At 71.5% G+C, this 57671-nt stretch carries 52 protein-coding genes (1 of these 52 running past the window's edge); 25 read left to right on the top strand and 27 right to left on the bottom strand.

Annotated elements, in window-relative coordinates; genetic code table 11:
* From FKN01_RS14680 to recQ, 13 genes are all read left to right on the top strand, one after another.
* On the top strand, positions 1-118 hold the 3' end of the coding sequence (locus tag FKN01_RS14680; protein ID WP_143620438.1) for an NADH-quinone oxidoreductase subunit C. It extends 593 nt beyond the left edge of the window; the window shows 118 of its 711 coding nt (coding positions 594-711); the start codon falls outside the window, past its left edge; its stop codon occupies positions 116-118.
* Complete coding sequence (locus FKN01_RS14675; RefSeq protein ID WP_143620436.1) at positions 118-1440, top strand: NADH-quinone oxidoreductase subunit D; 1323 nt, start codon at positions 118-120, stop codon at positions 1438-1440. The genes FKN01_RS14680 and FKN01_RS14675 overlap by 1 nt, the downstream gene beginning before the upstream one ends.
* A 29-nt stretch (positions 1441-1469) precedes the next feature.
* The gene (nuoE, locus tag FKN01_RS14670) at positions 1470-2285 is read left to right on the top strand and encodes an NADH-quinone oxidoreductase subunit NuoE (RefSeq protein WP_143620614.1); all 816 of its coding nucleotides are present in this window, start codon (positions 1470-1472) and stop codon (positions 2283-2285) included.
* Positions 2285-3649, top strand: coding sequence for an NADH-quinone oxidoreductase subunit NuoF (gene nuoF / locus FKN01_RS14665; protein WP_143620434.1), 1365 nt, complete (start codon positions 2285-2287; stop codon positions 3647-3649). The genes nuoE and nuoF overlap by 1 nt, the downstream gene beginning before the upstream one ends.
* Positions 3646-6153: an NADH-quinone oxidoreductase subunit G gene (locus FKN01_RS14660; protein ID WP_143620431.1), complete on the top strand. Its 2508-nt coding sequence runs from the start codon at positions 3646-3648 to the stop codon at positions 6151-6153. The genes nuoF and FKN01_RS14660 overlap by 4 nt, the downstream gene beginning before the upstream one ends.
* Positions 6150-7553 (top strand): NADH-quinone oxidoreductase subunit NuoH, encoded by a 1404-nt coding sequence (gene nuoH / locus FKN01_RS14655; RefSeq protein WP_143620430.1) that lies wholly within the window; start codon positions 6150-6152, stop codon positions 7551-7553. The genes FKN01_RS14660 and nuoH overlap by 4 nt, the downstream gene beginning before the upstream one ends.
* Positions 7546-8241, top strand: coding sequence for an NADH-quinone oxidoreductase subunit NuoI (gene nuoI / locus FKN01_RS14650; protein ID WP_143620428.1), 696 nt, complete (start codon positions 7546-7548; stop codon positions 8239-8241). The genes nuoH and nuoI overlap by 8 nt, the downstream gene beginning before the upstream one ends.
* Positions 8238-9065 (top strand): NADH-quinone oxidoreductase subunit J, encoded by an 828-nt coding sequence (locus FKN01_RS14645; RefSeq protein WP_143620426.1) that lies wholly within the window; start codon positions 8238-8240, stop codon positions 9063-9065. Before nuoI ends, FKN01_RS14645 begins: the two co-directional genes overlap by 4 nt.
* Complete coding sequence (nuoK, locus tag FKN01_RS14640) at positions 9062-9361, top strand: NADH-quinone oxidoreductase subunit NuoK (protein WP_018101339.1); 300 nt, start codon at positions 9062-9064, stop codon at positions 9359-9361. Before FKN01_RS14645 ends, nuoK begins: the two co-directional genes overlap by 4 nt.
* 14 nt (positions 9362-9375) lie before the next feature.
* A complete protein-coding gene (gene nuoL / locus FKN01_RS14635; RefSeq protein ID WP_143620424.1) occupies positions 9376-11322 on the top strand; it encodes an NADH-quinone oxidoreductase subunit L in 1947 nt (648 codons plus the stop codon).
* Positions 11323-11326: 4 nt separating this feature from the next.
* Entirely contained in the window at positions 11327-12898 is a 1572-nt protein-coding gene (locus tag FKN01_RS14630) for an NADH-quinone oxidoreductase subunit M (RefSeq protein WP_143620422.1), read from the top strand.
* Positions 12895-14559, top strand: a complete 1665-nt coding sequence (gene nuoN, locus FKN01_RS14625) for an NADH-quinone oxidoreductase subunit NuoN (RefSeq protein ID WP_143620420.1) — start codon at positions 12895-12897, stop codon at positions 14557-14559. Before FKN01_RS14630 ends, nuoN begins: the two co-directional genes overlap by 4 nt.
* A gap of 159 nt (positions 14560-14718) precedes the next feature.
* Positions 14719-16758 carry a DNA helicase RecQ gene (recQ, locus tag FKN01_RS14620; RefSeq protein ID WP_143620612.1) on the top strand — a complete coding sequence of 680 codons (2040 nt, stop codon included), beginning with the start codon at positions 14719-14721 and terminating at the stop codon, positions 16756-16758.
* 23 nt (positions 16759-16781) lie between these two features.
* On the opposite strand, the gene FKN01_RS14615 is transcribed toward recQ, so the two are convergent.
* The 10 genes from FKN01_RS14615 to FKN01_RS14570 form a co-directional block, all read right to left on the bottom strand.
* On the bottom strand, positions 16782-17390 hold the full coding sequence (locus FKN01_RS14615; protein WP_143620610.1) for a Uma2 family endonuclease: 609 nt from the start codon (positions 17388-17390) through the stop codon (positions 16782-16784).
* An 84-nt stretch (positions 17391-17474) separates the two neighbouring features.
* Positions 17475-20195 carry a fumarate reductase/succinate dehydrogenase flavoprotein subunit gene (locus FKN01_RS14610; RefSeq protein WP_143620418.1) on the bottom strand — a complete coding sequence of 907 codons (2721 nt, stop codon included), beginning with the start codon at positions 20193-20195 and terminating at the stop codon, positions 17475-17477.
* 11 nt (positions 20196-20206) lie between these two features.
* The gene (locus tag FKN01_RS14605) at positions 20207-20956 is read right to left on the bottom strand and encodes an ABC transporter ATP-binding protein (protein WP_143620416.1); all 750 of its coding nucleotides are present in this window, start codon (positions 20954-20956) and stop codon (positions 20207-20209) included.
* Positions 20953-21813 (bottom strand): ABC transporter permease, encoded by an 861-nt coding sequence (locus tag FKN01_RS14600; protein ID WP_143620414.1) that lies wholly within the window; start codon positions 21811-21813, stop codon positions 20953-20955. The genes FKN01_RS14605 and FKN01_RS14600 overlap by 4 nt, the downstream gene beginning before the upstream one ends.
* Positions 21810-23177 (bottom strand): ABC transporter substrate-binding protein, encoded by a 1368-nt coding sequence (locus FKN01_RS14595; protein ID WP_143620412.1) that lies wholly within the window; start codon positions 23175-23177, stop codon positions 21810-21812. Before FKN01_RS14595 ends, FKN01_RS14600 begins: the two co-directional genes overlap by 4 nt.
* A 13-nt stretch (positions 23178-23190) precedes the next feature.
* Complete coding sequence (locus FKN01_RS14590; protein ID WP_018101329.1) at positions 23191-23418, bottom strand: ferredoxin family protein; 228 nt, start codon at positions 23416-23418, stop codon at positions 23191-23193.
* 44 nt (positions 23419-23462) lie between these two features.
* Positions 23463-24233, bottom strand: a complete 771-nt coding sequence (locus FKN01_RS14585) for a GntR family transcriptional regulator (RefSeq protein ID WP_260696883.1) — start codon at positions 24231-24233, stop codon at positions 23463-23465.
* A gap of 165 nt (positions 24234-24398) precedes the next feature.
* Entirely contained in the window at positions 24399-25631 is a 1233-nt protein-coding gene (gene fahA, locus FKN01_RS14580; RefSeq protein WP_143620408.1) for a fumarylacetoacetase, read from the bottom strand.
* A 115-nt stretch (positions 25632-25746) separates the two neighbouring features.
* The gene (locus FKN01_RS14575) at positions 25747-27741 is read right to left on the bottom strand and encodes a CocE/NonD family hydrolase (protein ID WP_143620406.1); all 1995 of its coding nucleotides are present in this window, start codon (positions 27739-27741) and stop codon (positions 25747-25749) included.
* A gap of 9 nt (positions 27742-27750) precedes the next feature.
* Entirely contained in the window at positions 27751-29250 is a 1500-nt protein-coding gene (locus FKN01_RS14570) for a peptide MFS transporter (protein WP_143620404.1), read from the bottom strand.
* Positions 29251-29406: 156 nt separating this feature from the next.
* Between FKN01_RS14570 and FKN01_RS14565 the strand changes: the two genes are divergently transcribed.
* The 5 genes from FKN01_RS14565 to FKN01_RS14545 all read left to right on the top strand — a co-directional run bounded on the left by FKN01_RS14565 (position 29407) and on the right by FKN01_RS14545 (position 34715).
* The gene (locus FKN01_RS14565) at positions 29407-30417 is read left to right on the top strand and encodes a polyprenyl synthetase family protein (RefSeq protein ID WP_143620402.1); all 1011 of its coding nucleotides are present in this window, start codon (positions 29407-29409) and stop codon (positions 30415-30417) included.
* A 239-nt stretch (positions 30418-30656) separates the two neighbouring features.
* Entirely contained in the window at positions 30657-31883 is a 1227-nt protein-coding gene (locus FKN01_RS14560) for a sigma-E factor regulatory protein RseB domain-containing protein (protein WP_143620400.1), read from the top strand.
* Between the two features lie 77 nt (positions 31884-31960).
* Positions 31961-32941 carry an ABC transporter ATP-binding protein gene (locus tag FKN01_RS14555; protein ID WP_143620398.1) on the top strand — a complete coding sequence of 327 codons (981 nt, stop codon included), beginning with the start codon at positions 31961-31963 and terminating at the stop codon, positions 32939-32941.
* Positions 32928-33929, top strand: coding sequence for an ABC transporter permease (locus FKN01_RS14550; RefSeq protein ID WP_260696882.1), 1002 nt, complete (start codon positions 32928-32930; stop codon positions 33927-33929). Before FKN01_RS14555 ends, FKN01_RS14550 begins: the two co-directional genes overlap by 14 nt.
* 192 nt (positions 33930-34121) lie before the next feature.
* Positions 34122-34715, top strand: coding sequence for a TetR/AcrR family transcriptional regulator (locus tag FKN01_RS14545; protein WP_143620397.1), 594 nt, complete (start codon positions 34122-34124; stop codon positions 34713-34715).
* Positions 34716-34718: 3 nt separating this feature from the next.
* On the opposite strand, the gene FKN01_RS14540 is transcribed toward FKN01_RS14545, so the two are convergent.
* Entirely contained in the window at positions 34719-35525 is an 807-nt protein-coding gene (locus FKN01_RS14540; RefSeq protein ID WP_143620395.1) for an HAD family hydrolase, read from the bottom strand.
* A 130-nt stretch (positions 35526-35655) separates the two neighbouring features.
* On the opposite strand from FKN01_RS14540, the gene FKN01_RS14535 reads away from it, so the two are divergent.
* Entirely contained in the window at positions 35656-36183 is a 528-nt protein-coding gene (locus tag FKN01_RS14535; RefSeq protein ID WP_143620393.1) for a hypothetical protein, read from the top strand.
* 556 nt (positions 36184-36739) lie between these two features.
* Here the strand turns inward: FKN01_RS14535 and FKN01_RS14525 are convergent.
* Complete coding sequence (locus FKN01_RS14525) at positions 36740-37666, bottom strand: zinc-binding dehydrogenase (RefSeq protein WP_143620391.1); 927 nt, start codon at positions 37664-37666, stop codon at positions 36740-36742.
* A gap of 86 nt (positions 37667-37752) precedes the next feature.
* On the opposite strand from FKN01_RS14525, the gene FKN01_RS14520 reads away from it, so the two are divergent.
* Complete coding sequence (locus FKN01_RS14520) at positions 37753-38223, top strand: MarR family winged helix-turn-helix transcriptional regulator (RefSeq protein WP_143620389.1); 471 nt, start codon at positions 37753-37755, stop codon at positions 38221-38223.
* A 36-nt stretch (positions 38224-38259) separates the two neighbouring features.
* Here the strand turns inward: FKN01_RS14520 and FKN01_RS14515 are convergent, their stop codons facing one another.
* The 4 genes from FKN01_RS14515 to FKN01_RS14500 form a co-directional block, all read right to left on the bottom strand.
* On the bottom strand, positions 38260-38913 hold the full coding sequence (locus FKN01_RS14515) for a GNAT family N-acetyltransferase (protein WP_143620387.1): 654 nt from the start codon (positions 38911-38913) through the stop codon (positions 38260-38262).
* A gap of 102 nt (positions 38914-39015) precedes the next feature.
* Positions 39016-39237: a DUF397 domain-containing protein gene (locus FKN01_RS14510; protein ID WP_143620385.1), complete on the bottom strand. Its 222-nt coding sequence runs from the start codon at positions 39235-39237 to the stop codon at positions 39016-39018.
* A 24-nt stretch (positions 39238-39261) separates the two neighbouring features.
* Complete coding sequence (locus tag FKN01_RS14505) at positions 39262-39471, bottom strand: DUF397 domain-containing protein (RefSeq protein ID WP_143620383.1); 210 nt, start codon at positions 39469-39471, stop codon at positions 39262-39264.
* A complete protein-coding gene (locus FKN01_RS14500; protein WP_143620381.1) occupies positions 39468-40304 on the bottom strand; it encodes a helix-turn-helix transcriptional regulator in 837 nt (278 codons plus the stop codon). Before FKN01_RS14500 ends, FKN01_RS14505 begins: the two co-directional genes overlap by 4 nt.
* A 105-nt stretch (positions 40305-40409) precedes the next feature.
* On the opposite strand from FKN01_RS14500, the gene FKN01_RS14495 reads away from it, so the two are divergent.
* Both FKN01_RS14495 and FKN01_RS32530 read left to right on the top strand, forming a co-directional pair.
* Positions 40410-40649 carry a hypothetical protein gene (locus FKN01_RS14495; protein ID WP_143620379.1) on the top strand — a complete coding sequence of 80 codons (240 nt, stop codon included), beginning with the start codon at positions 40410-40412 and terminating at the stop codon, positions 40647-40649.
* Positions 40646-40810 (top strand): hypothetical protein, encoded by a 165-nt coding sequence (locus tag FKN01_RS32530; protein ID WP_185992845.1) that lies wholly within the window; start codon positions 40646-40648, stop codon positions 40808-40810. The genes FKN01_RS14495 and FKN01_RS32530 overlap by 4 nt, the downstream gene beginning before the upstream one ends.
* Positions 40811-40946: 136 nt before the next feature.
* Here the strand turns inward: FKN01_RS32530 and FKN01_RS14490 are convergent, their stop codons facing one another.
* Positions 40947-41252, bottom strand: a complete 306-nt coding sequence (locus tag FKN01_RS14490; protein WP_143620377.1) for a hypothetical protein — start codon at positions 41250-41252, stop codon at positions 40947-40949.
* A gap of 517 nt (positions 41253-41769) precedes the next feature.
* Positions 41770-42228: a carboxymuconolactone decarboxylase family protein gene (locus FKN01_RS14485; protein ID WP_143620375.1), complete on the bottom strand. Its 459-nt coding sequence runs from the start codon at positions 42226-42228 to the stop codon at positions 41770-41772.
* Between the two features lie 84 nt (positions 42229-42312).
* On the opposite strand from FKN01_RS14485, the gene FKN01_RS14480 reads away from it, so the two are divergent.
* Both FKN01_RS14480 and FKN01_RS14475 read left to right on the top strand, forming a co-directional pair.
* The gene (locus tag FKN01_RS14480) at positions 42313-43164 is read left to right on the top strand and encodes a sigma-70 family RNA polymerase sigma factor (RefSeq protein ID WP_143620373.1); all 852 of its coding nucleotides are present in this window, start codon (positions 42313-42315) and stop codon (positions 43162-43164) included.
* A 276-nt stretch (positions 43165-43440) separates the two neighbouring features.
* Positions 43441-44010: a peptidoglycan-binding protein gene (locus tag FKN01_RS14475; RefSeq protein WP_143620371.1), complete on the top strand. Its 570-nt coding sequence runs from the start codon at positions 43441-43443 to the stop codon at positions 44008-44010.
* Positions 44011-44079: 69 nt separating this feature from the next.
* Here FKN01_RS14475 and FKN01_RS14470 read toward each other — a convergent pair whose 3' ends face one another.
* Positions 44080-44475, bottom strand: a complete 396-nt coding sequence (locus FKN01_RS14470; protein WP_143620369.1) for a hypothetical protein — start codon at positions 44473-44475, stop codon at positions 44080-44082.
* A 233-nt stretch (positions 44476-44708) separates the two neighbouring features.
* Between FKN01_RS14470 and FKN01_RS33570 the strand changes: the two genes are divergently transcribed.
* A complete protein-coding gene (locus FKN01_RS33570) occupies positions 44709-48776 on the top strand; it encodes an SGNH/GDSL hydrolase family protein (protein ID WP_313906152.1) in 4068 nt (1355 codons plus the stop codon).
* A gap of 151 nt (positions 48777-48927) precedes the next feature.
* Here the strand turns inward: FKN01_RS33570 and FKN01_RS14460 are convergent, their stop codons facing one another.
* From FKN01_RS14460 to FKN01_RS14425, 8 genes are all read right to left on the bottom strand, one after another.
* Positions 48928-49386 carry a VOC family protein gene (locus FKN01_RS14460; protein ID WP_143620365.1) on the bottom strand — a complete coding sequence of 153 codons (459 nt, stop codon included), beginning with the start codon at positions 49384-49386 and terminating at the stop codon, positions 48928-48930.
* Positions 49374-50378, bottom strand: coding sequence for an EamA family transporter RarD (rarD, locus tag FKN01_RS14455; protein ID WP_143620363.1), 1005 nt, complete (start codon positions 50376-50378; stop codon positions 49374-49376). The genes FKN01_RS14460 and rarD overlap by 13 nt, the downstream gene beginning before the upstream one ends.
* A 116-nt stretch (positions 50379-50494) precedes the next feature.
* Positions 50495-51355, bottom strand: coding sequence for an SDR family oxidoreductase (locus tag FKN01_RS14450; RefSeq protein ID WP_143620361.1), 861 nt, complete (start codon positions 51353-51355; stop codon positions 50495-50497).
* Between the two features lie 176 nt (positions 51356-51531).
* Positions 51532-52590 (bottom strand): 2-oxoacid:ferredoxin oxidoreductase subunit beta, encoded by a 1059-nt coding sequence (locus FKN01_RS14445; RefSeq protein ID WP_143620359.1) that lies wholly within the window; start codon positions 52588-52590, stop codon positions 51532-51534.
* Complete coding sequence (locus tag FKN01_RS14440) at positions 52583-54538, bottom strand: 2-oxoacid:acceptor oxidoreductase subunit alpha (RefSeq protein WP_143620357.1); 1956 nt, start codon at positions 54536-54538, stop codon at positions 52583-52585. Before FKN01_RS14440 ends, FKN01_RS14445 begins: the two co-directional genes overlap by 8 nt.
* A gap of 238 nt (positions 54539-54776) precedes the next feature.
* Positions 54777-55436, bottom strand: a complete 660-nt coding sequence (locus FKN01_RS14435) for a response regulator transcription factor (protein WP_026171285.1) — start codon at positions 55434-55436, stop codon at positions 54777-54779.
* Between the two features lie 144 nt (positions 55437-55580).
* On the bottom strand, positions 55581-56936 hold the full coding sequence (locus FKN01_RS14430; RefSeq protein ID WP_143620355.1) for a sensor histidine kinase: 1356 nt from the start codon (positions 56934-56936) through the stop codon (positions 55581-55583).
* Positions 56937-57080: 144 nt separating this feature from the next.
* The coding region (locus FKN01_RS14425) for a sensor histidine kinase (RefSeq protein ID WP_260696881.1) at positions 57081-57671 on the bottom strand (591 nt) is incomplete at its 5' end.

Raw genomic sequence — 57671 nt, 5'->3', positions numbered from 1 at the left:
GATGCCGGACGACTGGCAGGGCTTCCCGCAGCGCAAGGACTACCCGCTCGGCGGCATCGCCGTCGAGTACAAGGGCGCCCAGATCCCGGCTCCGGACCAGCGGAGGTCGTACTCCTGATGACCACACCCCACGCAACCCCCAGGGCCACGACCGAGGGGACCGTATATACAGTCACCGGCGGCGACTGGGACGAGATCGTCGAGAACGCCGCCGCGTCCGACGACGAGCGCATCATCGTCAACATGGGCCCGCAGCACCCGTCCACGCACGGCGTGCTCCGGCTCATCCTGGAGATCGACGGCGAGACCGTCACCGAGGCCCGCTGCGGCATCGGCTACCTCCACACCGGCATCGAGAAGAACCTCGAATTCCGCAGCTGGACGCAGGGCACCACCTTCGTCACGCGCATGGACTACCTGACGCCGTTCTTCAACGAGACGGCCTACTGCCTGGGCGTCGAGAAGCTGCTCGGCATCGAGGACCAGATCCCCGACCGGGCCAGCGTCCTGCGCGTGCTCCTGATGGAGCTCAACCGGCTCTCCTCGCACCTGGTGTGCATCGCCACCGGCGGCATGGAGCTCGGCGCCACCACGATCATGATCTACGGCTTCCGCGACCGGGAGCTGGTGCTCGACCTCTTCGAGCTGATCACCGGGCTCCGCATGAACCACGCGTTCATCCGCCCCGGCGGCCTCGCCCAGGACCTGCCCCCGGGCGCGGTCGACCAGCTGCGCGAGTTCGTGAAGACCATGAAGAAGAACCTGCCGGAGTACGACGCGCTCGCCACCGGCAACCCCATCTTCAAGGCCCGCATGCAGGACGTCGGCTACCTCGACCTCACCGGCTGCATGGCCCTCGGCGCCACCGGACCGATCCTGCGCTCGGCGGGCCTCCCGCACGACCTGCGCAAGACCGACCCGTACTGCGGCTACGAGACCTACGACTTCGAGGTCCCCACCGCCGACAGCTGCGACGCCTACGGCCGCTTCCTCATCCGCCTGGAGGAGATGCGCCAGTCGCTGCGGATCATCGAGCAGTGCGTCGACCGGCTCGAACCCGGACCGGTCATGGTCGCCGACAAGAAGATCGCCTGGCCCGCGCAGCTCGCGCTCGGCCCGGACGGCCTGGGCAACTCGCTGGACCACATCAAGAAGATCATGGGCACCTCCATGGAGGCCCTGATCCACCACTTCAAGCTGGTGACCGAGGGCTTCCGGGTCCCCGTCGGACAGGCGTACACCGCCGTCGAGTCCCCCAAGGGCGAACTCGGCGTGCACGTCGTCTCGGACGGCGGAACCCGCCCCTACCGGGTCCACTTCCGCGACCCGTCCTTCACCAACCTCCAGGCCATGGCGGCGATGTGCGAGGGCGGCCAGGTCGCCGACGTCATCGTCGCCGTCGCATCCATCGACCCCGTGATGGGAGGCGTCGACCGGTGACCGAAGCACGTCAGGAAGTCAGTCTGGGGATGCCGCAGCTCCCCGCCCCCGCCTACCCGGCCGAGGTGCGCGCCAGGCTCGAAGCGGATGCGAAGGAGGTGATCGCCCGCTACCCCGGCAGCCGCTCCGCGCTGCTGCCGCTGCTGCACCTCGTGCAGTCCGAGGAGGGGTACGTCTCGCGCACGGGCATGGCCTTCTGCGCCGAGATGCTCGGCCTCACCACCGCCGAGGTCACCGCGGTCGCCACCTTCTACACGATGTACCGGCGCAAGCCGAGCGGCGACTACCAGGTCGGCGTCTGCACCAACACGCTCTGCGCGGTGATGGGCGGCGACGCGATCTTCGACCGGCTCAAGGAGCACCTTGGCGTCGGCAACGACGAGACGACCGAGGACGGCAAGGTCACCCTCGAACACATCGAGTGCAACGCCGCCTGCGACTTCGCGCCCGTCGTGATGGTCAACTGGGAGTTCTTCGACAACCAGACCCCGGAGAGCGCCACCCGGCTGGTCGACGACCTCATCGCCGGCCGCACCGTCGAACCCACCCGCGGCGCGCCCCTGTGCACGTACAAGGAGACCGCGCGCATCCTGGCCGGCTTCCCCGACGAGCGCCCCGGCGCCGTCGCGGCCTCCGGCGGCGCGGGCCACGCCTCGCTCATCGGCCTCAAGCTGGCCAAGGGCGAGGCCGCACCGCAGGCCCGCGTGGTCGGCCCGCGCGGCGAGGCGCCCACCGACCAGCCGCAGAAGGGCGCCGAGCACCTCAGCTCCCACGAAGCGCCGCAGCAGACCTCGGCATCCGACCCGGACCACCCGGCCGGACCCGCCGCCGAGGAGGGGGAGTGATGACGTTGGCCACCGCGCTCGACCACAACGGGACCAGCCCCGAGAAGCTGCTCGCGCCCGTCCTGTCCGCCTTCTGGGACCAGCCGGAATCCTGGACCCTGGACACCTACCGCCGCCACGAGGGCTACGAGGGACTGCGCAAGGCCCTCACCATGACCCCGGACGACCTCATCGCGTACGTCAAGGACTCCGGTCTGCGCGGACGCGGCGGCGCCGGCTTCCCCACCGGCATGAAGTGGCAGTTCATCCCGCAGGGGGACGGCAAGCCCCACTATCTCGTTGTCAACGCCGACGAGTCGGAGCCGGGGACCTGCAAGGACATCCCGCTCCTCTTCGCCAACCCGCACAGCCTCATCGAGGGCATCGTGATCGCCTGTTACGCGATCCGGTCGTCGCACGCGTTCATCTACTTGCGCGGTGAGGTCGTCCCCGTGCTGCGACGCTTGCACGAGGCCGTCCGGGAGGCGTACGAGGCGGGTTATCTGGGGACGAACATCCTGGGCTCAGGACTCGATCTGGAACTCACGGTGCACGCGGGCGCCGGTGCGTACATCTGTGGTGAGGAAACCGCGCTGCTCGACTCTCTCGAAGGACGGCGTGGCCAGCCCCGGCTGCGTCCCCCCTTCCCCGCGGTCGCCGGTCTGTACGCCTGCCCCACTGTGGTGAACAACGTCGAGTCCATCGCCTCGGTTCCCGCGATCCTGAACAAGGGCAAGGACTGGTTCAAGTCGATGGGCAGCGAGAAGTCCCCGGGCTTCACGCTCTACTCGCTCAGCGGCCATGTCGCGGGCCCCGGCCAGTACGAGGCGCCGCTCGGCATCACACTGCGCCAGCTCCTCGACATGAGCGGCGGCATGCGCCCCGGCCACCGCCTGAAGTTCTGGACCCCCGGCGGCTCCTCCACGCCGATGTTCACCGACGAACACCTCGACGTGCCCCTCGACTACGAGGGCGTCGGCGCGGCCGGGTCCATGCTCGGCACCAAGGCGCTCCAGTGCTTCGACGAGACGACCTGCGTGGTGCGGGCCGTCACCCGCTGGACCGAGTTCTACGCCCACGAGTCCTGCGGCAAGTGCACCCCCTGCCGCGAGGGCACCTACTGGCTCGTCCAGCTGCTCCGCGACATCGAGGCCGGCAAGGGCCGGATGTCCGACCTCGACAAGCTCAACGACATCGCCGACAACATCAACGGCAAGTCGTTCTGCGCCCTCGGCGACGGCGCCGCCTCGCCGATCTTCTCCTCGCTCAAGTACTTCCGCGAGGAGTACGAGCAGCACATCACCGGCAAGGGCTGCCCCTTCGATCCCGCCAAGTCGACCCTCTGGGCCGACGACAAGAACGCTCACCAGGGGGTGAACGCATGACAGTCACCACGAGTGCGCCCTCCGGGGGCGGCGAAGCGGCGATCCCGCCCGAGGACCTGGTCACGCTGACCATCGACGGCATCGAGATCAGCGTGCCCAAGGGCACCCTGGTCATCCGCGCCGCCGAACTCCTCGGCATCGAGATCCCCCGCTTCTGCGACCACCCCCTCCTCGACCCGGCCGGCGCCTGCCGGCAGTGCATCGTCGAGGTCGAGGGCCAGCGCAAGCCGATGGCGTCCTGCACCATCACCTGCACCGACGGCATGGTCGTCAAGTCGCAGATCACCTCGCCCGTCGCCGACAAGGCGCAGCGCGGCGTGATGGAGCTGCTGCTCATCAACCACCCGCTGGACTGCCCGGTCTGCGACAAGGGCGGCGAGTGCCCGCTCCAGAACCAGGCGATGTCGCACGGCGACCCGGACTCCCGCTTCGAGGGCAGGAAGCGGACGTACGAGAAGCCCGTACCGATCTCCACCCAGGTGCTGCTGGACCGTGAGCGGTGCGTGCTCTGCGCGCGCTGCACCCGGTTCTCCAACCAGGTCGCCGGTGACCCGATGATCGAGCTGATCGAGCGCGGCGCGCTCCAGCAGGTCGGCACCGGCGAGGGCGACCCGTTCCAGTCGTACTTCTCCGGGAACACCATCCAGATCTGCCCGGTCGGGGCGCTGACCTCGGCGGCGTACCGGTTCCGCTCCCGCCCCTTCGACCTGGTGTCGACGCCCTCGGTGTGCGAGCACTGCGCCGGCGGCTGCGCCACCCGCACCGACCACCGGCGCGGCAAGGTCATGCGCCGCCTCGCGGCCGACGACCCCGAGGTCAACGAGGAATGGCTCTGCGACAAGGGCCGCTTCGGCTTCCGCTACGCCCAGCAGCGCGACCGCCTCACCACCCCGCTCGTCCGGGGCGAGTCCGGCGAGCTGGAACCGGCGAGCTGGCCCGAGGCGCTGGCCGCCGCGGCCGAGGGCCTGTCCGCCGCACGCGGCCGGACCGGCGTCCTCACCGGCGGCCGGCTGACCGTCGAGGACGCGTACGCGTACAGCAAGTTCGCCCGGGTCGTCCTGGACACCAACGACATCGACTTCCGGGCCCGGGTCCACAGCGCCGAGGAGGCCGACTTCCTGGCCTCGCGCGTCGCCGGGCGCGGCAAGGACCTGGACGGGGCGGGTGTCACCTACACCTCGCTGGAGCAGGCGCCGACCGTGCTGCTGGTCGGGTTCGAGTCGGAGGAGGAGGCCCCCGGCGTCTTCCTGCGGCTGCGCAAGGCCCACCGCAAGCACGGCCAGCGCACCTTCTCCGTCGCCTCGCACGCCACCCGGGGCCTGGTGAAGGCGGGCGGCGCACTGCTTCCCGCCGCGCCCGGCACCGAAACCGAGTGGCTGGACGCCATCGCGGGCGGTGTCGGCCTGGAGGGCGAGGGCGCCGCCGCGGCCGAGGCCCTGCGCGGTGAGGGCGCGCTGATCGTGGTCGGCGAGCGGCTGGCCGGGGTGCCCGGCGGGCTGACCGCCGCGGTCCGGACCGCGACCGCGACCGGGGCCCGGCTGGTGTGGATTCCGCGCCGGGCGGGCGAACGCGGCGCGGTGGAGGCGGGCGCGCTCCCGTCGCTGCTGCCCGGTGGCCGCCCGGCCACCGACCCGCGCGCCCGGGACGAGGTCGCCGCCGTGTGGGGCGTCGCGGAACTCCCGTCCCGCTTCGGCCGCGACACCGGCCAGATCATCGAGGCCGCGGCCACCGGTGAGCTGGGCGCGCTGGTCGTCGCCGGCGTGGGGACCGAGGACCTGCCGGACCCGGCGCAGGCCGCGGAGGCCCTGGACCGGGTCGGCTTCCTGGTCTCCCTGGAGCTCCGGCCGAGCGAGGTCACCGACCGCGCCGACGTGGTGTTCCCGGTGGCCGCGGTCGCCGAGAAGTCCGGGACCTTCCTCAACTGGGAGGGCCGGGCGCGGATGTTCGAGGCCGCGCTGAAGCCCGACCAGATGACGCGGAACCTCGCCCCGGGCGACGCGCGCGTGCTGCACATGCTGGCCGACGCGATGGACGCGCGCCTCGGTCTGCCGGACCTGCGGGCCGCCCGCCGCGAGCTGGACCGGCTCGGCGGCTGGCAGGGCGGGTACGCGGACGAGCCGCGCGTCGCCGCGCAGCCGCTGCCCCGGCCCGGCGACGGCGAGGCGATCCTCGCCGGTCACCGGATGCTGCTCGACCTGGGCCGCCTCCAGGAGGGCGACACCGCGCTCGCCGGGACCCGGCACGAGGCGGTGGCCCGGCTGTCGGCCGCCACGGCCGCGGAGAGCGGGGTCAAGGACGGCGACCTGCTGGCGGTGTCCGGGCCGGCCGGCAGCGTCGAACTCCCGCTCCGGGTCACCGACATGCCGGACCGCGTGGTCTGGGTGCCGCTGAACTCCACCGGGCGGGGCGTGCCGGCCACGACCGGGGCCCGCCCCGGCGGAGTGGTCCGGATCGGCCCCGCCGCTCCCGGTATCCCCGACGTCACACCGGAGGTGCGGGCGTGACCGCCTTCGCTCAACTGGCCGCGGCACCGCACGGTTCGGTGCTCGCCGCCGAGGACCTGTCGATGTTCGGCAACGACCCCTGGTGGCTCGTCGTCGTCAAGGCCGTCTTCTGCTTCGCGTTCCTGATGGTGACCGTGCTCTTCTCCATCGTGTGGGAGCGCAAGGTCGTCGCCTGGATGCAGTTGCGCATCGGCCCCAACCGGAACGGCCCCTGGGGCATGCTCCAGTCGCTCGCCGACGGCGTCAAACTGATGCTGAAGGAGGACGTCGTCGTCAGGCGCGCGGACAAGGTCGTCTACGTCCTCGCGCCGATCGTCGCCGCCATCCCCGCCTTCATGGCGATCGCGGTGATCCCCTTCGGGCCCGCGGACAACCAGGTCTCGATCTTCGGGCACCGCACGGCGATGCAGCTCACGGACCTGCCGATCGCGATGCTGTACATCCTCGCGGTCGCCTCGGTCGGCATCTACGGCATCGTGCTGGCCGGCTGGTCGTCCGGGTCGACGTACCCGCTGCTCGGCGGGCTCCGCTCCTGCGCGCAGATGATCTCCTACGAGATCGCGATGGGCGCCGCGTTCGCCTCGGTGTTCCTCTACTCCGGGTCGATGTCGACGTCGAAGATCGTGGAGGCGCAGGAGGACCGCTGGTTCATCATCCTGCTGCCGGTCTCCTTCATCATCTACATCGTCACGATGGTCGGCGAGACCAACCGCGCCCCCTTCGACATGCCGGAGTCCGAGGGCGACCTCGTCGGCGGCTTCAACACCGAGTACTCGTCGATCAAGTTCGCGATGTTCATGCTCGCCGAGTACGTCAACATGGTTACCGTCTCCGCCGTCTCCACGACCCTGTTCCTGGGCGGCTGGCGGGCTCCGTGGCCGATCAGCACCTTCTGGGAGGGCGCGAACCACGGCTGGTGGCCGATGCTCTGGTTCGTCCTCAAGGTCCAGCTGCTGCTGTTCTTCTTCATCTGGCTGCGCGGCACGCTGCCCCGCGTCCGCTACGACCAGCTGATGAAGCTCGGCTGGAAGGTCCTGATCCCGGTCTCCGTCGTCTGGCTGATGCTGGTCGCGACCGTACGGGCGCTGCGCAACGAGGGCTACGACTTCTCCCGGATCCTGCTCTACGTGGCCGGTGCCGTGATCGCGGTGCTGCTGATCTCCTTCGTCGCCGACATCTTCCGCGACAAGAAGGACAAGGCCGCCGCCGCGCAGGCCGGACCCGAGCCGGCGTTCGACCCGATGGCGGGCGGATTCCCGGTGCCGCCGCTGCCCGGACAGACCCTGCCGCCCGTGCCGAGGCGCAGGCCGCGACGCGAGCGGGAGCTCGTTGTCAGTGGCGGCATGGATACTCAGAGTGACGGAAGCCCGAGTGACGGAAAGGAGGCCGACGGTGTCTGAACTGCCAGATCTGCCGGGGTCCAAGAGGCCGGCGAAGTCCACCGGCCCGACGGGGTCGACGGCGTCGCAGTCCTCCCCGAACTCGGAGGACAAGTTCCTCAACCCGGTGGCCGGCTTCGGCGTGACCTTCAAGGCCATGTTCAAGAAGCGGCTCACCGAGCAGTATCCGGAGACGCCGAAGGTGACGGCGCCCCGCTTCCACGGCCGCCACCAGCTCAACCGCCATCCGGACGGGCTGGAGAAGTGCGTCGGCTGCGAGCTGTGCGCCTGGGCCTGTCCCGCCGACGCGATCTACGTGGAGGGCGCGGACAACACCCCGGAGGAGCGGTATTCCCCGGGGGAGCGCTACGGCCGCGTCTACCAGATCAATTACGCGCGCTGCATTCTCTGCGGACTGTGCATCGAGGCGTGCCCGACCCGGGCGCTCACGATGACCAATGAGTTCGAGCTCGCCAACACCACCCGCGAAAGTCTCATCTACACCAAGGACGAGCTGCTCGCGGGCCTGGAGGAAGGCATGGTCGACAGCCCGCACGCGATCTTCCCCGGCATGGACGAACAGGACTACTACCGGGGCCTGGTCACCGAGGCCGCCCCCGGTACGCAGCGCCAGCTCGCCGTCTCCAAGGGCGAGAAGCCGTCCGACGAGGCCGAGAGCAAGGGCTTGGCGCAGGAGGTGGACGCATGACCGGCCTGGCCGCAGCGGCCTCGCAGACCTCGACCGGCGAGGCGTTCCAGTTCTGGGTGCTCGGCACGGTCGCCGTGATCGGCGCCCTGTGCACGGTGCTCATGAAGAAGGCCGTGCACAGCGCCCTGTGCCTCGCCGGGACGATGATCATCCTCGCGGTGTTCTACCTCGCCAACGGCGCCTACTTCCTCGGCATCGTCCAGATCGTCGTCTACACCGGCGCGATCATGATGCTGTTCCTCTTCGTGGTCATGCTCGTCGGCGTCACCGCGGCGGACTCGCTGAAGGAGACCATCAAGGGCCAGCGCTGGCTGGCCGCCGGATGCGGCATCGGCTTCGGCGTCCTGCTGATCGCCGGTATCGGCAACGCCTCGCTGAAGAGCTTCAACGGCCTGGGCACCGCCAACACCGCGCACGGCGGAAACGTGGAGGGGCTCGCCAGCCTCATCTTCACCAAGTACGTCTTCGCCTTCGAGATCACCGGCGCGCTGCTGATCACCGCGACCGTCGGCGCGATGGTGCTCACGCACCGCGAGCGCACCGAACGGGCCAAGACCCAGCGCGAGCTGTCCGAGCAGCGCGTGCGCGGCAACCACCTGCCGCCGCTGCCCGCCCCCGGCGTCTACGCCCGGCACAACGCGGTGGACATCGCGGGCCTGCTCCCCGACGGTACCCCGTCCGAGCTGACCGTCATGAACACGCTGCGCAAGCGCGGCCAGATGCGTGACGTGTCCCAGGAATCACTGGCCGGCCTCAAGGCACTGGAGCAGCGCTCCGGTGAGCGGCTGGGCCGGGACACCGAAGAAGAGGAGGTCGCCAAGTGAATCCGGTCAACTACCTCTATCTCGCCGCCCTGCTGTTCACCATCGGCGCGGCCGGGGTCCTGATCCGGCGGAACGCGATCGTGGTGTTCATGTGCGTCGAGCTGATGCTCAACGCCTGCAACCTCGCGTTCGTGACCTTCTCCCGGATGCACGGCAACCTCGACGGCCAGATCATCGCCTTCTTCACGATGGTCGTCGCCGCCGCGGAGGTCGTGGTCGGGCTCGCGATCATCGTGTCGCTGTTCCGTTCCCGCCACTCGGCCTCGGTCGATGACGCCAGCCTGATGAAGCTGTAAGGGGCGTTTGCACTGTGGAGAACCTGATTGCGCTGCTCGTCGCGGCGCCCCTGCTCGGAGCGGCGGTGCTGCTGTGCGGCGGCCGGCGCCTCGACCGCGCCGGGCACTGGCTCGGCACCCTGCTCGCCGCCGTCTCGTTCGTCGTGGCCGTGGTGCTCTTCACCGACATGCTGGGGAAGGGCGCCGAGGACCGGGCGCTGCACCAGAAGCTGTTCAGCTGGATTCCCGTGGAGGGCTTCCAGGCCGATGTGGCCTTCCAGCTCGACCAGCTGTCGATGACCTTCGTCCTGCTGATCACCGGTGTGGGCACGCTGATCCACATCTACTCGATCGGCTACATGGAGCACGACGAGCGTCGGCGCCGCTTCTTCGGCTATCTGAACCTGTTCCTGGCGGCGATGCTGATCCTGGTCATCGCCGACAACTACCTGCTGCTGTACGTCGGCTGGGAGGGCGTCGGTCTCGCCTCCTACCTGCTCATCGGCTTCTGGCAGCACAAGCCCAGCGCGGCCACCGCCGCGAAGAAGGCGTTCCTGGTCAACCGCGTCGGCGACATGGGCCTGTCGATCGCGATCATGCTGATGTTCACCACCTTCGGCACGTTCGCGTACGGCCCCGTCCTGGAGGCGACCGGCGAGACCGGCGAGGGCAAGCTCACGGCGATCGGCCTGATGCTGCTGCTCGCCGCCTGCGGCAAGTCCGCCCAGGTGCCGCTGCAGTCCTGGCTCGGTGACGCGATGGAGGGCCCGACCCCGGTCTCCGCCCTCATCCACGCCGCGACCATGGTCACCGCCGGTGTCTACCTGATCGTCCGCTCCGGCGCGATCTTCAACGCCGCCCCGGACGCCCAGCTGGTCGTCGTGGTCGTCGGCGCGGTCACGCTGCTGTTCGGTGCGATCGTCGGTTGCGCGAAGGACGACATCAAGAAGGCCCTCGCCGGGTCCACGATGTCGCAGATCGGCTACATGATCCTGGCCGCCGGGCTCGGTCCCATCGGCTACGTCTTCGCGATCATGCACCTGGTGACGCACGGCTTCTTCAAGGCCGGGCTCTTCCTCGGCGCCGGTTCGGTCATGCACGGCATGAACGACGAGGTGGACATGCGGAAGTTCGGCGGCCTGCGGAAGTACATGCCGGTCACCTTCGTCACCTTCGGCCTCGGCTACCTCGCGATCATCGGCTTCCCCGGCCTCTCCGGCTTCTTCTCCAAGGACAAGATCATCGAGGCGGCGTTCGCCAAGGGCGGCACCGAGGGCTGGATCCTCGGCTCGGTGGCCCTGCTCGGCGCCGCGATCACCGCGTTCTACATGACGCGCGTGATGCTGATGACCTTCTTCGGCGAAGAGCGCTGGCGCCGCACGGCGACGCCGTCCCCGGACGCGCCGGACGTCGAGCCCGCCGCCGAGACGCGCGGCGAGCACGCGGAGCCCCACCCGCACGAGTCCCCGAAGTCCATGACGATCCCGATGATCGTGCTGGCCTTCGGTTCGGTCTTCGCCGGTGGCTTCTTCTCGATCGGCGACCGCTTCATGCACTGGCTGGAGCCCGTCACGGGGCACGACCACGGCGACGCCCCGATCGGCGCGTCGACCGTCACCGCGGCCACCATGGTCGCCCTGGTCGTCGGTGTCGCCATCGCCTGGGCGATGTACGGCCGCAAGCCGGTGCCGGTGGCCGCCCCGCGCGGCTCCCTGCTCACCCGGGCCGCGCGCCGCGACCTCCTCCAGGACGACTTCAACCACGTGGTCCTGGTCCGCGGCGGCGAGCACCTGACCCGCTCCCTGGTCTACGTCGACCACACCCTGGTCGACGGCGTCGTCAACGGCACGGCCGCGTCCATGGGCGGGCTCTCCGGCCGGCTGCGCAAACTGCAGAACGGCTACGCCCGCTCCTACGCGGTCTCGATGTTCGGCGGTACGGCGGTTCTCATCGCCGCGACCCTGCTGATGAGGGCGGTCTGATCACATGTCCTTTCCCCTCCTGACAGCGACGGCGGCGCTCCCGGCGATCGGCGCGGTGGCCACCGCCGCCGTCCCGGCCGCCCGGCGCACCGCCGCCAAATGGCTGGCGCTGCTCTTCTCGCTGGCCACGCTCGTCCTGGCGGGCATCGCGCTCGCCCGCTTCGAGCCCGGCGGCGACCGCTTCCAGCTCACCGAATCGCACGCCTGGATCAAGGACTTCGGCGTCCGCTACGAGCTGGGCGTCGACGGCATCGGCGTCGCGCTCATGGCGCTCACCGCCCTGCTGATCCCGTTCGTCATCCTGGCCGGCTGGCACGACGCCGACCCCCTGGAGACGAACTCCTCGCGCTGGCGCCCCACCCAGGGCTTCTTCGCCCTGATCCTGATGGTCGAAGCGATGGTGATCCTCTCCTTCGAGGCCACCGACGTCTTCCTCTTCTACATCCTGTTCGAAGCCATGCTCATCCCGATGTACTTCCTCATCGGCGGCTTCGGGGACCGGGCGCACACCGGCAGCGACGAGAACGCGGCGGCGCAGCGCTCGTACGCCGCCGTGAAGTTCCTCCTCTACAACCTGGTCGGCGGTCTGATCATGCTGGCCGCGGTGATCGGCCTGTACGTGGTCGCCGGCTCGTTCTCGCTCTCCGAGATCGCCGAGGCCCGGGCGAACGGCTCGTTCTCCATGGCGACCGGCACCGAGCGGTGGCTGTTCCTCGGGTTCTTCTTCGCCTTCGCGGTGAAGGCCCCGCTGTGGCCGCTGCACACCTGGCTGCCCAACGCCATGGGAGAGGCGACCGCGCCGGTCGCCGTGCTGATCACCGCCGTGGTCGACAAGGTCGGCACCTTCGCGATGCTCCGCTTCTGCCTCCAGCTCTTCCCGGAGGCCAGCAAGTGGGCGACGCCGGTGATCCTGGTCCTGGCGCTGATCAGCATCGTGTACGGGGCGCTGCTCGCGGTCGGCCAGCGCGACATCAAGCGGCTGATCGCCTACGCGTCCATCTCGCACTTCGGCTTCATCATCCTGGGCATCTTCGCGATGACCAGCCAGGGCCAGTCGGGCGCGACGCTGTACATGGTCAACCACGGCATCTCGACGGCCGCGCTGATGCTGGTCGCGGGCTTCCTGATCAGCCGGCGCGGCTCGCGTCTCATCGCCGACTACGGCGGGGTGCAGAAGGTGGCCCCGGTCCTGGCCGGCACCTTCCTGATCGGCGGTCTGGCCACGCTCTCGCTGCCGGGGCTCGCCCCGTTCGTCAGCGAGTTCCTGGTGCTGGTCGGCGCGTTCGCCGCGTATCCGGCGGTCGGCATCATCGCCACCACCGGCATCGTGCTCGCCGCGATCTACGTCCTGGTCCTCTACCAGCGCACCATGACCGGCCCGGTCAAGGCCGAGGTGCAGGGCATGGCGGACCTCAAGGCCCGTGAGCTCGTGGTGGTCGTCCCGCTGATCGCGCTGCTGCTCTTCCTGGGTGTCTACCCGAAGCCGCTGACGGACATCGTCAACCCGGCGGTGCGGCACACCATGTCGGACGTACAGAAGAAGGACCCCCAGCCCGAGGTGGAGGCCGCCAAGTGAGCGCAACAGCTGTCCACAGCCTGTGGACGACGGCGAGCGGGGTGACATCCGCCGCCCCGGACGAGAAGTTCACGGCCCCGGTCATCGAGTACACCCAGCTGACCCCGGTCCTGATCGTGATCGGCGTCGCCGTCCTCGGCGTCCTGGCCGAGGCGTTCGTGCCGCGCCGGGCCCGGTATCACACGCAGGTCTTCCTGACCGTCGTCGCGCTGGTCGCCGCGTTCGCCGCGGTGGTCGGCCTCGCCGCCACCGGTTACGGGACGACCAAGGCGCACATCGCCGCGATGGGCGCCATCGCGGTCGACGGACCGGCCCTGTTCCTCCAGGGCGTCATCCTGCTGACGTCCCTGGTCGCGGTCTTCACGTTCGCCGAGCGGCGGCTCGACCCCGAGTCCCACGGGAACCGGGTCGACTCCTTCGCCGCGCAGGCCGGGTCCGTGCCCGGCAGCGACAGCGAGAAGGCCGCGGTCAAGGCCGGGTTCACCACCACCGAGGTCTTCCCGCTCGTCCTCTTCTCGGTGGCGGGTATGCTCGTCTTCCCGGCGGCCAACGACCTGCTGACGCTCTTCGTGGCCCTGGAGGTCTTCTCCCTCCCGCTGTACCTCCTGTGCGCCGTCGCCCGCCGCAAGCGGCTGATGTCGCAGGAGTCGGCCGTGAAGTACTTCCTGCTCGGCGCGTTCTCCTCGGCGTTCCTGCTGTTCGGGATCGCCCTCCTCTACGGCTACGCGGGCTCCGTCTCGTACGCGCAGATCGCGACCGTGGTCGACGGCACGATCCAGCGGATCGACCCGGCGCTCGCCGACACCATGGGCAACGACGCGCTGCTGCTCATCGGCGGCGCCATGATCCTGACCGGCCTGCTCTTCAAGGTCGGCGCGGTCCCGTTCCACATGTGGACCCCGGACGTCTACCAGGGCGCCCCGACCCCGGTCACCGGCTTCATGGCCGCCGCGACGAAGGTCGCCGCGTTCGGCGCGCTGCTGCGCCTGCTGTACGTGGTGCTGCCCGGGCTCACCTGGGACCTGCGGCCGGTCATGTGGGGCGTCGCGATCGTGACGATGGTGGGCGGTGCGGTCGTCGCGATCACCCAGACCGACATCAAGCGGCTGCTGGCCTACTCCTCGATCGCGCACGCCGGGTTCATCCTGGCCGGTGTGATCGCGGCCACCCCCGACGGCATCTCGTCGGTCCTCTTCTACCTCGGCACGTACTCCTTCGTGACGGTCGGCGCCTTCGCCGTCGTCACGCTCGTACGGGACGCGGGCGGCGAGGCGACGCACCTGTCGAAGTGGGCCGGGCTCGGCCGGCGCTCGCCGCTGGTCGCCGCGGTCTTCGCGGTGTTCCTGCTGGCCTTCGCCGGTATCCCGCTGACCTCGGGCTTCTCCGGCAAGTTCGCGGTGTTCAAGGCGGCGGCGGACGGCGGCGCGGGCGGCCTGGTCGTGGTCGGTGTGATCTCCTCGGCGATCGCCGCGTTCTTCTACATCCGGGTCATCGTGCTGATGTTCTTCAGCGAGCCGAAGGCGGACGGCCCCACGGTCGCCGTCCCGTCCCCGCTGACGATGACGACCATCGCGATCGGCGTGGCCGTGACCGTGGTCCTGGGCGTGGCCCCGCAGTACTTCCTGGACCTGGCGGGCCAGGCCGGGACGTTCGTGAGGTAGCCGGAGACGGCTGTACGACGACGCCGGACGGGCTTGGCCTTCCCTCGGGAAGTCAAGCCCGTCCGGCGTTGTCACAGGCGGCGCCTATCGTGGCAGGGGAGAGCGCTGGGACGCAGCGGGACCGGGGACAGAGCGATGAGCGGGACGGGCGTGACGGGCATGACCACGGATGTGAGCACGGGCGGGGCCGCCGCCGCGACCGAGAGCGAGGCGCGGCGCACCCTGCACCGCGTCTTCGGCTACGAGGCGTTCCGCGGCGAGCAGGAGGCGATCGTCGACCACGTGGTGGCCGGCGGGGACGCCGTCGTGCTCATGCCCACCGGCGGCGGCAAGTCCCTGTGCTACCAGATCCCGGCCCTGGTCCGGCGGGGCACCGGCGTCGTGATCTCCCCGCTGATCGCCCTCATGCAGGACCAGGTCGACGCGCTGCGGGCGCTCGGCGTGCGGGCCGGTTTCATCAACTCCACGCAGGACTTCGACGAGCGCCGCTCGATGGAGGCCCAGTTCGTCGCGGGCGAGCTGGACCTCCTCTACCTGGCCCCGGAGCGGCTGCGGCTGGACTCCACGCTGGCGCTGCTGGCCCGGGGCGAGGTCTCCGTCTTCGCGATCGACGAGGCGCACTGCGTCGCCCAGTGGGGCCACGACTTCCGCCCCGACTACCTCGCCCTGTCGGTCCTCGGCGAGCGCTGGCCCGACGTGCCGCGCATCGCCCTGACGGCCACGGCGACGGACGCCACGCACCGCGAGATCACCCAGCGGCTCTCCATGCCCGGCGCCAAGCACTTCGTGGCCAGTTTCGACCGGCCGAACATCCAGTACCGGATCGTGGGCAAGGCCGACCCGAAGAAGCAGCTGCTCGCCTTCCTGAAGGAGGAGCACGCCGGGGACGCGGGCATCGTCTACTGCCTCTCCCGCGCGTCCACGGAGAAGACCGCCGAATTCCTCTGCCGCAACGGCATCGAGGCCGTCCCCTACCACGCGGGGCTCGACGCCGGGACGCGCGCGGCCCACCAGTCCCGCTTCCTGCGCGAGGAGGGCCTGGTCGTCGTCGCGACGATCGCCTTCGGCATGGGCATCGACAAGCCGGACGTCCGCTTCGTCGCCCACCTCGACCTGCCGAAGTCCGTCGAGGGCTATTACCAGGAGACCGGCCGGGCCGGCCGCGACGGCGCCCCGTCCACGGCGTGGATGGCGTACGGCCTCCAGGACGTCGTCCAGCAGCGCAAGCTGATCCAGGGCGGCGAGGGCGACGAAGCCTTCCGCCGCCGGGCCGCGGCGCACCTGGACTCGATGCTGGCCCTCTGCGAGACCGCCCAGTGCCGCCGCGCCCAGCTCCTCACGTACTTCGGCCAGGAGCCGGCCGCCGCGACCTGCGGCAACTGCGACACCTGCCTCACCCCGCCGGAGACCTGGGACGGCACGGTGGCCGCGCAGAAGCTGCTGTCCACGGTGGTGCGGCTGAAGCGGGAGCGCGGCCAGAAGTTCGGCGCGGGCCAGATCATCGACATCCTGCTCGGCCGCCGCACGGCCAAGGTCATCCAGTTCGACCACGACCAGCTGTCGGTGTTCGGCATCGGCGAGGACCTGTCCGAGGCGGAGTGGCGCGGTGTGGTCCGCCAGCTCCTGGCCCAGGGCCTGCTGGCCGTCGAGGGCGAATACGGCACGCTGGTCCTCACGGAGGCGAGCGGCGCGGTCCTCGGCCGCGAGCGCGAGGTGCAGCTGCGCAAGGAGCCGAAGAAGCCGACGGCCTCCCGGTCGTCGTCGTCCGCCCGGGGCGAGCGCAAGTCGAAGGCGGCAGCCGCCGCCGACCTCCCCGAGACGGCCGTCCCCGTCTTCGAGGCCCTGCGCGCCTGGCGCGCCGCCCAGGCCAAGGAGCTCGGCCTCCCGGCCTACGTGATCTTCCACGATGCGACCCTGCGCGAGATCGCCACGGTCCGCCCGGCGACCCTGGGCGAGCTGGGCGGCATCAGCGGCCTGGGCGAGAAGAAGCTCGCGACGTACGGGGAGGGCGTCCTGGAGGTCCTGTCGGGCCTCGACCCGGCCGAGGCCCCGGCAGTCGCGGAGCCTGCGGCCGTCCCGCCCCCGGCCCCCGCCGAAAAGCCCGCCCCCGCCCCGGCCGCCCAGGCAAGGCCCGCCCCCGCCGCCTCCCACGACGACGCCGAGTTCGGCTGGGACGAGGAGCCCCCGGAGTACGAGTGAGGCGGCCGGGTCGCGCGGCGGGTCTACTGGGGGTCCGCCGCTCGGCGGCGCGAGACGATCGCGGTGAGGTCCAGTTCGACCGGGAAGGGCGCGGACACCTTCATGCGGTCGTGGAAGATCCCGGTGGAGGTGTACGCGCCGGTCGCGGGCTCCAGCTCGAAGACGTACACCACCGGGCGCCCGTTCTGGTTCTCCACCCGCCAGTAGTGCGGGATCTTCGCCCGCGCGTACTTCACGGGCTTTGTCTCCCGGTCGCGGGTGACGGAGTCGTCGGAGACGACTTCGATGGCGAGTAGAACGCTCCCCGCGGGGAATCGGGTCTGCCGCAGGCTTTTGACGGCGTCGGCGCGCACGACGACGACGTCGGGCTCGGGTCGGTTCTGGAAGTCGACGTCGATGGTGAACTCCCGGAACACCTCCAGGTCGACGGGCGCGACGGACTGCAACTGCCACTTGAGGTAGTCGATCGCGCGCTCGTGGAACACGGTCTGCGGACTCACGAAGACGAGGCTCCCGTCGATCAGCTCCGTGTGCGGAGGCAGATTCGGGAGTGTGTCCAGGTCATCGGCGGTCCAGCCGCCCACGGGCGGGACCGCCCACCGCGGCTCCGGGGCCTCGGGGTCGACGCTCATCAGTGCTCCCATGGACGGAGTCTCGCGGAGTTTTCAGCGTATCCGCCGGGAACCGGAAGCGGCTCCCCTGAACGTGCGAACGACTCACGCGCCCTTGACCGCCATCCCCCGCCCCGCGTAAGCCCGCACATCCGCGTCCGGGTCCGCCACCGCCCCCGCCAGCGCCTCCCGCACCCCGGGGGCGCCCCCGTGACGCAGCAGCGCCAGCACCGCCGCCTTGCGGACGTCCGCGTTCGGATCGGACAGGGCGGCGGCCAGCGGGGGCACCGCGTCGGCCGGTGAAGCCGAGGTCAGCCCCCTCGCCGCCCCCGCGCGGACCTGCCAGGCCGGGTCCGTCAGGGCGGCCACCGCGCGGTCGGCGTACGCAGGCGGGCAGCCCGTCTCCGCCAGCGCGCCCAGGGCCGCCGCGCGGACCAGCGCGTCCGGGTCGTCCAGGAGCGGGGCGAGCGGGGCCGGAGCGGGGGAGCGGACGGCGGCCAGGCCCTTCGCCACGGCGACGCGGACCTCACGGGCCGGGTCGCCCGCCGCGCGGGAAAGGCCCTCCACCGCGTCCACCGAGACCAGCGCGCGCACCGTCTCGACCCGGACGCCGGGGTCCGGGTCGCCCAGCGTGCCCGCGTACAGCTCCGCGTCGCCCAGCCGCAGCGCCCGCAGGGTGTCCAGCGCGGCGGCGCGGACCACCGCGTCGGCCGAGGAGAGCGCGGCCACCAACGGGGTGCGCAGCTCCGGGGACGGCGGCAGGACCTCGACCAGTTCGCGCAGGGACGCCGCGACGGCCGCGCGCACGGCGGCGGACGGGTCGCCCAGGGCCGTGGCCAGCGCGGGGCCCGCGCCCGGCGGAGTGGACTCGGTGAGCGCGGCGACGGCGGCCCGGCGGACGGCGGGGTCCGGGTCGTCCAGATACGGGGTGAGCGACGCCAGCTCCGGTTCGCCCTCGCTCAGGGCCAGCAGCTCCAGGATGCGCGGCGAGGTGGAGACGGCCGGTTCGGCGGCCGCTGCCACGGGGGTCCGCGCCGACACCGACACCGGTGCCGCCTCCCGCGCCCCCGCCGTCCCCACCCCCACCGGCTCGACCGCGCCGATCCGCCGGACCGGGCCCCCGGCCGGGACGAAGCCCTCCACCGGGACCAGGTACGGCGCCACCGGGCGCGCCGTGAACTCCATCGTCCCGGACGCCGACTTGTACAGGTCCAGGTGGTGGAACCAGTCCGCGTCGTCCCGCTCCGGATGGTCCGTCCGCTCGTGGTAGAGCCCCCAGCGGGACTCCGTGCGGGCGAGCGAGGAGCGCGCGGCCATCTCCGCGCAGTCGCGGATGAACGACACCTCCGCGCACCGCATCAGCTCGTGCGGGGTCTTCGCGCCCATCTCCGCGAGGTCCGTCCGCATCCGTTCGAAGGACTCCAGGGCGATCGACAGCCGGGCCCCGGACTTCGGCGGGGCCACGTAATCGTTCACGAAGCGGCGCAGCTTGTACTCGACCTGGGGCTGCGGCGGCCCGTCCGGATTGCGCAGCGGGCGGTAGATCAGTTCGTGTGCCGCCCGCAGCTGGTCGGCGGGCAACTCGCCTTCGTACGCCGTGAACCGGGCCGCGTCCTCGCCCGCCAGGTCGCCGAAGACGAACGCGCCGATCATGTAGTTGTGCGGCACGCACGCCAGGTCACCGGCCGCGTAGAGCCGGTCCACCGTGGTGCGGGCGTGGTCGTCGACGCGGACGCCGGACGCCGAGTGGCCGCCGCACAGGCCGATCTCGGAGATGTGCATCTCGATGTCATGGGTGCGGTAGTCGTGACCGCGCCCCGCGTGGAACGTGCCGCGCGTCGGACGTTCCGTGGAGTGCAGGATCGTTTCCAGGGCGCTGACGGACTCCTCCGGCAGATGGCTGAGCTTGAGGTAGACCGGCCCCCGGTCGGAGGCGACCTCCGCCGCGAACTCCGCCATCATCTGCCCCGACCAGTAGTCGGAGTCCACGAACCGCTCGCCGTGCCGGTTGACCTGGTAGCCGCCGAACGGATTGGCGACGTACGCGCAGGCCGGGCCGTTGTAGTCCTTGATCAGCGGGTTGATCTGGAAGCACTCGATGCCGGTCAGCTCGGCGCCCGCGTGGTACGCCATGGCATAGCCGTCACCCGCGTTGGTCGGGTTCTCGTACGTGCCGTAGAGATAGCCGGAGGCCGGCAGGCCGAGGCGGCCGCAGGCGCCCGTCGCGAGGATGACGGCGCCGGCGCGGACCGTGACGAACTGCCCGGTGCGGGTGTTGAAGCCGGCCGCGCCGATCGCCCGGCCGTCGTCGCCGGTGAGCACCCGCACCGGCATGACCCGGTTCTCGATGCGGATGCGTTCCCGCATCTCGCGCCGCCGCAGCTGCCGGTAGAGGACCTTCTTGACGTCCTTGCCCTCGGGCATCGGCAGGACGTACGAGCCGGAGCGGTGGACCTGCCGGACCGCGTACTCGCCGTGCTCGTCCTTCTCGAACTTCACCCCGTACGACTCCAGGCGCCGGACCATGCCGAAGCCGCGTACCGCGGTCTGGCGGACGGTGGACTGGTCCACGATGCCGTCGTTGGCGCGGGTGATCTCGGCGACGTAGTCGTCGGGTTCGGCGCGGCCCGGGATCACCGCGTTGTTCACGCCGTCCATGCCCATGGCGAGCGCGCCGGAGTGGCGGACGTGCGCCTTCTCCAGGAGGAGGACGGAGGCGCCGTGCTCGGCGGCGGTGAGGGCCGCCATCGTGCCGGCCGTACCGCCGCCGACCACCAGCACGTCGCAGGAGAGTTCCTCGGCGTCCGCGAGGGCGGGGATCTGCACGGGGGTGCCTTTCAGGAGAGGGGGGTGAGGGATTCCAGGACCTCGCGGCGCAGCGCGACCGTCACCGGGTCGGTGTGGGCGGCCCGTTCGCGCGGGCGCGGCACCGGCAGGACCCGGCCGCCCGGCAGCAGCGCCACCCGGTCGCCGAGGAACAGCGCCTCGTCCACGTCGTGCGTCACGAACACCACTGTGGCGCCGCTGCCCCGGAGCACGTCGACCAGGAGCTGTTGCATACCGGCCCTGGTCTGGGCGTCCAGCGCCCCGAACGGCTCGTCCATCAGGACCGCCCGGGGCCCCGCCGCGAGCGCCCGGGCCAGCTGCACGCGCTGGCGCTGCCCGCCGGAGATCCGGTGCGGCAGCTTCCCCGCGTGCTCGGCGAGCCCGACCCGGGCCAGCCACTCGACGGCCCGGGCCCGCCGTTCGGCGCGTCCCACGCCCCGGATGGTGAGGGGCAGTTCGACGTTGGCCCGGACCGTGCGCCAGGGCAGGAGCGCGTCGTCCTGGAAGACGAGGGCCCGTTCGGCGCGTGGTCCGGTGACGGGCGCGCCGTCCTCCGTGACCTCGCCGCCGAGCGGGGGGAGCAGCCCGGCCAGGGTCCGCAGCAGCGTGGACTTCCCGCAGCCGGACGGGCCGACGACGGCCAGAATCTCGCCGGGCACGACATCGAGGTCGATGCCGTCGAGGACGGGTGCCCCGGCCCGGCCGAGTGTGGCGCCGCGCAGCGTGAGCCGCAGTCCTCGCGTGGTCGTCGTCTCCGTCATGAGCGCACCCGTTCCCGTGCCGTGCGGACCGAGGGGGCGGCGGTCGCCGCCGCTGCGGGGCGGCGGCGCGCGGGGGAGGCCGGGCGGCCCTCCGCGCGCGGCAGCCAGCGGGTCAGCCTGCGGCCCAGGAGCTCCACAGCGGTGGAGGTGAGCCAGCCGAGCAGGCCGATGGTGGCCATGCCGACGAAGACCCCGGGGTAGTCCACGACCGTGTAGTCCTGCCAGGTCCGGTAGCCCACCCCGTACTCGCCGGAGATCATCTCGGCGGAGATCACGCAGATCCAGGACACCCCGATCCCGACGGACAGGCCGCCGAGGATGCCGGGGAGCGCGCCGGGCAGCACCACGGACCACAGCACGCGCCGCCGTCCGCCGCCCATGGTCAGGACGGCCTCCTCCCACACCGGGGTCAGCGCCCGCACCGCGTGCCGGGTGGAGACCATGACCGGGAAGAAGGCGGCCGTGCACGTGATGAAGACGATGCCCTGCTCGTTGCTCGGGAAGAGCAGGATCGCGACCGGGACCAGCGCGATGGCCGGGACGGGCCGCAGCACTTCGAGGACCGGGCCCAGCAGATCGGCGGCGATGCGGGAGCGGGCGACGGCCGTGCCGACGGTGACCCCGAGGACGGCGGCCAGCGCGAAGCCGGTGACGATCCGGGTCAGGCTGTCGGTCAGGTCCTGCCAGTACGCGTCGCCGGAGACCCGGTCCGCGAACGCGCGGCCGACCTCGGTCACCGTCGGGAACTGCTCGAAGCGCAGCCACAGACTGATGTCGTACGTGGTCAGCGCCTGCCACAGCCCGACCGCCGCGACCAGTGAGAGCACCCGCCGCACGGGGGACCAGCGCCCGGTCATGACGCGGACCCGGCGCGTTCCAGCGCGTCGGCGTAGGAGACGGTCCGGGCGCCGGGGTGTGCCGCGACATCGGCGCGGGCCGCCGACTCGGTGACGTAGGGCCGCAGTTCCCCGCCGTCCGCGACCCACACCGCGCGGTCCGCGAACCACAGCGTGCCGGTCTTCGTGTCGGGGACGTATGCCGCCCGGACCGTGTCCCGGTGCGCGGCCACGTACCGCAGCACTTCGGCGGAGGTGGTGAAGGCCGTGGTGGCGTCCTTGCCCTTCGGCCACACCTCTCCGCCGCGCCGGGCGGGCGGCCCCGCGGCGAGGGCCTTCGCATAGCCGGAGCCGTACACCCGCTTGACGTACCGGTCGTCCACGAAGGCGTCCACGTCCACGTCGCCGACCAGCTTCGCCGAGGCCAGCACCGGGACGTCCTTCTTCAGGGCGGCGATGAGCGCGGGCTTCAGCGTGGTGTCGAAGGTGGCGATACCCTGGGCGCCGTTGTAGAGGTGGACGACCTCCGCCGGGAGCCCGGTGGCCTTCGCGACGGACTCCGAGGCGGCGACGGGGTGTTCGTGGAGATAGTCCGTCGCCCGGCCCTGGGCGCGCAGGAAGTCCTCCACCACGGCGGACCGCTTCTCGGCGAAGTCCTCGCGGACGGTGACCCCGTGGAAGGTCGGCAGGTTCAGTTCGGCGCCGTCGTACAGCGCCTTGGCCCGGCCCTGGAAGGCGAGCAGCCCCGGCCAGGCCACGAACTGCGACAACGCGTCCGCGCTGCCCGCCTGGAGCGCCGAAGCCCCCACGGCAGGCTGCTGGTTGAGCTTGCGGATGTCTTTCTCGGGGTCGAGCCCGGCCCGCTGCAGAGCGCGTACGAGGGTGCCGTCGGCGGCCGATCCGACGCTCGTGGAGACCTTCTTGCCGCGCAGGTCCGTGAGCGTGCGGAGCTTGGAACCGGGCTCGGTGACCACGGTGTTGAGTCCGCCCGACAGGTTGTAGCCGGTGACCGAGACGAGCCGGGTGGGGCGCTTCAGCTGGACGCCCCGGGCCGCGTTGATCAGCAGCGGGAAGTCGCCCATCGAGCCGATGTCGATCTTTCCGGCGGTCATCTGGGCGGTGATCGGGGCGCCGGTGGCGTAGTCCTGCCACTTCACCTCGTACGTGACGCCGTCCCGCTCGCCGCGTTTGCGCAGCTCGTCCTCGAAGTAGCCGAGGGACCGCAGCAGGGTGCCCGCGGTGACGGTGTTGATGGTCCGGGACTGGTAGCCGACGGTCACCGTGACGGTGCCGCGGTCGTCCGCGCTCGCCCCGCCGCCGCAGCCCGTGGTGAGCGTGAGGAGCAGCGCGGCACCGGCCAGGGCGCCGGGTGCTGTGCGTCGCATGGTCGGGGGCCTTTCAGCGCAGGAGATAGGGCATGTTGACGGTGACCGCCCCGGTGGGGCAGCGGGCGGCGCACGGGCCGCAGTACCAGCACTCGTCCACGTGCATGTAGGCCTTGCCGCTGTCCTGGTGGATGGCCAGGGAGTCGAGCGGGCACATGTCGACGCACAGGGTGCATCCGTCGATGCACTTGGACTCGTCGATGGTCACGGGCACGTCGGCCCGCTGGGGCGCCAGAGGCATGGCGGGGCTCCAGGGAAGGGTGTCGAAGGGGGCCGGCAGGAGGCTCAACAGGCCCGTTGCAGCACGCCGTTCATGCTGATGCGGTCGCCGCGGAAGCGGATGAACTCCAGGTCCACGGGCCGGCCGTCGGCGAGCCTGGTCAGCCGCTCCAGCATCAGGACGGCGGAGCCGCGCGGGACCTCCAGGACGGCGGCGGAGTGCGCGTCGGCGTTGACGGCCTCCAGGGTGATGTCGGCGTCGCCCAGCCGCTGCCCGGTCAGGGACTCCAGCAGCCGGAACACGTCGGTGTTCTCCAGGTCGGCGCCGAGCAGCCCGGCGCCGACGTCCATCGGGACGTAGGTGAGGTCGAGGGAGAGCGGCAGCCCGTTCAGCAGGCGGCGGCGCTCGATGTAGAGCACGTCGGTGTGCTCGGCGAGCCCGAGCCGCCGGGCGGCCGGGGCCGGGGCGGGGACGGGCCCGACGGTACGGACCTCGTTGGTGACCCGGCCGTGCTCGCGCAGGGTCTCCGCCAGACCCCGGAGCCGGTCGAGCGCGTGCGGGTACTTCTCGGCGACGACGACCGTGCCGACGCCCGGCTGCCGCTCGACCACGCCCTCGCCGCGCAGCAGGTCGAGGGCCTGGCGCACGGTGTTCCGCGAGACGCGGTAGTCGCGCCCGATGGTGTCCTCGTACGGCAGGACACCGCCGGGGAACGCGCCCGTGCGCACCTGGTGGCGCAGCAGGTCGGCGAGGAGCCGGGCGCCGTCCGCACGCAGCCGGCGCCGGCGGGCGGCGGCGACGGGCACGGTGTGCTCGCGGGTGCGTTCGGCTGGCATGCGGTGGACCATACCGACGGGGTACGGGAGTTGGTGTTGCCGCAGTGTTGCGCCATCAACGGGCCCCGGCGGGACGCCCGTGACCTGCGGTGACGCGGGCGGCCGGGGAAGATCCGCCACCTGCGGGTCCGCCATGCGGACGGCGCCCGGCCGTCCCCGCCCGGGTCAGGCCGTCGGCACGACCCGCCCCGAGACCTCGCCCAGGCCCACCCGCGTGCCGTCCGGGCCCGGGGCCCAGGCGGTGATCGTCACCGTGTCGCCGTCCTCCAGGAAGGTCCGCTTGCCGTCGGGGAGTTCCAGGGGGTCGCGGCCGTTCCAGGTGAGTTCGAGGAGGCAGCCGCGCTGGGACGGCTCGGCGCCGCTGACCGTGCCCGAGGCGAAGAGGTCGCCGGTGCGCAGCGAGGCGCCGTTGACCGTCATCTGGGCGAGCTGCTGGGCGGCCGTCCAGTACATCGTGGAGAACGGCGGCTCCGCGACGACCTGCCCGTTGATCGCGACGGAGATCCGCAGGTCGTAGCCGCCGGGCTCGTCCTCGTCCGCGTCGTCCAGATAGGGGAGGAGGGGGAGGTCGCGGGCGGGCGGGGCGGTGCGGGCGGCGTCCAGGGCCTCCAGCGGGGTGACCCAGGCGGAGACAGAGGTCGCGAAGGACTTGCCGAGGAACGGGCCGAGCGGGACGTACTCCCAGGCCTGGATGTCGCGCGCCGACCAGTCGTTGAGCAGCGAGAGCCCGAAGACGTGCTCGCGGAAGTCCGTGAGGGCGACGGGCCTGCCCTGCTCGGACGGGGTGCCGACGACGAAGCCGACCTCCGCCTCGATGTCCAGCTTCACGGACGGGCCGAAGACGGGCGCCGGGTCGCCCGGTGCCTTGCGCTGGCCCGCCGGGCGGACCACATCGGTGCCGGAGACCACGACGGTCCCGGCGCGGCCGTGGTAACCGATCGGCAGGTGCTTCCAGTTGGGGGTGAGCGGCGCGTCCGCGTCGGGCCGGAAGATCTGGCCCACGTTGGTCGCGTGGTGCTCGCTCGCGTAGAAGTCGACGTAGTCCGCGACCTGGTAGGGCAGATGCATGGTGACCGCGTCCAGCGGGTGCAGCAGCGGCTCCATGTCCGCGCGGTGCGCGGGGACCGTGACCCACGCGGTCAGCGCCCGGCGCACATCGCGCCAGGCGGTGCGCCCGGCCGCGAGCAGGGCCGTCAGGTCGGGCTGGGCCAGCAGCCGGGCGTACGGCGAACCGAGGGCGAGCGCGGCGGCCCCGGCGTCCAGGACGTGGTCGCCGATGCGGACGCCGACGCGCCGCTCGTCCGGGCGGTCGGGGGTGGAGAACACGCCGTACGGAAGGTTGTGCGGGCCGAAGGGGTCGCCCTCGGCCACATCGAGCGGACTGCTCTGCTCGGGCATCGGTCGCTGCCTCGCTTTCCGGGTCGCTTGGGGACAACGTTACGTCGGGAGGACTGCCGGGCGGCAGTGCCCCAACCATCCCCAATGCCCCGGAAAGTACGCCTCACATGCGGTGTCACCCGGAGGTTCGCGGGATGCTCTTCTCCCAGGTCCGGTGGAAGACGACCTCGCCGCCCTCGGTGCACACGACCTCGTTGACGGTGTGGAAGGCGTCCGCGTCGGCGGTGATCTCGGAGCGGGTGTCGATCTGCACGTCCCAGGCCATCTCCGGCCGGTGCAGCCGGATCGTCCAGTCGGACCGGGTCCGCGCGGAGAGCGGGTCGCCCTCCTGGACGGTGTACGTCTCCACCGCGTCCTCGGTGAATTCCAGCCCGTCCGGGTAGACGCGCGTGCCGCCGTAGCGCGGGTCCACCTCGAGGCGCCATTCGCCCTTGGCGACATCGCGGACGACGAGCCGTTCGGGGCGCGGCGCGTCCAGCGTCTCCGGGTGGACCACGCCCAGCGGTTCCGACTGCTCGGGCTCCTCGAAGCGGATGGCGGGGCCCTCGGTGTGCCGCCGCACCGGGAGCTCGACGAGGCTGCCGTCCGCCTCCAGGGTGAAGCCGGCCGAGCCCGCCTGCGGCCAGATCCAGGGCCAGTACGAGGACGAGACGGCGAGCCGGATGCGGTGGCCGGGCGGGAAGGTGTGCCCGATGCCGTTCAGCTCGAAGGTCACGTCCTCGGTGGCGCCGGGGGTCCAGTCCTCGGTGCGGTCGCGGCCGTTCCGGGCGGCGAGGTTGAGCGCGCCGCGCGTGACGAGGGTGGAGGAGCCGTCGGGCGCGACGTCGCAGAGCCGGGCGATGGCCTGGCCGCGCGGCACGTCCATCCTGATGCGCAGCTTCACCCGGGGGCGGCCCAGGATCTCGATCGGCGCGTCGGCCACCGGGAATTCGAAGCAGACCGACTTGGCGTCCTCGTCGCGCTGGTCCGGCGGCAGGTCGGCGTCGTTGCCGAAGGGGAAGAACCGCCCGGCGTCCAGCCCGGTCTGCTGCGGTGAGCGGACGGTCTGCGGCCCGCCCTGGAGGGCGTACGCGACCGGGGTGACGTTCTCCGAGGGCCAGCTGGTCTCGCCGACCCAGCGGCCGGGCAGCGTCTCGTACACCGTGGCGGGCCGGTGCGACTCGCTGATCCAGGACCGCAGCAGCGGCTCGGCCATCACCCCGGTGTCCTCGTCCTTCAGGTGCTGGTCCCACCAGCGCAGGGTCTCCTGGAGGAAGCCGATGCCCGGTCCGGGCGGCAGCCCCCGGTCGGGGTACTGGTGCGACCAGGGGCCGATGATCCCGCGCACCTTCGCCGGGTCCAGGTGCTCGACCAGCCGCAGGACGGTGTCCCGGTACGGGTCGTGCCAGCCGCCGACCGCGAGGACGTTCGCCTTGATCGCGGAGTAGTCCTCGCAGACGCTGCCGTGCTTCCAGTAGGCGTCGCGGGTCTGGTGGGAGAGCCAGGTGTGGATGAAGGGGTCCACGGCTTCGAGCCGGTCCAGCCACATCTGCCGCCAGTCGTCGCCGACGTCCGCCGGGTCGGGCGGCCGGCAGACGAAGGCGAGCATGGTCGCCGCCCAGGCGTGCATGTCCACGGCGAGGACCGAGCCGCCCATGTAGTGGACGTCGTTGTCGTAGCGGTCGTCCGCCGAGCAGACCGTGACGATCGCCTTCAGCGGCTCCGGGGCCAGTGCGGCGATCTGGAGCGAGTTGAAGCCGCCCCAGGAGATCCCGAACATGCCGACCCGCCCCGAGCACCATTCCTGCTGGGCCAGCCAGTGGACGACGGCGACCCCGTCCGCCAGCTCCGTCGCGTCGTACTCGTCGCCCGGCATGCCCTCGCTGTTGCCGTGGCCGCGCACGTCCACCCGGACGGAGGCGTAGCCGTGTCCGGCGTACCAGGGGTGGCGCTGCCAGTCGCGCGGCGCGGTCCAGTCGCTCAGCCGGTACGGCAGGTACTCCAGCAGCGCGGGCACGGGTTCGTCCGTGACCGGCCGCCAGATCCGGGCGTACAGCTGGGTGCCGTCCGCGAGCGGGATGTAGAGGTCCTCGCGGGTCGTCTCGTAGGGGAACGCGGTCTGGATGTGCATGGACGTACCTCAGTGGACGGGGTGCATCGTGCGCCTGAGCCAGGGGGCGGCGGCGATGACGGCCACACCGGCCGCCACCGCCACGGCGCCGTTGACACCGAAATAGGCGGGGTTGGACACCTCGCCGTACAGCTTCACGATCTGGGCCTGGATGCCGTTGGCGAGGGCCAGCGAGAGGAACCAGAGGGCCATGGTCTGGCTGGCGAACGCCTGCGGGGCGAGCTTGGTCGTCGCCGACATGCCGGAGGTCTCCAGCAGGATGTCGCCGAGCCCGAGCAGCAGATAGGAGCCGACGATCCACCAGGCGGCCATCTTGTACGTGTCGCCGGTGTGCCCGGAGGTGGGCAGGACCATCAGCAGGAACGAGAGGCCGCCGAGGATGACGCCGATCGCGATCTTGTTGGACGCGTGCGGCTGACGGGGCCCCATCTTCGCCCAGACGGCCGCGACCACCGGGGCGAGCAGCACCTCGAAGGCGCCGAGCGCGGAGGCGTACCAGCTCGCCGGGAAGTGGAAGCCGAAGATCTCCGTACGGGCGTTGGTCGACGCGAGCAGCATCATCGTCGAGTACGCCTGGAAGAGGATGAAGTTGAACACCACGGACGCCAGGAACAGCACCACGTACGGACGCAGCCTGCCGCGCTCCTCGGCGGTGACCCGGGGGCTGCGGAACATCACCACGAAGTAGACGACGGGCGCGATCACCGAGATGAGGGTGAGCACGTCCACGAACCGGTCCATGGTCAGCCAGCCCGCCAGGGCCAGCGCGGTCGCGACGGCCGCCACCACCACGGCCCCGACGACGATCAGCAGGACCGCCCGGCGCATGGGGCCGGGGGCCAGCGCGTATTCGGCGGCGTGCTTTCGCCCGGCCAGGTGACGGCGGCCCGCCACGTACTGGATGAGGCCCAGCGTCATGCCGAAGGCGGCGGCCGAGAAGCCCCAGTGCCAGCTCGCGTGGTCACCGAGCCAGCCGGTGATCAGCGGTCCCAGGAACGCGCCGATGTTGATGCCCATGTAATAGAGGGCGAAGCCCGCGTCCCGGCGCTCGTCGTCCGTGCGGTAGAGCTTGCCGACCATCGTCGCCACATTGGGCTTCAGCAGCCCCGTACCGGCGCTGATCAGACCGAGGCCGACCCAGGTCATCGCGTCGGTGGGCACCGCCATGGCGTAATGCCCGCAGGCGATCAGGATGCCGCCGTACAGCACCGCCCGGTACGAGCCCAGGATGCGGTCGGCCAGCCAGCCGCCCGCCACGGACACCAGATAGACGAGCGTGCCGTACGCGGCGGAGACGGAGGCGGCGGTTCCGGCCTCCATGCCCATGCCGCCGTGGGCGACCGTGTCCGCGAAATAGAGGACCAGGATCGCCTGCATGCCCAGGAACGAGAAGCGCTCCCAGACCTCCAGGCCGGACAGGGTCATCAGACCCCGTGGCTGGCCGAAGAAGGCGTGGTCGTCGGCCGGGGGCGGCTGCGCCGGTTCGGTGTCTGCTGCTGCGTGGGACAAAACGGCAACTCCTGATCGTATGAGCTGATCCCGAACATACCGGCGGTGGCGGGAAGGCGCCCACGGTGATCCAAAGGGGACCGGATACGCTGACTTGAGTGGTGACAACGACACATCGGCATTCCGTGTGATCGTCAGCAGACAGGAGATCCCCTCGTGACCGTCGTCGGGCCGTTCGGACTGAGCGTGCGGGACCAGGCTCTTGAGGCCGGTGTCCAGGCCGGTTTGGCTGCTGTCGAGTCGGGGCTGCTCGATGCCACCAAGAGCGACGTGCCGTTCATCACAGAGGCCGCCCAGCACCTGGTGCGCGCGGGCGGCAAGCGGTTCCGGCCGCTGCTGGCGATGCTCGCCGCCCAGTTCGGCGACGCCGACGCGCCGGGCGTGGTGCCCGCGGCGGTGGTGGTCGAGCTGACCCACCTGGCGACGCTCTACCACGACGACGTCATGGACGAGGCCGATGTGCGGCGCGGCGTCGACAGCGCCAATTCCCGCTGGGGCAACTCGGTCGCCGTGCTGACCGGCGACTTCCTCTTCGCGCGCGCCTCGCACATCCTGGCCGACCTCGGCCCGGAGGCCGTCCGCATCCAGGCGGAGGCGTTCGAGCGCCTGGTCACCGGCCAGATCCTGGAGACCGCGGGCCCGCGCGACGGCCGCGACCCGGTCGATCACTACCTCGAAGTGATGCGCGGCAAGACCGGCTCCCTGATCGCCGTCGCCTGCCGGTTCGGCGCGATGATGGCCGGCGCCGACGAGTCCACGGTGGACATCCTCACCCAGTACGGTGAACGGCTCGGCGTGGCCTTCCAGCTCGCCGACGACGTCCTGGACATCGCCTCGGACTCCCACGAGTCCGGCAAGACCCCCGGCACGGACCTCCTGGAGGGCATCCCGACCCTCCCCGTCCTCCACCTCAGGGCGCAGGCCGCGGCGGACGGCAAGCCGGACGACCTGGCCCTCGTGGAACTGCTCGACGGCGACCTCGGCGACCCGGACCGGCTCGCGGAGGCCCTGCGCCTGCTGCGCGCCCACCCGGCGCTGGCGCAGGCCCGCCGCGACACCGTCCGGTACGCCCAGGAGGCGCGGGCCGTGCTGAAGCCGCTGCCCGAGTGCTACGCGAAGCTCGCCCTGGAGGAGATGTGCGACGCGGTGGTCCACCGCGCCGGCTGACGGGCCCGGGGACCCACCGCCCGTGAGTGAGGGCCCAACCCCTACTGGTCGGCGGAGGAATGGCCCTCCGCCGTCATACCGAAGAGGTATACGAGGTTGCTCCCGGGGGCTGACGCTTCGGGCCGCCCGATTTGGTCAGATGGAGAACAACCACTCCTGACCGAAACGGGCGAGAATGGCGGCACGGAGTGGACCAGTGCATCCCGACGGAAGCCGCCGACCACGGAGGTAGGGCACACATGGCACCGAACGACAGCGCGGAGACCAACGGCACGGCCGTCCGGGGGCCCGCCGGCCGCCGCAGGGCCGCGCGCTACATCGTCCCCGTCGCGGTGGCGGGGGCGGCGGCGGCGACGATCGGCCTGGTCCCGGCGCTCGCCAGCTCGGGCGACCCCGATCTGCCGAAGATCACCGCTCAGGAACTCATCGAGAAGATCGCCGCCTCGGACACCGAGCAGTTCTCCGGCACGGTGAAGATCAGCACGGACCTCGGCATCCCGTCCATGGGCGGTCTGGCCGGCTCCTTCCTGTCCGGCGCGGCCGAGGGCGGCGAGGGCGGGAAGGGCGCGTCGAGCGCCGATCCGCAGAGCAGGCTCACCGAGCTGGCCTCCGGCACGCACACCCTCCGGGTGGCCGCCGACGGCCCCGACAGGCAGCGCCTGTCCGTCCTGGACCAGGCGTCCGAGTACAGCCTCATCCACAACGGCGACGAGGTCTGGGCCTACGACAGCGGCTCCAACGCGGTCTATCACGCCGAGGGCCGGGGCGAGGCCCCCCACGGCAAGGACCGGGCCGCCCCCGAGGGCGTCCCGTCCACGCCGAAGGAGCTCGCCGAGGAGGCGCTGAAGGCCGCCGACGGCACCACGTCCGTCACGGTGGACGGCACCGCGCGGATCGCCGGGCGCGACGCGTACCGCCTGGTCCTGAAGCCCGAGCAGAAGGGCTCCACGGTCGGCTCGGTCACCATCGCCGTGGACGCGGAGAACGGCGTGCCGCTGAAGTTCACGCTCCAGCCCAGCAGCGGCGGCAAGGCCGTCGTGGACGCCGGTTTCACCTCGGTCGACTTCGGGAAGCCCGCCGCGTCCTCGTTCTCCTTCACCCCGCCCAAGGGCGCGAAGGTCACCGAGGCCGACGACGCGAAGGCCCACGAGAAGCCGCTGGGCGACCTGCCCGAGTTCGAGGACGCGCAGGGCGCCGCCGCTCCGGAGATCATCGGCAAGGGCTGGAACAGCATCGCCGAGTTCAAGACCCCCGGCGGCGCGGCCCTGCCCTCGGAGGCGTCGAAGGACGTCCCGGCCCAGGCCCAGCAGTTCCTGGACGCGCTCGGCGACAAGGTCAGCGGGAAGTTCGGCTCGGGCACGGTCTTCAAGACCCGCCTGATCAACGCGCTGATGACGGACGACGGCCGCGTCTACGTGGGCGCGGTCACCAAGGACGCGCTGGTCGCCGCCGCGAACGCGGGCTGACGTCCCTCCGCCCCGCCCCGCCGGGCTCCGCGCGCGGCGGGGCGGGGCGCGCCCGCCCGACCCAGTGGGGAGCACGCATGGCAGGGCCCGACGCCGAGCCCATCGGGCGGCCCGGAGCACCCGGCACCGCACCCGTCATCGAGACGCGCGGGCTGACCAAGCGCTACCGGGGCGGCCAGCTCGCCGTGGACGGGCTGGACCTCACCGTCCCGGCCGGCAGCGTCTTCGGCTTCCTCGGGCCCAACGGCTCCGGCAAGACCACCACCATCCGGATGCTCATGGGCCTCATCGCGCCGACCTCCGGCACCGCGAGCGTCCTCGGCCGCCCCATGCCGGACGCCTCGCGCACCGTGCTCCCCGAGGTCGGCGCGCTGATCGAGGGGCCCGCGCTGTACGGGTTCCTGAGCGGCCGGGACAACCTCCTGCGGTTCGACCGGGCCGACCCCACCGCCGATCCGCGCACCCGCACCGCCCGGGTCGGCGACGCGCTGGAGCGGGTCGGGCTCGCCCCGGCGGCCGGCAAGAAGGCCCGGGCGTACTCGCTGGGCATGAAACAGCGCCTCGGCCTCGCCGCCGCCCTGCTCCGGCCGCGCCGGCTGCTGGTCCTGGACGAGCCGACCAACGGCCTGGACCCGCAGGGCATGCGCGAGATCCGCGCCCTGGTCCGGGAGGTGGCGGCGGACGGCACCACGGTCTTCCTGTCCTCCCATCTCCTGGACGAGATCGAGCAGGTCTGCTCGCACGCGGCGGTGATGGCCCGGGGCCGCCTCCTCACCCAGGGCCCGGTCGCGGGCCTGGCCACGGGCGGCCGGCTGGCCGTCACCACACCGGATGCGGCGGACGCGGCGCGGGTGCTGAAGGAGCAGGGCGTCACGGGGATCACGGTGGACGGCGACCGGGTCCTGGCCGACGCCCCGCCGGGCACGGTGGAACCGGCCGATCTCAACGCGGCGCTGGTGCGGGCGGGCGTCCGGGTGCGCGCGTTCGGCGTGGAACGGGCTTCGCTGGAGGACGCGTTCGTGGCGCTGACGGGAGAGGGATTCGATGTCGCGAGCTGAGGGGGCGGCCGGGGCCGCCGGGAAGCCGGCCGCGGAGGCCGTCCGCGAAGAAGTCGTCCGCGAAGGGGCCGTTCGGGAAGGGGCCGCTCGCGAAGGGGCCGTCCGTCCGGGAGCCGAGGGGCCCGCCCGCACGGACGCCGCCCGCAGCCCCCTGTGGACCTTCGGCATCCTCCGCTCGGAGTTCGTCACCACCCTGCGCCGCTGGCGCACCCTCGCGCTGCTCGGGGTGCTGGCCGCCGTTCCGGTCCTGATCGGGATCGCCGTGCGCATCGAGACGGCGGACGGTTCCCCGGCGGGGGCGGGCGGCGGTGCGGGCGGGCCCGCGTTCCTGTCCCAGGTGACCAACAACGGGCTCTTCCTGGTCTTCGCCGCGCTCGCCGCGACGCTCCCCGTCTTCCTGCCCATGGCGGTCGGCGTCATCGCGGGCGACGCGGTCGCGGGCGAGGCCGGCGCGGGGACCCTGCGCTATCTGCTGGTCGCCCCGGCCGGACGGACCCGGCTGCTGCTCGCCAAGTACGCCGCCACGCTCGGCTTCTGCCTGGTCGCGACGCTCGTCGTCGCCGCGTCCGCACTGGCCGTGGGGGCGCTGCTGTTCCCGGTGGGTGACGTCACGACGATCTCGGGGACGACGATCGGCTTCGGCGAGGGCCTGGTGCGGGCGGGGGTCGTCGCGGTCTTCGTGGCGGTGTCCCTGACCGGCTTCGCGGCACTCGGGCTGTTCATCTCGACCCTGACGAACAGCGGGATCGCGGCCATGGCGGCGACGGTCGGGGTGCTGATCACGGTCCAGATCGTGGACACCATTCCCCAGCTGAGCGGGGTCCATCCCTACCTCTTCCCGCACTACTGGCTGTCCTTCGCGGACCTGCTGCGGGAGCCCGTCTACTGGGACGAGCTGCTGAAGAACCTCGAACTCCAGGCGCTGTACGCGGCGGTGTTCGGCTCTGCGGCCTGGGCCCGGTTCACGACGAAGGACATCACGGCCTGACCGGGAGTCGCGCCCGTACCGTCGGCCGGCGAGCCGTCCCCCGATCGGCTCGTCGCGGCACGAACGGCACGAACGGCGCGGAAACCGATGGAACGAGCCGACACGGTACGTTCCGTTTCCGCGAAAGCATTGTTCGACTTGTAGCGACTCACTGTCAATAACGTTTGGCTCAAACAGTCCTATGCTCACCGAATGACCACACCGCCGAGTTCACTGCGCAGGAGCGAAAGCTCACGCAGGGCGATCCTGCAAGCCGCCCTCGACCTCTGTACGGAGCGGGGCTACGGGCGGGTCACGGTCGAGGCGATCGCGGCGCGGGCGGGCGTGAGCAAGAAGACGATCTACCGCTGGTGGCCGTCGAAGAGCGCGGTGCTGCTGGAAGCCTTCACGGAGATGCTGGTGTCGGCGACCCCGTTCGTGGACACCGGCGACATCGCGAAGGACCTGCGCACCCACCTGACGGGCGCGGTGAACGTCCTCGCCGTACCCCCCTTCGGCCCGGCCTACGCGGGCATCCTCTCGGAGCTCCACCACGACGACCAACTGGCTGAAACGGTTCGCACACAGCTCATCGACCCCCGCTTCCAGGAGGCGGTCGGCCGCCTGCGCAGCGCCCAGGACCGGGGCCAGATCCCGCCGGACGCGGATCTCGACCTCGCGGTGGAGATGCTCTACGGGCCGCTCTACTACCGCCATGTGCTGCGAAAGCCGATGCAGGACGCGGAGGACGTCGGAAAGCTGGTGGACCATGTGCTGCGGGCGCTGGGGGCCACGCCCGAGCGCTGAGGCTCATCCGAAGACGCGCTCCAGGACGACCGCTATCCCGTCCTCCTCGTTGGACAGCGTGACCTCGTCGGCCGCCGCGCGCAGCTCGGGGTGGGCGTTGCCCATGGCGACGCCGTAGCCGCAGCTGCGGAACATCGGCAGGTCGTTGGGCATGTCGCCGAAGGCGATCGCGCTGCGCGGGTCCACGCCCAGCTCCTCGGCGGCGAGCGCGATCCCGGCGCCCTTGTCGATGCCGTACGGCTGGAGCTCGACGGTCCCCGGTCCGGAGTGCGTCACCGTGGCGAGGTCCCCGACGACCGCGCGGGCCTCGGCGGTCAGCGCCTCGTCGCTCAGCTCCGGGTGCCGGATGAGCACCTTGATCACCGGCTCGGCCCACAGCTCGTCGCGGTGCCGGGTGCGCTGCGCGGGCAGCGTGGCGTGCGGCAGCCGGTAGCCGGGCTCGATGAGGGTGCGCCCCTCGGCCCCGTCCTGGTCGACGGCGGCGAAGACCTGGCCCACCTGGGCCTCGATCTTCCCGAGCGCGGTGCCGGCCGCCTCCCGGTCGAGCGTGACGGCCCGGACGGTGCGCCGGGCCCCGGCGTCGTAGACCTGCGTGCCCTGCCCGCAGACGGCCAGCCCCTCGTACCCGAGCCCGTCCAGCAGCTCCCGCACGCCGGGCACGGGGCGCCCGGTGACGACCAGGTGGCGGGCACCGGCCGCGCGGGCCAGGGCGAGCGAGGCGCGGGTGCGGGGGCTGACGGTGTCGTCGCCGCGCAGCAGGGTGCCGTCGAGGTCGGTGGCGACCAGGGCATATGCGGGTGGGATGGGCATGGTGGCAAGCGTAGGCGCCGTATTCGGGAGTCCGGCCGGGAGTTGTGGTGGGGCGGGGGCGTGAGGTAGGGGGCGAAAAGTTGGACAACTAGGGTTGTCGAATCGCATTCCGACAACTAAAGTTGCGGGCATGGAGAACTCTGGGGAGATCGAGGGCGCGGTGACGGGTCAGGACGACGTGGACCGGGTGGCCCTGGACGCGGCGCTGCTGGAGGCGCTGAATCCGGTGGCCGCGTCCCTCCGGGCGCGGGCGACGGGGCTGCCGCCGGACCGGATGTGGGCGGCGGAGCCGGTAGAGGTGTCGCTGTCCGTCCTGGCCGCGTGGAAGGTGGTGGACGAGGAGGTCAGGCGGCTGACCGCGATAGCCGCCCGGACGGCCGGCTCGTACGGCGCGAGCTATGAACGGCTGGGTGCCGCCTGGGGGATCACCCGGCAGGGCGCCCGCAAGAAGTGGCCGGACGCGGTGGGGAAGCGGCGCGAGGGGAGCACGCTGGAACTGTTCGGCGGGAGGGCCGAGTTGAGCTGGGACGAGGTGCCGGGGGGCTGGTGCTGGTCGGGCCGGGGCGCCGACGGTACGGACGACGCGGGGCGCGCGTTCCCGACGAAGGAGGAGGCGGCGGCGCACGCGGGGGCGTTCCTGAAGGAGCACGCGGAGTAGGGCGATTCGGCGGCGAGTCGGCCTCCTCGCGCGGTGAGTCCAGGGCAGGCGGGTGTCACGGAGCGCCTCCGGGGGCTGCTCGGGCAGGGACTCGTGCCCGTCCGTGCGCAGCAGCATGCCGGGGTCGGGTTCGACGTACTCGTCGGGCGGTGCCGCCATGTGGAAGCGCTCGGTGCGCGGGAGGACGACCTCCACGAGCCGGCCCTCCTGGAACATCCACAGCCCGAAGCAGTCGTCGTCCTGGTCGCGCAGAAGGACCTGCACCGTCAGCGGATCCGGCCACGGCAGCGACTCCAGGTGCCTGAGCAGGCCCTTGCGGGCACGTACCTTGTCCAGTTCCGGGGGCCACCCGATCCCGTAGTCCCAGTGCCCCACGATCGGAACGAAGCGGCCCCGCCACGTTCGTTCCGGATCGTCCTTGGTCAGGGGTTCCATTGCTTCGTGCGCCCGGCGGGCGAGCACGATGACCTCGGCGTCTCTGCTCATGGCGGAGTAGTGCCGCGTCCGCCTGTTCCGCCGCAACGGATTTGCCGACCGGCCGGCGTGCGGCGAGATCTCACGGGACCACGAGGACGACCTTGCCCCGGTTGGCCCTGTTCTCGATCGCGGCGTGCGCGAGGGCCGCGTCGGCGAGCGGGTGGGCCGCGTGGACGGCGGGGCGCAGGCTGCCCTCGGCGTGCAGCGCCCACAGTTCGGCGATCCATTGGGCGTAGAGCGCGGGCCGGGTCCGGGCGATGTGCGCCACCTGGAAGCCGATGACCGACGTGCCGCCGACGAGGAGGTCGTAAGCCTCGATCGTGCCGCCGCCCGAGCTGTAGGCGACGAGCCGGCCGCCGGGGGCGAGTGCGCGGACGGCCCGGGGGAGGAGATCGCCGCCGACCGCGTCCAGGACGATGTCGCAGGGTTCGCCCCAGCTCTCGTCGGTGTACGTCACCACCTCGTCGGCCCCGAGCGACCGCACGAAGTCCGCCTTCGCCGGATCGCCCACGGCCGCCACGACCCGGGACGCGCCCCGGAGCCGGGCGAGCTGGAGGGCCAGGTGCCCGACCCCGCTCGCGGCGGCCGTGACGAGGACCGACTCGCCCTTCTCGGGCCGGGCGGCCTCCAGGACCCCGAGCGCGATGGCGCCGCTGCGGACGAGCGCGACGGCGTCCTGGGCGGTGGCCCCGGCGGGGATGGCGGACGCCATCGTCTGGTTCAGCAGGGCGTACTCGGCGTACGCATGCCCGAAGCAGAGGCCGGTGACCCGGTCGCCCACGGTGTGCGCGCTCGCGCCGTCCCCCAGCGCCGCCACCTCCCCGGCGATCTCGCCGCCGAGCGGGATGGGCTCCCGGCTCTCGCGGACTTTTCGCACGACTGGGAGGGTGACGCCGACCGCCTGGACCTTGACGAGGAGTTCGCCGGGGCCGGGCGCGGGAACGGGCGCGTCCTCCTCGAACAACACCTCGGGCCCGCCGCTGTGTTCATACCGAATGCGCCGCATGGTGATGACCTCCGACCGACCGGGTTCGTTGGGAATCCCAACGGTAAGCTCAAAGTCGTGGGGAAGTCCAACGATTCCTGGATACGATGCGAGGCATGGCAGACAAGGCAGCAGCCACGACGGCCCCGAGCCGCATCCGCCCGCTCCCGAGCTGGCTCCTGGGCCGGGCGGCGGCGCGCGGCCGGTCCTTGGTGGCGGATGCGCTGGCCGGGCACGGCATGAAGATGTGGCACCACGTGGTGCTCGCGGCGGCCGAGGACCTGGAACCGGTCGCCCAGGCCGACCTGGGCCGCGCGGTCGCGCTCGACCCAAAGGACCTGGTCGGCATCCTGAACGACCTTCAGGAGGAGTCCCTGATCGTCCGCGCCCCGGACCCGAAGGACCGCCGCAAGAACGCGGTGAGCGTGACGGCGGCGGGGCGCCGCCGCCTGGAGGAGTGCACGGCGGCGGGCGACCGGGCCAACGCGGAACTGCTGGCTCCGCTGAACCCGGACGAGCGGGCCCGGTTCCTGGACATGCTGCGCCGGATCAGCGGACTCGACCAGACACCGCTCTGATCTCGCGGCACGGGGATCGGAACGGTGCCGCGTAGGTCAGCGGGCGGCCTCCGACGGCTCGTACCAGAGGCTGGCCATCGGGGAGCGGGTGGTCCAGCCCAGAGAGGAGTAGAGCGCCTGGCCCTCGGGCGTGCCGACCAGGAGGCCGGTCCGCGCGCCGGCTTCGTACGCGGAGCTCTGAAGCGTACGCATCACCAGGCCGCCGAGGCCCTTGCGCCGGTGCTCGGCGGCGGTTTCGATCTGGTCGGCCACGGCATGGCTGCCCACCTGGGCCATCTGTCCACGGGCGGCGAAGTGCCCGGCCTGCGTGCGGACCAGCACACGGGTGACGCCGCCCCGGGTCCAGTTGGTGAGCGTGTAGCCGGCCGGTATCTCGTGAGGCTCCGGTGCCAGCGGGCGGGTCATCAGGTAACCGGGGACATCGCGCTGCCAGCCCGGCCCGAGCCAGGGCAGGACCGCCTCGTCCTCGGCGAACAGCTTCAGCCACGTCCCGGGCGCGCTCGTTCCGGCGACGATCTTGCGCACATCGGCCTCGGTGGGCTCCGGCACCACGTGCCGGGCGACGTGACGGGGCTGCCCGACGTCGATCGTCCACCCCCACGGCTCGCAGACCGGGTCGGAGGCGCCCCGGGACTCGATCCAGCCGTCGATCCACATCCGCACGAGCTCACTGATCCCGATGTCCGACATCGCCGCCTGCCCCCCTGGGCTGTAATAGTTACTCGCGTCGAGTGAACCTTACGCAATGAGGGCGTGGCTCGCCACGGAGGGGGGCAGGGGGGCGATCTCAGCTCAGGACAGGTCCCGGGCCGGGCTGAACCCGTCACGCTTGAGTCCCGCGACGAAGGCGGTGAACGCTCCGGCGTGGAGGGCGAGGGCGGGCCCGTCCGGGACCTTGGAGTCCCGGACGGGGATGGTGCCGGTGGTGGCGACGAGGTTGGTGGCGACCTGGACGCAGGCGCCGCCGTTGTCGCTGTACGAGGAGGTGTACCAGCGGGGGGTCTCTGTCGCCACGGGGCTTCCCTTCGTAGGGGTGGATCAGACGGTGTCGAACCTGCCGTCCTTGATGCCCGCGACGAAGGCGGCGTACACGTCGGCGTGGAGACCGAGGGCGGGGCCGCTCGGCCGCTTGGAGTCGCGGACGGGGACCGTGCCGGTGGAGACGGCGAGGTTGGTGGCGACCTGGACGCACTGGCCGCCGTTGTCGCTGTACGAGGACGTGTACCAGCGAGGAGATTCGGTCGTCACGATGTGCCCTTTCGTAATTGCCTGATCATGGCCACGGACGCCTTCTGGGACAACGCGATGGCCTGTAGCTGATGGTAGGCCGTCAACACGGGTAGTACTGACGCGCTTTCGCGGTCGAGATGGCCCTGGGTCTGGGACTCGGCGTAGCAGACCACGGAGCGATCCGGAAGGGTCAGGAGAGTGACAGGCAGGTTGAACGTTCGCAGTTCCCCCATCTCATACGGAGCGATCTGAAGAACGGTGTTGGGGAGCTCGGCGAACTCAATCAGCCGATCCAGCTGGGCGTTCATGACGGCCGGACCGCCCACGGGGCGACGGATGCAGCTCTCGTCCAGGGTGACGAAGAGCATGGGCGGTTTGGGGCGCACGAGCGCCGCCTGCCGTTCCGTCAGGACCGTGACGCGCTCGTCGGCCTGCTCCCGTGCGATCGCTCCGCGCTGCACGGCGCTCTCGGCCAGCACCCTCGCGTACTCCGGGGTCTGGAGCAGGCCGGGGATGATCCCGATCTCGTACAGGCGGAGTTCGACGGCGCGGGCCTCGTAGCCCACGTACTGAGGGAAGCCCTCCAGTAGCGACCCGTGCCGGATCTCGCGCCACGCGCGCTCGAACGTGTCAACGGTTTCCTGGATGCCGAACGCGATGTCAGCCTGGCGCGAAAAACGGAGCGTTGGCATCTTGCGACCAGTTTCCACGGCCGAGATGTGCGTACTGGAGTAGCCCGTGTGTTCGGCCAGGTTCTCCTGCTTCCATCCCCGGGCCTCGCGCATGCTGCGGATACGTGCGCCGAAGGCGGCCTGTGGACTGCTGTCGGGCTCTAACTCCTTGCGGTTCAAGGGGCGTCACCGACCTTTCGTTCTCAACTGACACGTTGAACGGGCCCCGACTCTAAGCCACGCTGAGTCCGCTTGGTAGTGGAATGACTACGGAGAGGAACGGCTATGCCCGCAGAGGAGCAGGTTCCGGCCATCGGGGCGATCGTCGTGGACGTCGGCCGGTGGGATCAGCCGCTGGTCGGGGAGTTCCGGGGGGTCGCCGGCCCCTACTGGACGCTCCGGTCGCCGAAGGGCGGTACGGAGTGGGAGGTGCGGCCCGAGCACACCCGGGACGCGACCCCCGCCGAACGGCTCGCGGCGCGCACCGCCCGGGAGAACGCCCGCAGCCGGGGCGAGGTCGCGTGAGCGCCCCGGAGGGCCCGGAGGAGCCCGAACCGTGCCGCACGTGCCAGGAGTTCGACCTCGAAGAGGCCGTCGCCCGGAGCGAGCGGGACGGGAGCCGGGAGACGGACGCCCGGGTGCTGCGCAGGCGGCACGTGGCGGCGGAACACGGCAAGCGCACATGAGTTCGCGACGGGAGGGGCTGTGCCGGTGGACGTCCGTCCCCGCTGTGGACGGAGTGACGCGACTGCGCGCCCCTCGCGGCAGGCCGAGAGGCCGGGCTCGGGGAGAGCTCGGCCTCTCGGGTGGTGACGTGGGCGCCTACCAGTAGGTGCGCGTGATGTCGTCAGGCAGTCGCCCCTGCCGCTCCGCTTCCTGGAAGATCACCGATGCCGCGATCAGGAAAGCACGGCGGACTTTCGGGTCCGGGTCGGGATTTTCCACATTTCCGATTCTTTTGTCGAGGAGCATGTCGCCGAGGGTTGTCCCCTCCGGCGTGCAGGGGCGGGCGACTGATATATCCCGGTCGATCAGAATGTGTCCGGTGACACCTTCCGCGGTTTCCCAGGCGTAGGCGTGTCCCGCTTCCAGGGAGTGAGTCTTCCTGCACGTCAGTGATGCTGTCACGGGGATTCCCACCAGTTCGCTCGCGCCAGGAATTCGATCATCTGTACCCTATGCCGTCCGCTGCGGGCGCACGTTCGTCCGTCCCAAGCCCTGGCGATACGCGGATTTGCGTCGAATCACAGCATTCCCGCGTCGAGGCAATAGCGAACAGAGACTCGGTGGTGTTGATCCACAAAGCGTCCGCAGTAACCCACGGTGCGAAATACGGCTGGTTGGTGCTGGTGAGACTGAAGTGATGAGAGGGAAAGGCTTGTTCACGAGGGTGGGCGAGGCGGGCAGGCACTCAAGTTGGCGTGGACGCGACCATGTGGCCGGACCGGCGTAGGTGAACGCGCCGTTGCCGGTGGGGGACTGGGCGGGGGACAGGAGACGGGCGGAACTTTCCGTCTCTTCCTGAGGCGTGTCGCGGTCGCGCTGCGCTGAGCGGGCGGCGGCCGACGCACCGACCCGGGTGACGCACACCCGGGTCGGTGCGCGGGCGGCACGTGGCGGCGGAACACGGCGGCGCGGCCCGGGCTCAGCCCCAGGTCTTGCCGGCGGGCTCCTTGATGGTGCGGTTGACGCGGTTGAAGAAGTTGGTCATGGCGATCTCCAGGTTGAGGGCGCCGATCTCCTCCTCGGTGAAGTGGGCGTTGGCCTCGTCCCAGATCTCGTCGGTGACGCCGGGCGCACCGTCCTGGAGCCGGGTGGCGCCCTCGGCGAGGGCGAGGGCGGCGCGCTCGGCGTCGGTGAAGAAGGGGGCCTCGCGCCAGGCGGCGACGTTGTGCAGCCGCTCGTCGGTGTCGCCGGCCTTCTTCCCGGCGGCGACGGCGGCGTAGACGCACGCCGAGCAGCCGTTGATCTGGCTCACGCGCAGATGGACCAGGGCGAGCAGCCGGGGGGACACGCCGCCGGCGGCGATCGCCTTGTGGAGGTGCCGGACGGCGGTCCACAGGTCGGGGTTGGCGGCGTTCTTGTCCTTCAGGCGGTTTTCCATGAGGAAAGGCTCCTTCGCAGGGTTACGTTGAGGCGCTGGTGTGCGTCATCCCTATGACGGAGCCGCTGCCACGGAGGTAACAGGATGACGCTCGCCGACGCTTTCGAGTCCCACCGCGACCGGCTGAGGGCGGTCGCGTACCGGATGCTCGGGTCGCACGCGGACGCGGAGGACGTGGTTCAGGAGGCCTGGCTGCGGCTGTCGCGCCAGGAGCCCGGCACGATCGACAATCTGGGCGGCTGGCTGACCACGGTGGTGGGCCGCATCAGCCTCGACGTGCTGAGGTCGGGCCGGACGCGGCCGGAGGTGTCGTACGACGACGGGCCGGAGTACACCGTGACGCTGGACGACGCCCCCGCCCCCGAGGACCTGGCGGCGATCGGAGACTCCGTGGGCATCGCGCTGCTGACGGTGCTGGACTCGCTGCGGCCGGACGAACGCCTCGCCTTCGTGCTGCACGACGTGTTCGCGGTGCCGTTCGCGGAGGTGGGCCCGATCCTGGGCAAGTCGGCGGACGCGACGAAGATGCTGGCGAGCCGGGCGCGGCGGAAGGTCCAGGGGGCGCAGCGGCCGGCGAGCCCGGACCGGCGGCAGCGCGAGGTGGTCCAGGCGTTCCTGGCGGCGGCCCGGGACGGCCACTTCGAGCGGCTGCTGGAGGTGCTGCACCCCGAGGTGAAGCTGACCGCGCACACCCCGGACGGCACGTTCGTCACCCTCGGCGCCACGGAGGTGGCCACCCGGGCCCGCGTGGGCGCCGCGGCGGCCCACGGCCACCCGGCCACCGCCAACGGCCTCCCGGCAATCCTCTCCTGGACCCCGGAGGGCACCCCGCTCTCCCTCCTCGTCTTCACGGTCACCGACGACCGCATCACGGAGATCACGGCCCGGGTGGATCCGGCGGAACTGGCGCGGATGGACTTGCCGGGGCGGGTGTGACAGGTGGCGAAGGGCCCCGGTGGGTGTGAACGCCGAATCGAGGGGTGAGCGGGGGGCCGTCACGGTCATCGAGGCGCACCACATCCCGAGCGTAGGAGTCGTGCCGCTCCTGCTCACCGCCGTCGGCGCCCGGTCATTTTCTGATTTCGCCGCCCGGTTGATATCTCGGGGAATTCTGGCATGCCCTTCTCTTGTGTGCGGCCTCGCGCCAGGGGTAAATTCTCGCTCGCGAGATCGGCTTTCCGGTCCGTGAATCCAAGTAGAGGGTGGGGAATCATGTCCAAAATCAGGGCGACTGTTGTGACATCACTGGCGGGTGCGCTGCTCGCCGTCACCGGACTGGCGGCATCGCCCGCTTCGGCGACCGTGAGCGAGGGGTATATCGCGGGCACGGGGACGATCCGCAACGACTGGAACGACGAGGGCATTCTGTCCATGACGAAGCACTCGCGCAGCAAGGCCGTGGGCCTGTGGCAGTGGGTCCTCTGGGCCGAGCACGCCATGATCTACGGCAACATGGGGTCGGCCAGGGAATTCAAGCTCTCGGATATCGACTGCGTTTTCGGTGAGAATACGAAATGGGCGACCGAGGATGCTCAGTACCAGGATGGAATGTCCAGCCTGGAGGATGACGGGGTTGTCGGTCCGGCCACCTTCGACTATTTCGCCGCGAATCTGCGGGACGGCGGAAGCTATAACGAGAACTACCAGCTGATCAATTACATGGGCGACGGGCGCACGGTTCGTTTTCTCCGCAGCAAGAAGTCGGGGGCGTACATGTTCCAGGGAATCAACGGCTACAACGGCCTCTGGACGACCGCTTCCTACACCGGGACCGGGTGCTGAAGCCCCGTCCTCCGTGGGCCCGGCCCCGGCTCCCGCGAGGGAGCCGGGGCCTCGGCGTGCACGAGGGCGTCAGCAGGTCGAGGACGAGCTGATCCGGATGCCCGTGGCGCGGCCGTTGGTGACGCCGAACGAGGTGCCGGGGCGCATGCACTGGACCTGGGTCTGGCCGTTGAAGATGTAGCGCACGTAGGCCACGTCGTCGTTGCGGGTGTTGACCACCGTCAGGTAGCCGCTCCTGGCGGGCACGCTCTGGTAGGTGCTCGTCACGTCCCGGTACCGCTGGAAGTACGTCCCGTAGTAGTCCAGCGAGTTGTAGAAGCAGACGTACGGGTACGGGCAGGTGCTGCCCTGGGTGTCCGCGGCGGCGGGCTGGGCGCCGGTCATGGAGAGCACGGCAGCCGCGGCCACTCCGAGCGGGGCGAGGCGGGTCTTCCAGCGGGGCCGGGCGTTCTCGGGCGATGCCATCTCTTACCTCACAGGGGGCGCACGGGACTGACGGGCCGGGACGCGGACCGCCGTCGCAATGTAGCGACGGCGGCCGGGCGGCCGATGGGCGCGAGGTGGCAGCTTCCTGCACCCCGTTGGCAGCAGGTGCCACTTCCGTACCCCTTGAGGGGGCCCTGCGGCTGCTGGACGTTTCTGAGGACCGTTCCCCCGCCGTCCGGGCCTCCACGGGCCCCGTTGCCGAGGAAGTGACCTTGCGTTACAGACCCAGAAGACGTGCACGCTTCGCGACCGCGGCCGGTGTCGCCCTCGCCGTGGCCGGTGCCCTCCTGCCGGCGGCGCAGGTGTCCGCCGCGCCGGTGGTGCCCGCCCCCGAGCAGGTCCCCGCCGACACCGCCCCCGCCGCCGGCACCGCCCCGACCGCCGTCCCCGCCGCCCAGCGGGCCGGCACCCTCGGCGCGGAGTACCGGGCGTCCGACGACCGGGCGGTGACCACGTCCGGCGACGCCGACGGGTTCCACGTGCTGGTCGCCGACAAGAAGGACGGGTACGCCTGGAAGACCGCCGCCACCCTCTTCGAGGCCGGGTTCGACGCGGACGCCTGGATCGGCAACCTCTGCACGACGGAGTCCGGGCGGTACGCGGCCGTGGCCTACGCGCCGCGTACCTTCACCAACAAGCCGGAACTCATGAGCCGGGGGGCGTTCACCGCCGTCGTCGACCTGGAGCGCGGCACGGTCCGCAAGCTGCCGGTGCAGGCGACGCTCGGCTACTTCTCGCCCGGCTGCGGGACCGGGGACCAGGCGGTCTTCTCCCAGTTCACCGACGAGGTGACCAGCGAGCGCTCACAGACCCGGCTCATCACGGCCGACGCGCCCACCGGCAAGCTGGCCAGGAACACGGTCGCCGGTCAGGTCACCTCCGCCGTACCGGTGGACGGCGGCGTCGTCGCCGCGCGCGGCCACCAGGTCGTACGGATCACCGGCTCCCGGGTCCGGACCCTGGCCCGTACCCACGCGGTGCCGTTCCAGCTGAAGGCGGACAAGGACGGCGGCGTCACCTTCATCGACCGGCTGCCGGGCGGCGCGAAGAAGTCGTCCGGGGACGACCGCGCGGGCGTCTTCCGGGTCGCCGACGCCACCACGGCGAGCGCGAAGCAGGCCGACCTCCTCGCCGAAGGCGCGCTCACCGGCTTCGACCTCGCCCGCTCCGCCGAGGGCGAGGTCTTCGTCACGGGCCGTGCCGCCACGAAGCGCGGCGTACGGCTGCCGGCCGCCGTCCGGAACCCGGGCGGCATCGAGAAGGACGCGGCGGTCTCCACCGGCGGCGAGGCGGTGATCGTCGCGGCGAAGGCCGCCGATGACGCCCGGGCCGCAGCGCGGGACGAGGGCCGCCGGTCGCGGGCGAGCGTGGACCTCACGGTGCTCGGCACCGGCAGGACGGTGGCCATGAACGCCATCTCGGAGCGCCGGGTCGGGGCGCCCGACGCCGCCGCCCGGGCCGCCGTCACCCCCAGCCCGGCCCTCGCCGCCGCCCGGGCCGCGGTCACGCCCAGCCCGGCCCTCGCCGCCGCCCGGTCCGCCGGGGCCGAGGCCCGTACCGCGACCCTGGCGAGCTCGTCGTCCCCGGTGGAGGAGGACCGTGCCTGCTCCGTACCCCGGGGCGACCCGAAGAAGCAGGCGTACCAGCCGACGCCGCGCCAGATCGAGTGGGCGGTGAGCCAGGTCATCGTCAACGGCCTGAACGCGCTCGCGAGCCGCCCCGCCGACTGGAAGCACATGGGCATGCCCGCGTACGCGCCGCAGACGCTCTTCCCGCTGAGCCCGCTCTCCGGCGGCAGCGGCACCGAATGGCGCATCCCGCCGCAGATCCTGCTCGGCATCACCGCGCAGGAGTCCAACATGTGGCAGGCCACCCGCTACGCGGTGCCCGGGGTCACCGCCAACCCGCTGATCGGCAACTACTACGGCGTCTCGTACTCCTCCGACGGCACCCAGGGCGACCCGTGGTCCATCGACTGGTCCGAGGCGGACTGCGGCTACGGCGTCACGCAGGTCACCGACGGAATGCGCCGGGCGGGCACCGGCTACGCCACCCTGACGCAGACCCAGCAGGAGGCCGTGGCGCTCGACTACGCGGCCAACATCGCCGCCGGCGCCGACATCCTGGCCGACAAGTGGAACCAGACCCGCGCCGACGGCCTCATCGTCAACAACGGCGAGCCGAAGTGGATCGAGAACTGGTTCTACGCACTGTGGGCGTACAACTCGGGCTACTACCCGCAGGCGCAGTCCGGCGAGTACTCCGGCAAGTGGGGCGTCGGCTGGACGAACAACCCGGCCAACCCGCTGTGGAAGGAGAACCGCACCCCCTTCCTGGAGGGGCCGGACGGAAACGACGACTACGAGCACGCCTCGCACCCCCAGGACTGGCCGTACCAGGAGAAGGTGATCGGCTGGGCGGCCCGGCCGATCTCGGCCCTCTTCGCGCCCGGTGACGTACAGCCCGGCTACCGGCAGGCGACCTGGCTGCAGACCGTCTACCGCACGCAGGCCAAGCCGCCCATCGACCTCTTCTGCGACGACACCAACAACTGCGACCCGTCGAAGATCGGCACCGGCGCGACCAACGACACCGGCGGCGGCCCCTGCATGCTGCCCGGAACCTCCACCGACCCGCTCTACCTCAAGTGCTGGTACCACGAGCCGGTGAAGTGGAAGGAATGCGGACCCGCGCTGCGGGCCTGCGGCTATCCGCTGCGCCGGTTCGACTCCACGTATCCGGAACAGCCGGACGGCACCGCGTACCCGCCCGCGTGCTGGGGCGGGCTGCCCTCCAACGCCAAGATCGTGGACGACCTGCCCAATCTGACGCAGCCGGCCGGAGCCGGCCGCTCCGGCTCCTCCTGCTCCATCGTCGGATCGGAGGGGAGGTTCTCGTTCGACTTCGACCAGCCCTCGGGCCACATCGATCTCCACCAGATCGGCGCCGGTTTCCAGAACCACTTCTGGTTCTCGCACACCTACCAGCAGGACGATGCCGAGGCACCACCGACCAAGGTCACGGGCACCTGGTCGCTCGACACCGGTGACCGGGGCTGGATGCGGGTCTGGGTGCACATGCCCGACCACGGCGCCCAGACCCGCCAGCCCTGGTACGTGATCCACAACTCGGACTCCACGAGTCCCCGGCGGACGAAGCCGCAGCGGACCGGCTACAACGCCTGGCTGTCGCTCGGCGCGTTCAACTTCACCGGCACGCCCCAGGTGTCGCTGTCGAACATCACCCAGGACGGCTATGGCCTGGAGGACATCGCCTGGGACGCGCTCGCCTTCGAGCCGCTGCCCGGAAAGCCCGCCAACCAGGTGGTGGCCATGGGCGACTCGTACGCTTCGGGCGAAGGCGTCACCGAAGGACCGGGCGGCCTGGACTACTACCCCGAGTCCGACTTCTACGACGGGCACGAGTACTCGAAGAACTCCTGCCACCGTTCGAAGGCCGCGTGGTCCCGTCAGGCCGAGCTGCCGGGGTACGACACGTCGATCGGTGCCATGGCCGACGGCCATTCGACCGCCATGGACTTCCAGTTCGTGGCGTGTTCCGGAGCCCGGCACTACGACGTCATCGCCGAGGACCGGCTGCCGGCCATCGGACAGCTCAAGGAGCCCGGACAGATCGAACAGGGGTATCTGGACCAGCACACCACCCTGGTGACGATCGCGATCGGCGGCAACGACATGCGGTTCGCCGACGTCGTGGCGTCCTGCGTCATCCCCCTGGTGGACTGCCGGACCCACACCATCGCCGAGAAGAACCCGGACACGGGCGGGGAGACGGGCGGTGAGACCCCCCAGCTCAGCCTCTGGGCCCCCGCCTACGCGCACGACGTGGTACGCCCGCGCCTGGCCACCACGCTCAAGAAGATCCATGAGCACGCGCCGAACGCCCGCATCGTGCTGATGGGCTATCCGCACCTGCTCACCTACGGCCCGGACGCGGGGGAGGAGACCTGCGCCACCGGCATCTCGGGTCCCGAGGCGGACTGGCTCAACGAACTCGCGGACATGCTCGCCCGTGAGATGGCCGGGGCCGTGGCGGACGCCAACGAGCAGTACGGTGCCGACGCGGTCTTCTCGGACCCGCGCGACGAGTTCATGGGCAAGGGCATCTGCGGCGACCCGGACGCCATCCACGGCATCATCCTCACGGGCCACTCGGAGGCCGACAACCACCCGAACTCCATGAAGTCCTTCCACCCGAACATGCTGGGAGGACGGCTCTACGCGGACAGCCTGGAGTCCACCCTGAACAGCCTGTCCTGACCACCGGACCGGCCGCCCCGCCCGCCCCCCGCACGGTGCGGGCGGGGCGGTGGCGGGTCCGCGGCCGGCCGCGTCCCACGTCCCGCGCGCGGCGCCACCGCCATCCGCGTCCCACGTCCCGCGCGCGGCGCCACCGCCATCCGCGTCCGCGCTACGCCACGCAGAACTCGTTGCCCTCCGGGTCCGTGAGCACCGTCCACCGGCCGCCCGGCTCGTCGACCTCGCGCTCGACCTTCGCGCCCAGCCCCACCACCCGCGCCACCTCGGCCTCGCGGCGCTCCCGGCCCGCGTGCAGGTCGAGGTGGAGGCGGTTCTTCCCCGTCTTCGGCTCGGGGACGCGCTGGAAGAGCAGCCGACGGCCGCGTCCGGCGCCGCTGTCCTCGTCGTACGGGTCGTCCGGGTGCCGCACCGCCGCCAGGTCGAGCCAGGCGCGCCGGCCGCGCGCCATGGTGGTGAGCGCTTCCGGTACGGCCCCGAGCCTCAGCAGGCGTTCGATCAGGGGGCTGTTGTCCTCGATCTCGTAACCGAGGGCCTGTGCCCAGAAGCCGGCCTGCGCGTGCGGGTCGGCGGCGTCGATGACGACTTTCCACTCAAGGGTCATGACCGGCATTCTGTCCCGGCGCCGGGGCCCTTGCCGGGTGATACGTCGGGCCGCGCCGCGCCGGCCGGCGCGGCCGTCGCCGGGGCGGCGAGCCGGGCCGCCTGCGCCCGGGCCCGGTTGCGGCGCGCGGTGCGCAGCGCGTCCCAGGTGAGGACGATCAGCGCCGCCCACACCAGGCCGAACCCGGCCCACCGCTCCGGCGGCATCTCCTCGTGGAAGTAGGCGACGCCCAGGAGGAACTGGGCGATCGGGGTCATGTACTGGAGCAGCCCGATGGTCGAGAGCGGGATGCGGATCGCGGCGGCCCCGAACAGGATCAGCGGCACCGCCGTGACGACACCGGTCGACGCGAGGAGCGCGGTGTGCCCGGCGCCCTCGGAGGTCAGCGTCGAGGTGCCCCGCGCGCCCAGCCAGACCAGATAGCCGAGCGCGGGCAGGAAGAGCACGGCGGTCTCGACGGTCAGCGATTCCAGGCCGCCCATGTCGACCTTCTTCTTGACCAGACCGTACGTCGCGAAGGAGAACGCCAGGGCCAGCGAGATCCACGGCGGCTTCCCGTGACCGACGGCCAGCACGAGCACCGCCAGGGCGCCGGTGGCGACCGCCGCCCACTGCGCCGGGCGCAGCCGCTCGCCCAGGAGCAGGACGCCCATGGCGATGGTGACCAGCGGGTTGATGAAGTAGCCGAGGGACGCCTCGACCACATGGCCGCTGTTGACGGCCCAGATGTACAGGCCCCAGTTGACGGTGATCGTGCTCGCCGCGATGCCGAGCAGCCCCAGCTTGCGCGGCTGCCGCAGCAGCGGGCCGATCCAGGACCACCGGCGCAGCACCAGCAGCAGGACCGCCACCACCCCGAGCGACCACACCATGCGGTGGGCCAGGATCTCGACCGCCCCGGCCGGCTTCAGCAGCGGCCAGTACAGCGGGACGATGCCCCAGATCCCGTACGCGGCGAAGCCGGAGAGGAGTCCGGCCCGCTGTTCATTCGTCCCCTGCACGGGCCCCTCCTGGCGGGTGGTCGTCGTCAGACCGTCAACCACACGAAGGTAGCGCCGCCGGGGTCCGGTGTCATGTCCGTATCGTCAGACGGTCATGACACCGGGCGGGGTACGGGTCAGAGTGCGGCGACCGCGGCGGCGACGCTGTCCGAGACCGGAGTCGTCGGGCGGCCGATCAGGCGCGCCAGGTCGCCGCTGGTGCCGGCCAGGCGCCCGCGCCGGACGGCCTGGTCCACGTCCACCAGGATCGCCGCGAAGCCCTCGGGCACCCCGGCACCGGTCAGGATCTCCTGGTGGACGGCGGCCGGGACGTCCTTGTGGACGATCTCCTTGCCGGTGGCCTTCGCGACCTCCGCCGCGTAATCGGCGTAGGACAGGGCGGTGTCTCCGCTCAGCTCGTACGCGCGGTTCAGGTGGCCCTCGCCGGTCAGGACGGCAGCGGCGGCGGCCGCGTAGTCGTCGCGGGAGGCGTAGGCGATGCGGCCGTCGCCGGCGCTGGCGACGACCGCGCCGTGCGCGAGGACCGGGGCCAGGTTCTCGGTCTGGTTCTCCGTGTACCAGCCGTTGCGCAGGAAGGTGTACGGCAGGCCGGAGTCCAGGATCAGCCGCTCGGTCGCCCGGTGCTCGTCGGCCAGGGTGAAGTCCGCGTCGGGCCCGCCGAGTATCCCGGTGTACGCGAGCTGGGCGACGCCCGCCGCCCTGGCCGCCTCGATGACCGCGGTGTGCTGGGCGACCCGGCTGCCGATCCGGTTGCCGGAGACGAAGAGGACCCGGTCGCCGGGGCGGAAGGCGTCCGCCAGGGTCTCGGGGCGGTCGTAGTCGGCGACGCGCAGCTCGACGCCCCGGGCGGCGAGGCCCGCGGCCTTCTCCTTGTCGCGGACCACGGCGACGACCTCGGCGGCGGGGACGGTGGTCAGCAGGTGGTCCACGACGAGCCGGCCGAGTGCTCCGGTGGCTCCGGTGACGACGATGCTCATGGGTGTGTCTCCTCGTTCGCGCGCTGGGTTCTTACACCACCCTACGGAATGCGCTAACTAAAAGAAAGTGCTCAGGAAACTAAAAGAAAGTGCTCGTCCTCCGGGCATGCGAAAGCGCGCCGGTCCCGCCCGCGAGGGGCGGGTCCGGCGCGCTCGCGCGTGCCGCAGGTCCGGCGTCAGCCGACCACCGTCCAGTTGTCGTTCCCCGCGAGCAGTGCGGCCAGGTCGCCCTTGCCGTGCCGCTCCACGGCCGTGTCCAGCTGCTCGGCCATCGTCGTGTCGTACACCGGCCGCTCCACGCTGCGCAGCACCCCGATCGGAGTGTGGTGCAGCGTGTCCGCGTCGGCGAGCCGGGACAGCGCGAACGCCGTCGTCGGGCTCGGGGCGTGCGCGTCGTGGACGAGGATCTGCGACTTGTTGTCCTCGGTGACCGCGACGACCTGGAGGTCCCCGGTCAGCGGGTCCCGTACGACGCCCTTCGAGCCTTCCGCGCCGAAGACGATCGGCCGGCCGTGCTCCAGGCGGATCACGGCCTCCTGTGCCTGGTCCTTGTCCTTCAGGACCTCGAAGGCGCCGTCGTTGAAGATGTTGCAGTTCTGGTAGATCTCCACGAGCGCCGTGCCCGGGTGGTCGGCGGCGGCGCGCAGCACGCTCGTGAGGTGCTTGCGGTCCGAGTCGACGGTCCGGGCCACGAAGGACGCCTCGGCGCCGATGGCCAGCGACACCGGGTTGAAGGGGGCGTCCAGCGAGCCCATGGGCGTCGACTTGGTGATCTTGCCCAGCTCGGACGTGGGGGAGTACTGGCCCTTGGTCAGCCCGTAGATCCGGTTGTTGAACAGCAGGATCTTGAGGTTCACGTTGCGGCGCAGCGCGTGGATGAGGTGGTTGCCCCCGATGGACAGCGCGTCGCCGTCCCCGGTGACCACCCAGACGGACAGGTCGCGCCGCGAGGTGGCCAGGCCGGTCGCGATGGAGGGGGCGCGGCCGTGGATCGAGTGCATCCCGTAGGTGTTCATGTAGTACGGGAAGCGCGAGGAGCAGCCGATGCCGGAGATGAAGACGATGTTCTCCTTCGCCAGACCGAGATCGGGCATGAAGCCCTGCACGGCGGCGAGGACCGCGTAGTCACCGCAGCCGGGGCACCAGCGCACCTCCTGGTCCGACTTGAAGTCCTTCATGGACTGCTTCGCCTCGGCCTTGGGCACCAGCTGGAGCAGTTCGTTCGTCTCAGGCATCGATGGCCTCCTCAAGAGCGGTGGCGAGCTGCTCGGCCTTGAACGGCATGCCGTTGACCTGGTTGTAACTGCGCGCGTCCACCAGGTACTTGGCGCGGATGAGCGTGGCCAGCTGACCGAGGTTCATCTCGGGGACGACCACCTTGTCGTAACGCTTCAACACCTCGCCCAGATTCCGCGGGAACGGGTTGATGTGGCGCAGATGGGCCTGGGCGATGGTCCGTCCCGAGGCGCGCAGTCGGCGCACCGCCGCCGTGATCGGCCCGTACGTCGAACCCCACCCGAGCACCAGGGTGCCGGCTCCGGCCGGGTCGTCCACCTCCACGTCCGGCACCTCGATGCCGTCCACCTTGGCCTGCCGGGTGCGGACCATGAAGTCGTGGTTGGCGGGGTCGTACGAGATGTTGCCGGTGCCGTCCTGCTTCTCGATGCCGCCGATGCGGTGTTCGAGGCCGGGCGTGCCCGGGACCGCCCACGGCCGGGCCAGGGTCTGCGGGTCGCGCTTGTACGGCCAGAACACCTCGGTGCCGTCGGCCAGTTCGTGATTCGGGCCGCCGGCGAACTGGACGCGCAGGTCGGGGAGCTGGTCCAGCTCCGGGATGCGCCAGGGCTCGGAGCCGTTGGCGAGGTAGCCGTCGGAGAGCAGGAAGACCGGGGTGCGGTAGGTCAGGGCGATGCGGGCCGCGTCCAGGGCGGCGTCGAAGCAGTCGGCCGGGGTGCGGGGGGCGACGATCGGGACCGGGGCCTCGCCGTTGCGCCCGTACATCGCCTGGAGCAGGTCGGCCTGCTCGGTCTTGGTGGGCAGCCCGGTCGAGGGGCCGCCGCGCTGGATGTCCACGATCAGCAGCGGCAGTTCGAGCGAGACCGCGAGCCCGATGGTCTCCGACTTCAGCGCCACACCCGGCCCGGACGTCGTCGTCACCGCGAGCGCACCGCCGAACGCGGCCCCCAGCGCGGCACCGATGCCCGCGATCTCGTCCTCGGCCTGGAAGGTCCGCACGCCGAAGTTCTTGTGCCGGCTCAGCTCGTGCAGGATGTCCGAGGCCGGCGTGATCGGATACGAGCCGAGATACAGCGGCAGATCGGCCTGGCGGCCCGCCGCGATCAGGCCGTAGGCCAGGGCGAGGTTGCCGGAGATGTTGCGGTACGTGCCGGTGGGGAACGCCTGCGCGGCCGGGGCGACCTCGTAGCTGACGGCGAAGTCCTCCGTCGTCTCCCCGAAGTTCCACCCCGCCCGGTAGGCGGCCACGTTCGCCTCGGCGATCTGCGGCTTCTTCGCGAACTTCGCCCGCAGGAACGCCTCGGTGCCCTCGGTCGGCCGGTGGTACATCCACGAGAGCAGCCCGAGCGCGAACATGTTCTTCGAGCGCTCGGCCTCCTTGCGGGAGAGCCCGAACTCCTTCAGCGCCTCGATCGTCAACGTCGTCAGCGGCACCGGATGGACGTTGTACGCCTCCAGCGAGCCGTCCTCCAGCGGGTTGGTCTCGTACCCCACCTTCGCCATCGGCCGCTTCGTGAACTCATCGGTGTTCACGATGATCTCGGCCCCGCGCGGCACATCCGCGATGTTCGCCTTCAGCGCCGCCGGGTTCATCGCGACCAGCACGTTCGGCGCGTCACCCGGCGTCAGGATGTCGTGGTCGGCGAAGTGCAGCTGGAACGACGACACCCCCGGCAGGGTCCCGGCGGGGGCCCGGATCTCGGCGGGGAAGTTCGGCAGCGTGGACAGATCGTTCCCGAAGGACGCCGTCTCCGACGTGAACCGGCCACCCGTGAGCTGCATGCCGTCGCCCGAGTCACCCGCGAAGCGGATGATCACCCGGTCGAGACGGCGGACTTCCTTCTCACCGCTTCCCGCGGCTACGGACTGGGGGGCGCGCTGTCCCCCTACGAGCGCCTCGCTGGCATCGTCGGCCTGCTCGGCTGGGCTACTGACCTGGCTGGTCACTTACTGGACCTCCCTCGGCACGGCGGCTCGGAACCGTCCGGCCCGCCGGAGGTCCCCCGCCCACCCTACGTCCGTAAGGGTCGCCTTCCTCCGGCATGTCACATGATGGACGGTGATTTGAGACGCGTTTCGGCGCGTTGGCTTATTCGATACCGAGACCATTCCCGGCGCGGCCCGGTCATGATCCACCAGCCGCCCGGCTCCCCGTCGGACCCGCGCCCGCGTCGGTGGCGCCGCGTCAGGAGTTCAGATACGTCAGCACCGCCAGCACCCGGCGGTGGTCGCCCTCGCTCGGCGCCAGGCCCAGCTTCTGGAAGATGTTGCTGACGTGCTTCTCGACCGCACCGTCGCTCACCACCAGCTGCTTGGCCACCGCGGAGTTCGTGCGCCCCTCCGCCATCAGGCCCAGCACCTCCCGCTCACGCGGCGTCAGCCCGGCCAGCACGTCCTGCTTCCGGCTGCGGCCCAGCAGCTGCGCCACCACCTCCGGGTCCAGCGCCGTACCGCCCTGCGCCACCCGGACCACCGCGTCCACGAACTCCCGGACCTCGGCGACCCGGTCCTTCAGCAGATACCCGACGCCCCGGCTGGACCCGGCCAGCAGCTCGGTGGCGTACTGCTCCTCCACGTACTGGGACAGGACCAGCACCCCGATCCCCGGGTAGTCCCGGCGCAGCCGCACCGCCGCCCGGACGCCCTCGTCGGTGTGGGTGGGCGGCATCCGCACGTCCGCGACGACCACGTCCGGCAGCGCGTCCTGCCCGGCGAGGTCACCGATCGTCTTGATCAGCGCCTCCGCGTCCCCGACGCCCGCGACGACGTCATGCCCGAGATCGGTCAGCAACCGGGTCAGTCCCTCCCGGAGCAGTACCGAATCCTCGGCGATGACCACGCGCACCCTGTCCTCCACCACGACGCTTTTTCCCCCGCTGCTGCTCGCTCGCCGGCACGGCCCTTACGCCGTCCAGCATCCCAGTATCGGCAGGGACGTCGCGAGCGTGCGCGGGGTTGCCCCGAAAGCCGCCGTGCCGTGGTCCGCCGGTCAGCCGCGCCAGGGCAGCTCCGCGGTGACCTTCGTCGGACCGCCCACCGGCGAGTCGACCACCAGAATCCCGTCGACGGCGTCCAGCCGCTCGGTCAGCCCGGCGAGCCCGCTGCCCGCCGCCGGGTCGGCGCCGCCGCGCCCGTCGTCGGTCACCTGGAGCAGGAGGCGGCCCTCCGTGCGCCACACGTCGACCGAGGCCCGGGTGGCCCCGGAGTGCTTGCTGATGTTCTGGAGCAGCTCGGAGACGGTGAAGTAGGCGATGCCCTCGATGGCCTGCGCGGGACGGGACGGCAGGTCCACCTCCACGGTGACGGGCACGGTGCAGCGGGAGGCGACGGCGGAGAGGGCGGCGTCGAGGCCGCGGTCGGTGAGGACGGCGGGGTGGATGCCGCGGGCGAGGTCGCGGAGTTCCTGGAGGGCGACCTTGACCTCGCCGTGTGCCTCGTCGACCATGCGCGCGGCGGCTTCGGGGTCGTCGGTCAGCTTCTCCTTGGCGAGGCCGAGGTCCATGGCGAGGGCGACCAGGCGGGCCTGGGCCCCGTCGTGGAGGTCGCGCTCGATGCGGCGGAGGTCGGCGGCGGCGGTGTCCACGACGACACCCCGGTCCGACTCCAGCTCCGTGACGCGCTCCGCCAGCCGGGACGGGCCCAGCAGCCCCGCCACCATCAGCCGGTCCACGGCCGCCAGGCCCCGGATCACCCAGGGGCTGAGGAGGACGACGCCCAGGCCCAGGCCGGCGGTCAGCGCGAGATCGACGCCCGAGTCGAGGTAGACCTCGTGCTGGGTGTCCCCGTACAGCTGGATGCCCGAGACACCGGCGTGCGAGGGCACGGTCCAGTGCCACAGCGGGTAGGTGAGCGCCGCCCAGCCCCACGCCTGGAGCGTCAGCGCCACGCAGAACGCGAAGACCGCCCACGGGAAGTGCAGCAGCGAGTACAGCAGATGCCGCCAGGACACCCCGCTCTTCAGGGCCGCGCCGACCCAGGACATCAGCCCGCTCTTACGGCCGCGCACCGGCGCCGGATCGGCCACGTCCAGCCGCAGCAGCGCCCGCGCCCGGGTCCGCTCCAGCATGCCGAAGCCCCGGCACATCACCAGGCCCGCCGCCAGCACCGGGATGCCCAGGAAGGTGACGAGCAGGCCCGCGCCCAGCGAGACCATGGTGATCGCGAAGGTGAAGAGCACGATGCTGATCGGCAGGCTCAGCATCAGGTAGCAGAACTCGCGCCAGGTCCTGCCCTCCAGGGGCGCCCGCAGCACGGGCGGCAGGACGTGCCGCCGCCCGGGACGGTCCCCGAGGCCGCTTCCCGACCGCTGAGGGTCCCGTGTGTCCGGTCCGTATGCCGTGGCCATGGGGTTCCGTCCGTTTCTTCCGCTTCGGTGAACGTGCGTGCGTCCGTGCGTGTGCGTGCGTGCTGTACTTCAAGACTGCTGGTCCGGGCGCCGCCGCACCATGAGGGCGGTATCCGTTCCGGAGCGGGGGTTTTCCCTACCCCGCTACGCGCCGCGCGTCCCCGCCGCGCTCTTCTCGGCGCCCCGGTCGCGCCACGGCAGCTCCGCCGTGACCGTCGTCGGGCCGCCGGCGGGCGATTCGAGTACGAAGACGCCGTCCACGGCGTCCAGCCGCTCGGCGAGCCCCGCCATGCCCGTACCGCCGTCCAGCGAGGCCCCGCCCCGTCCGTCGTCGCCGACCTGGATGAGCAGCCGGTCGCCGGAGCGCCACACGTCGACGGACGCGGTACGGGCCCCGCTGTGCTTGCTGATGTTCTGGAGCAGCTCGGAGACGGTGAAGTAGGCGATGCCCTCGATGGCCTGCGCGGGACGGGACGGCAGGTCCACCTCCACGGTGACGGGCACGGTGCAGCGGGAGGCGATCGCGGAGAGGGCGGCGTCGAGGCCGCGGTCGGTGAGGACGGCGGGGTGGATGCCGCGGGCGAGGTCGCGGAGTTCCTGGAGGGCGACCTTGACCTCGCCGTGTGCCTCGTCGACCATGCGCGCGGCGGCTTCGGGGTCGTCGGTCAGCTTCTCCTTGGCGAGGCCGAGGTCCATGGCGAGGGCGACCAGGCGGGCCTGGGCCCCGTCGTGGAG

The organism is Streptomyces sp. 130, from assembly GCF_007096885.1.
GTDB lineage: Bacteria > Actinomycetota > Actinomycetes > Streptomycetales > Streptomycetaceae > Streptomyces.
The sequence above is the reverse complement of the archived record's forward strand: the minus strand, read 5'-3'. Positions and strand labels throughout refer to the sequence as shown.

What these genes read in the sequence shown, in the direction of transcription:
- FKN01_RS14540 (WP_143620395.1), bottom strand. Translation starts at nt 35,525, where the DNA reads ATGCCCATCCCACCCGCATATGCCCTGGTCGCCACCGACCTCGACGGC.
- FKN01_RS14595 (WP_143620412.1), bottom strand. Translation starts at nt 23,177, where the DNA reads ATGCGACGCACAGCACCCGGCGCCCTGGCCGGTGCCGCGCTGCTCCTC.
- FKN01_RS14555 (WP_143620398.1), top strand. Translation starts at nt 31,961, where the DNA reads ATGGCAGGGCCCGACGCCGAGCCCATCGGGCGGCCCGGAGCACCCGGC.
- FKN01_RS14560 (WP_143620400.1), top strand. Translation starts at nt 30,657, where the DNA reads ATGGCACCGAACGACAGCGCGGAGACCAACGGCACGGCCGTCCGGGGG.
- fahA (WP_143620408.1), bottom strand. Translation starts at nt 25,631, where the DNA reads ATGCCCGAGCAGAGCAGTCCGCTCGATGTGGCCGAGGGCGACCCCTTC.
- FKN01_RS14575 (WP_143620406.1), bottom strand. Translation starts at nt 27,741, where the DNA reads ATGCACATCCAGACCGCGTTCCCCTACGAGACGACCCGCGAGGACCTC.
- FKN01_RS14480 (WP_143620373.1), top strand. Translation starts at nt 42,313, where the DNA reads ATGACGCTCGCCGACGCTTTCGAGTCCCACCGCGACCGGCTGAGGGCG.
- FKN01_RS14450 (WP_143620361.1), bottom strand. Translation starts at nt 51,355, where the DNA reads ATGAGCATCGTCGTCACCGGAGCCACCGGAGCACTCGGCCGGCTCGTC.
- FKN01_RS14615 (WP_143620610.1), bottom strand. Translation starts at nt 17,390, where the DNA reads ATGAGCGTCGACCCCGAGGCCCCGGAGCCGCGGTGGGCGGTCCCGCCC.
- FKN01_RS14495 (WP_143620379.1), top strand. Translation starts at nt 40,410, where the DNA reads ATGCCCGCAGAGGAGCAGGTTCCGGCCATCGGGGCGATCGTCGTGGAC.
- FKN01_RS14585 (WP_260696883.1), bottom strand. Translation starts at nt 24,233, where the DNA reads ATGCCAGCCGAACGCACCCGCGAGCACACCGTGCCCGTCGCCGCCGCC.
- FKN01_RS14515 (WP_143620387.1), bottom strand. Translation starts at nt 38,913, where the DNA reads ATGTCGGACATCGGGATCAGTGAGCTCGTGCGGATGTGGATCGACGGC.
- nuoF (WP_143620434.1), top strand. Translation starts at nt 2,285, where the DNA reads ATGACGTTGGCCACCGCGCTCGACCACAACGGGACCAGCCCCGAGAAG.
- FKN01_RS14660 (WP_143620431.1), top strand. Translation starts at nt 3,646, where the DNA reads ATGACAGTCACCACGAGTGCGCCCTCCGGGGGCGGCGAAGCGGCGATC.
- FKN01_RS14460 (WP_143620365.1), bottom strand. Translation starts at nt 49,386, where the DNA reads ATGCCGGTCATGACCCTTGAGTGGAAAGTCGTCATCGACGCCGCCGAC.
- FKN01_RS14445 (WP_143620359.1), bottom strand. Translation starts at nt 52,590, where the DNA reads ATGCCTGAGACGAACGAACTGCTCCAGCTGGTGCCCAAGGCCGAGGCG.
- FKN01_RS14590 (WP_018101329.1), bottom strand. Translation starts at nt 23,418, where the DNA reads ATGCCTCTGGCGCCCCAGCGGGCCGACGTGCCCGTGACCATCGACGAG.
- FKN01_RS14645 (WP_143620426.1), top strand. Translation starts at nt 8,238, where the DNA reads ATGACCGGCCTGGCCGCAGCGGCCTCGCAGACCTCGACCGGCGAGGCG.
- FKN01_RS14600 (WP_143620414.1), bottom strand. Translation starts at nt 21,813, where the DNA reads ATGACCGGGCGCTGGTCCCCCGTGCGGCGGGTGCTCTCACTGGTCGCG.
- FKN01_RS14605 (WP_143620416.1), bottom strand. Translation starts at nt 20,956, where the DNA reads ATGACGGAGACGACGACCACGCGAGGACTGCGGCTCACGCTGCGCGGC.
- FKN01_RS14470 (WP_143620369.1), bottom strand. Translation starts at nt 44,475, where the DNA reads ATGGCATCGCCCGAGAACGCCCGGCCCCGCTGGAAGACCCGCCTCGCC.
- nuoE (WP_143620614.1), top strand. Translation starts at nt 1,470, where the DNA reads ATGCCGCAGCTCCCCGCCCCCGCCTACCCGGCCGAGGTGCGCGCCAGG.
- FKN01_RS14630 (WP_143620422.1), top strand. Translation starts at nt 11,327, where the DNA reads ATGTCCTTTCCCCTCCTGACAGCGACGGCGGCGCTCCCGGCGATCGGC.
- FKN01_RS14675 (WP_143620436.1), top strand. Translation starts at nt 118, where the DNA reads ATGACCACACCCCACGCAACCCCCAGGGCCACGACCGAGGGGACCGTA.
- FKN01_RS14520 (WP_143620389.1), top strand. Translation starts at nt 37,753, where the DNA reads ATGCGAGGCATGGCAGACAAGGCAGCAGCCACGACGGCCCCGAGCCGC.
- FKN01_RS14545 (WP_143620397.1), top strand. Translation starts at nt 34,122, where the DNA reads ATGACCACACCGCCGAGTTCACTGCGCAGGAGCGAAAGCTCACGCAGG.
- FKN01_RS14475 (WP_143620371.1), top strand. Translation starts at nt 43,441, where the DNA reads ATGTCCAAAATCAGGGCGACTGTTGTGACATCACTGGCGGGTGCGCTG.
- FKN01_RS14535 (WP_143620393.1), top strand. Translation starts at nt 35,656, where the DNA reads ATGGAGAACTCTGGGGAGATCGAGGGCGCGGTGACGGGTCAGGACGAC.
- recQ (WP_143620612.1), top strand. Translation starts at nt 14,719, where the DNA reads ATGACCACGGATGTGAGCACGGGCGGGGCCGCCGCCGCGACCGAGAGC.
- FKN01_RS14550 (WP_260696882.1), top strand. Translation starts at nt 32,928, where the DNA reads ATGTCGCGAGCTGAGGGGGCGGCCGGGGCCGCCGGGAAGCCGGCCGCG.
- FKN01_RS14525 (WP_143620391.1), bottom strand. Translation starts at nt 37,666, where the DNA reads ATGCGGCGCATTCGGTATGAACACAGCGGCGGGCCCGAGGTGTTGTTC.
- FKN01_RS14485 (WP_143620375.1), bottom strand. Translation starts at nt 42,228, where the DNA reads ATGGAAAACCGCCTGAAGGACAAGAACGCCGCCAACCCCGACCTGTGG.
- FKN01_RS14430 (WP_143620355.1), bottom strand. Translation starts at nt 56,936, where the DNA reads ATGGCCACGGCATACGGACCGGACACACGGGACCCTCAGCGGTCGGGA.